The sequence below is a fragment of the Halochromatium glycolicum genome (assembly GCF_016584085.1).
GTDB classification, from domain to species: Bacteria; Pseudomonadota; Gammaproteobacteria; order Chromatiales; family Chromatiaceae; genus Lamprobacter; species Lamprobacter glycolicus.
Genome location: NZ_NRSJ01000031.1, coordinates 1 through 54,395, shown reverse-complemented (window position 1 = coordinate 54,395; position 54,395 = coordinate 1). Strand labels below are relative to the sequence as shown.

54 protein-coding genes and 1 pseudogene (1 of these 55 running past the window's edge) are annotated in these 54,395 nt (G+C 65.7%); 28 read left to right on the top strand and 27 right to left on the bottom strand.

Translation table 11 applies throughout. The annotated features are described in order from the left end of the window. On the bottom strand, nucleotides 1-154 hold the start of the coding sequence (locus CKO40_RS15900) for an addiction module antidote protein (RefSeq protein WP_200347324.1). The gene continues 173 nt to the left of window position 1, outside the view; 154 of the gene's 327 nt are visible here — the first part of the coding sequence; its start codon is at nucleotides 152-154; the stop codon falls past the left edge of the window. Nucleotides 155-157: 3 nt separating this feature from the next. Then, nucleotides 158-454: a type II toxin-antitoxin system RelE/ParE family toxin gene (locus CKO40_RS15895; protein WP_200347322.1), complete on the bottom strand. Its 297-nt coding sequence runs from the start codon at nucleotides 452-454 to the stop codon at nucleotides 158-160. A gap of 114 nt (nucleotides 455-568) precedes the next feature. Between CKO40_RS15895 and CKO40_RS15890 the strand changes: the two are divergent. Both CKO40_RS15890 and CKO40_RS15885 read left to right on the top strand, forming a co-directional pair. Continuing rightward, nucleotides 569-994 (top strand): annotated as a pseudogene (locus CKO40_RS15890) (transposase); the annotation flags it as partial. A 63-nt stretch (nucleotides 995-1,057) separates the two neighbouring features. Next, on the top strand, nucleotides 1,058-1,240 hold the full coding sequence (locus CKO40_RS15885; protein WP_200347318.1) for a hypothetical protein: 183 nt from the start codon (nucleotides 1,058-1,060) through the stop codon (nucleotides 1,238-1,240). On the opposite strand, the gene CKO40_RS15880 is transcribed toward CKO40_RS15885, so the two are convergent. The 6 genes from CKO40_RS15880 to CKO40_RS15855 form a co-directional block, all read right to left on the bottom strand. Next, the gene (locus CKO40_RS15880) at nucleotides 1,233-3,017 is read right to left on the bottom strand and encodes a nickel-dependent hydrogenase large subunit (protein ID WP_200347316.1); all 1,785 of its coding nucleotides are present in this window, start codon (nucleotides 3,015-3,017) and stop codon (nucleotides 1,233-1,235) included. The genes CKO40_RS15885 and CKO40_RS15880 overlap by 8 nt on opposite strands. Nucleotides 3,018-3,214: 197 nt before the next feature. Beyond that, the gene (locus tag CKO40_RS15875; RefSeq protein WP_200347314.1) at nucleotides 3,215-4,537 is read right to left on the bottom strand and encodes a (Fe-S)-binding protein; all 1,323 of its coding nucleotides are present in this window, start codon (nucleotides 4,535-4,537) and stop codon (nucleotides 3,215-3,217) included. Then, on the bottom strand, nucleotides 4,534-5,193 hold the full coding sequence (locus tag CKO40_RS15870) for a hypothetical protein (protein WP_420827388.1): 660 nt from the start codon (nucleotides 5,191-5,193) through the stop codon (nucleotides 4,534-4,536). The genes CKO40_RS15875 and CKO40_RS15870 overlap by 4 nt, the downstream gene beginning before the upstream one ends. Beyond that, nucleotides 5,193-6,290, bottom strand: coding sequence for a hydrogenase small subunit (locus CKO40_RS15865; protein ID WP_200347312.1), 1,098 nt, complete (start codon nucleotides 6,288-6,290; stop codon nucleotides 5,193-5,195). Before CKO40_RS15865 ends, CKO40_RS15870 begins: the two co-directional genes overlap by 1 nt. 118 nt (nucleotides 6,291-6,408) lie before the next feature. Continuing rightward, entirely contained in the window at nucleotides 6,409-6,858 is a 450-nt protein-coding gene (locus CKO40_RS15860; RefSeq protein ID WP_200347310.1) for a hydrogenase expression/formation C-terminal domain-containing protein, read from the bottom strand. A gap of 216 nt (nucleotides 6,859-7,074) precedes the next feature. Continuing rightward, nucleotides 7,075-7,560 (bottom strand): HyaD/HybD family hydrogenase maturation endopeptidase, encoded by a 486-nt coding sequence (locus tag CKO40_RS15855; RefSeq protein ID WP_200347308.1) that lies wholly within the window; start codon nucleotides 7,558-7,560, stop codon nucleotides 7,075-7,077. 218 nt (nucleotides 7,561-7,778) lie between these two features. Here CKO40_RS15855 and CKO40_RS15850 point away from each other — a divergent pair, with 218 nt between their 5' ends. Further along, on the top strand, nucleotides 7,779-8,024 hold the full coding sequence (locus CKO40_RS15850) for a HypC/HybG/HupF family hydrogenase formation chaperone (RefSeq protein WP_200347306.1): 246 nt from the start codon (nucleotides 7,779-7,781) through the stop codon (nucleotides 8,022-8,024). A gap of 67 nt (nucleotides 8,025-8,091) precedes the next feature. Here CKO40_RS15850 and CKO40_RS15845 read toward each other — a convergent pair whose 3' ends face one another. Further along, nucleotides 8,092-8,559 (bottom strand): hypothetical protein, encoded by a 468-nt coding sequence (locus tag CKO40_RS15845; protein WP_200347304.1) that lies wholly within the window; start codon nucleotides 8,557-8,559, stop codon nucleotides 8,092-8,094. 192 nt (nucleotides 8,560-8,751) lie between these two features. On the opposite strand from CKO40_RS15845, the gene ppsR reads away from it, so the two are divergent. The 5 genes from ppsR to CKO40_RS15820 all read left to right on the top strand — a co-directional run bounded on the left by ppsR (nucleotide 8,752) and on the right by CKO40_RS15820 (nucleotide 13,395). Beyond that, nucleotides 8,752-9,567 (top strand): posphoenolpyruvate synthetase regulatory kinase/phosphorylase PpsR, encoded by an 816-nt coding sequence (gene ppsR, locus CKO40_RS15840; protein ID WP_200347302.1) that lies wholly within the window; start codon nucleotides 8,752-8,754, stop codon nucleotides 9,565-9,567. Nucleotides 9,568-9,874: 307 nt separating this feature from the next. Next, nucleotides 9,875-10,966, top strand: a complete 1,092-nt coding sequence (locus CKO40_RS15835) for a Re/Si-specific NAD(P)(+) transhydrogenase subunit alpha (protein WP_200347300.1) — start codon at nucleotides 9,875-9,877, stop codon at nucleotides 10,964-10,966. A 95-nt stretch (nucleotides 10,967-11,061) separates the two neighbouring features. Continuing rightward, complete coding sequence (locus CKO40_RS15830) at nucleotides 11,062-11,355, top strand: proton-translocating transhydrogenase family protein (protein WP_200347298.1); 294 nt, start codon at nucleotides 11,062-11,064, stop codon at nucleotides 11,353-11,355. Nucleotides 11,356-11,361: 6 nt separating this feature from the next. Continuing rightward, nucleotides 11,362-12,768 (top strand): NAD(P)(+) transhydrogenase (Re/Si-specific) subunit beta, encoded by a 1,407-nt coding sequence (locus tag CKO40_RS15825; RefSeq protein WP_200347296.1) that lies wholly within the window; start codon nucleotides 11,362-11,364, stop codon nucleotides 12,766-12,768. Nucleotides 12,769-12,816: 48 nt separating this feature from the next. Continuing rightward, a complete protein-coding gene (locus CKO40_RS15820; RefSeq protein WP_200347294.1) occupies nucleotides 12,817-13,395 on the top strand; it encodes a Uma2 family endonuclease in 579 nt (192 codons plus the stop codon). 24 nt (nucleotides 13,396-13,419) lie between these two features. On the opposite strand, the gene gatB is transcribed toward CKO40_RS15820, so the two are convergent. After that, complete coding sequence (gatB, locus tag CKO40_RS15815) at nucleotides 13,420-14,862, bottom strand: Asp-tRNA(Asn)/Glu-tRNA(Gln) amidotransferase subunit GatB (RefSeq protein ID WP_200347293.1); 1,443 nt, start codon at nucleotides 14,860-14,862, stop codon at nucleotides 13,420-13,422. A 592-nt stretch (nucleotides 14,863-15,454) separates the two neighbouring features. Between gatB and CKO40_RS15810 the strand changes: the two genes are divergently transcribed. Together CKO40_RS15810 and CKO40_RS15805 are read left to right on the top strand one after the other, a co-directional pair. Then, nucleotides 15,455-15,799 (top strand): DUF7317 family protein, encoded by a 345-nt coding sequence (locus CKO40_RS15810; protein ID WP_200347292.1) that lies wholly within the window; start codon nucleotides 15,455-15,457, stop codon nucleotides 15,797-15,799. Continuing rightward, a complete protein-coding gene (locus tag CKO40_RS15805; protein WP_200347291.1) occupies nucleotides 15,781-16,269 on the top strand; it encodes a PIN domain-containing protein in 489 nt (162 codons plus the stop codon). Before CKO40_RS15810 ends, CKO40_RS15805 begins: the two co-directional genes overlap by 19 nt. 27 nt (nucleotides 16,270-16,296) lie before the next feature. Here the strand turns inward: CKO40_RS15805 and CKO40_RS15800 are convergent, their stop codons facing one another. The 5 genes from CKO40_RS15800 to CKO40_RS15780 all read right to left on the bottom strand — a co-directional run bounded on the left by CKO40_RS15800 (nucleotide 16,297) and on the right by CKO40_RS15780 (nucleotide 23,019). Continuing rightward, entirely contained in the window at nucleotides 16,297-17,148 is an 852-nt protein-coding gene (locus CKO40_RS15800; protein WP_200347290.1) for an ion transporter, read from the bottom strand. A 406-nt stretch (nucleotides 17,149-17,554) separates the two neighbouring features. Then, nucleotides 17,555-20,689 (bottom strand): efflux RND transporter permease subunit, encoded by a 3,135-nt coding sequence (locus CKO40_RS15795; protein WP_200347289.1) that lies wholly within the window; start codon nucleotides 20,687-20,689, stop codon nucleotides 17,555-17,557. Further along, nucleotides 20,686-22,176 carry an efflux RND transporter periplasmic adaptor subunit gene (locus CKO40_RS15790; protein ID WP_200347287.1) on the bottom strand — a complete coding sequence of 497 codons (1,491 nt, stop codon included), beginning with the start codon at nucleotides 22,174-22,176 and terminating at the stop codon, nucleotides 20,686-20,688. Before CKO40_RS15790 ends, CKO40_RS15795 begins: the two co-directional genes overlap by 4 nt. Before the next feature lie 131 nt (nucleotides 22,177-22,307). Beyond that, nucleotides 22,308-22,610: a hypothetical protein gene (locus CKO40_RS15785; protein WP_200347285.1), complete on the bottom strand. Its 303-nt coding sequence runs from the start codon at nucleotides 22,608-22,610 to the stop codon at nucleotides 22,308-22,310. Nucleotides 22,611-22,671: 61 nt separating this feature from the next. Then, nucleotides 22,672-23,019: a YgiW/YdeI family stress tolerance OB fold protein gene (locus CKO40_RS15780; RefSeq protein ID WP_200347284.1), complete on the bottom strand. Its 348-nt coding sequence runs from the start codon at nucleotides 23,017-23,019 to the stop codon at nucleotides 22,672-22,674. A gap of 324 nt (nucleotides 23,020-23,343) precedes the next feature. Here CKO40_RS15780 and CKO40_RS24445 point away from each other — a divergent pair, with 324 nt between their 5' ends. Then, nucleotides 23,344-23,475: a PIN domain-containing protein gene (locus CKO40_RS24445; protein ID WP_420827387.1), complete on the top strand. Its 132-nt coding sequence runs from the start codon at nucleotides 23,344-23,346 to the stop codon at nucleotides 23,473-23,475. 47 nt (nucleotides 23,476-23,522) lie between these two features. Here CKO40_RS24445 and CKO40_RS15775 read toward each other — a convergent pair whose 3' ends face one another. The 3 genes from CKO40_RS15775 to gatC all read right to left on the bottom strand — a co-directional run bounded on the left by CKO40_RS15775 (nucleotide 23,523) and on the right by gatC (nucleotide 26,906). Beyond that, nucleotides 23,523-24,989: a sensor domain-containing diguanylate cyclase gene (locus CKO40_RS15775; protein ID WP_200347283.1), complete on the bottom strand. Its 1,467-nt coding sequence runs from the start codon at nucleotides 24,987-24,989 to the stop codon at nucleotides 23,523-23,525. 52 nt (nucleotides 24,990-25,041) lie between these two features. After that, nucleotides 25,042-26,496 carry an Asp-tRNA(Asn)/Glu-tRNA(Gln) amidotransferase subunit GatA gene (gatA, locus tag CKO40_RS15770; RefSeq protein ID WP_200347282.1) on the bottom strand — a complete coding sequence of 485 codons (1,455 nt, stop codon included), beginning with the start codon at nucleotides 26,494-26,496 and terminating at the stop codon, nucleotides 25,042-25,044. Between the two features lie 122 nt (nucleotides 26,497-26,618). Beyond that, the gene (gene gatC, locus CKO40_RS15765; protein WP_200347281.1) at nucleotides 26,619-26,906 is read right to left on the bottom strand and encodes an Asp-tRNA(Asn)/Glu-tRNA(Gln) amidotransferase subunit GatC; all 288 of its coding nucleotides are present in this window, start codon (nucleotides 26,904-26,906) and stop codon (nucleotides 26,619-26,621) included. A 474-nt stretch (nucleotides 26,907-27,380) separates the two neighbouring features. Between gatC and CKO40_RS15760 the strand changes: the two genes are divergently transcribed. The 10 genes from CKO40_RS15760 (at nucleotide 27,381) to lipB (ending at nucleotide 37,402) form a co-directional block, all read left to right on the top strand. Next, nucleotides 27,381-28,427 carry a rod shape-determining protein gene (locus tag CKO40_RS15760; protein ID WP_200347280.1) on the top strand — a complete coding sequence of 349 codons (1,047 nt, stop codon included), beginning with the start codon at nucleotides 27,381-27,383 and terminating at the stop codon, nucleotides 28,425-28,427. A 67-nt stretch (nucleotides 28,428-28,494) separates the two neighbouring features. Then, complete coding sequence (gene mreC / locus CKO40_RS15755) at nucleotides 28,495-29,430, top strand: rod shape-determining protein MreC (RefSeq protein WP_338074196.1); 936 nt, start codon at nucleotides 28,495-28,497, stop codon at nucleotides 29,428-29,430. After that, a complete protein-coding gene (gene mreD / locus CKO40_RS15750) occupies nucleotides 29,427-29,912 on the top strand; it encodes a rod shape-determining protein MreD (protein WP_242477095.1) in 486 nt (161 codons plus the stop codon). The genes mreC and mreD overlap by 4 nt, the downstream gene beginning before the upstream one ends. Nucleotides 29,913-29,945: 33 nt before the next feature. After that, nucleotides 29,946-31,823, top strand: a complete 1,878-nt coding sequence (gene mrdA, locus CKO40_RS15745; RefSeq protein ID WP_200347279.1) for a penicillin-binding protein 2 — start codon at nucleotides 29,946-29,948, stop codon at nucleotides 31,821-31,823. 12 nt (nucleotides 31,824-31,835) lie between these two features. Beyond that, entirely contained in the window at nucleotides 31,836-32,972 is a 1,137-nt protein-coding gene (gene rodA, locus CKO40_RS15740) for a rod shape-determining protein RodA (protein ID WP_200347278.1), read from the top strand. Between the two features lie 476 nt (nucleotides 32,973-33,448). Next, nucleotides 33,449-34,198: a septal ring lytic transglycosylase RlpA family protein gene (locus CKO40_RS15735; protein WP_242477094.1), complete on the top strand. Its 750-nt coding sequence runs from the start codon at nucleotides 33,449-33,451 to the stop codon at nucleotides 34,196-34,198. Between the two features lie 170 nt (nucleotides 34,199-34,368). Beyond that, entirely contained in the window at nucleotides 34,369-35,496 is a 1,128-nt protein-coding gene (locus CKO40_RS15730) for a D-alanyl-D-alanine carboxypeptidase family protein (RefSeq protein ID WP_200347277.1), read from the top strand. Further along, complete coding sequence (locus CKO40_RS15725) at nucleotides 35,496-36,356, top strand: aminotransferase class IV (RefSeq protein ID WP_200347276.1); 861 nt, start codon at nucleotides 35,496-35,498, stop codon at nucleotides 36,354-36,356. The genes CKO40_RS15730 and CKO40_RS15725 overlap by 1 nt, the downstream gene beginning before the upstream one ends. After that, on the top strand, nucleotides 36,334-36,675 hold the full coding sequence (locus CKO40_RS15720) for a YbeD family protein (protein ID WP_338074193.1): 342 nt from the start codon (nucleotides 36,334-36,336) through the stop codon (nucleotides 36,673-36,675). Before CKO40_RS15725 ends, CKO40_RS15720 begins: the two co-directional genes overlap by 23 nt. 139 nt (nucleotides 36,676-36,814) lie before the next feature. Continuing rightward, nucleotides 36,815-37,402, top strand: a complete 588-nt coding sequence (gene lipB, locus CKO40_RS15715) for a lipoyl(octanoyl) transferase LipB (RefSeq protein ID WP_242477093.1) — start codon at nucleotides 36,815-36,817, stop codon at nucleotides 37,400-37,402. A gap of 200 nt (nucleotides 37,403-37,602) precedes the next feature. Here the strand turns inward: lipB and CKO40_RS15710 are convergent, their stop codons facing one another. Then, nucleotides 37,603-38,190: a chorismate--pyruvate lyase family protein gene (locus CKO40_RS15710; RefSeq protein WP_242477092.1), complete on the bottom strand. Its 588-nt coding sequence runs from the start codon at nucleotides 38,188-38,190 to the stop codon at nucleotides 37,603-37,605. 481 nt (nucleotides 38,191-38,671) lie between these two features. Between CKO40_RS15710 and CKO40_RS15705 the strand changes: the two genes are divergently transcribed. Further along, nucleotides 38,672-38,869, top strand: a complete 198-nt coding sequence (locus tag CKO40_RS15705) for an alanine-zipper protein (RefSeq protein ID WP_200347275.1) — start codon at nucleotides 38,672-38,674, stop codon at nucleotides 38,867-38,869. Here CKO40_RS15705 and CKO40_RS15700 read toward each other — a convergent pair. After that, nucleotides 38,848-39,834 carry a L,D-transpeptidase family protein gene (locus CKO40_RS15700; RefSeq protein WP_200347274.1) on the bottom strand — a complete coding sequence of 329 codons (987 nt, stop codon included), beginning with the start codon at nucleotides 39,832-39,834 and terminating at the stop codon, nucleotides 38,848-38,850. The genes CKO40_RS15705 and CKO40_RS15700 overlap by 22 nt on opposite strands. An 82-nt stretch (nucleotides 39,835-39,916) precedes the next feature. Between CKO40_RS15700 and CKO40_RS15695 the strand changes: the two genes are divergently transcribed. Next, nucleotides 39,917-42,019: an elongation factor G gene (locus tag CKO40_RS15695; RefSeq protein WP_200347272.1), complete on the top strand. Its 2,103-nt coding sequence runs from the start codon at nucleotides 39,917-39,919 to the stop codon at nucleotides 42,017-42,019. A gap of 187 nt (nucleotides 42,020-42,206) precedes the next feature. On the opposite strand, the gene CKO40_RS15690 is transcribed toward CKO40_RS15695, so the two are convergent. From CKO40_RS15690 to CKO40_RS15675, 4 genes are all read right to left on the bottom strand, one after another. Beyond that, a complete protein-coding gene (locus CKO40_RS15690; RefSeq protein ID WP_200347270.1) occupies nucleotides 42,207-42,950 on the bottom strand; it encodes a YceI family protein in 744 nt (247 codons plus the stop codon). A 182-nt stretch (nucleotides 42,951-43,132) separates the two neighbouring features. Beyond that, complete coding sequence (locus CKO40_RS15685; RefSeq protein ID WP_200347268.1) at nucleotides 43,133-44,626, bottom strand: sensor histidine kinase; 1,494 nt, start codon at nucleotides 44,624-44,626, stop codon at nucleotides 43,133-43,135. A 59-nt stretch (nucleotides 44,627-44,685) separates the two neighbouring features. After that, entirely contained in the window at nucleotides 44,686-45,363 is a 678-nt protein-coding gene (locus CKO40_RS15680; protein ID WP_200347266.1) for a response regulator transcription factor, read from the bottom strand. Nucleotides 45,364-45,419: 56 nt separating this feature from the next. After that, the gene (locus CKO40_RS15675; RefSeq protein WP_200347264.1) at nucleotides 45,420-46,967 is read right to left on the bottom strand and encodes a Do family serine endopeptidase; all 1,548 of its coding nucleotides are present in this window, start codon (nucleotides 46,965-46,967) and stop codon (nucleotides 45,420-45,422) included. Nucleotides 46,968-47,349: 382 nt separating this feature from the next. Between CKO40_RS15675 and CKO40_RS15670 the strand changes: the two genes are divergently transcribed. After that, nucleotides 47,350-47,538 carry a hypothetical protein gene (locus CKO40_RS15670; protein ID WP_200347262.1) on the top strand — a complete coding sequence of 63 codons (189 nt, stop codon included), beginning with the start codon at nucleotides 47,350-47,352 and terminating at the stop codon, nucleotides 47,536-47,538. A 67-nt stretch (nucleotides 47,539-47,605) separates the two neighbouring features. Further along, a complete protein-coding gene (locus tag CKO40_RS15665; protein ID WP_200347260.1) occupies nucleotides 47,606-47,905 on the top strand; it encodes a hypothetical protein in 300 nt (99 codons plus the stop codon). 13 nt (nucleotides 47,906-47,918) lie between these two features. Here CKO40_RS15665 and CKO40_RS15660 read toward each other — a convergent pair whose 3' ends face one another. Genes CKO40_RS15660 through CKO40_RS15650 form a run of 3 tightly spaced genes read right to left on the bottom strand, consistent with a single transcriptional unit; the run spans nucleotide 47,919 to nucleotide 50,787 of the window. After that, nucleotides 47,919-48,947 carry an MlaD family protein gene (locus CKO40_RS15660; RefSeq protein WP_200347258.1) on the bottom strand — a complete coding sequence of 343 codons (1,029 nt, stop codon included), beginning with the start codon at nucleotides 48,945-48,947 and terminating at the stop codon, nucleotides 47,919-47,921. After that, a complete protein-coding gene (locus tag CKO40_RS15655; RefSeq protein ID WP_200347256.1) occupies nucleotides 48,944-49,714 on the bottom strand; it encodes an ABC transporter ATP-binding protein in 771 nt (256 codons plus the stop codon). The genes CKO40_RS15660 and CKO40_RS15655 overlap by 4 nt, the downstream gene beginning before the upstream one ends. Next, the gene (locus CKO40_RS15650; RefSeq protein WP_242477091.1) at nucleotides 49,711-50,787 is read right to left on the bottom strand and encodes an MlaE family ABC transporter permease; all 1,077 of its coding nucleotides are present in this window, start codon (nucleotides 50,785-50,787) and stop codon (nucleotides 49,711-49,713) included. The genes CKO40_RS15655 and CKO40_RS15650 overlap by 4 nt, the downstream gene beginning before the upstream one ends. A 459-nt stretch (nucleotides 50,788-51,246) precedes the next feature. Between CKO40_RS15650 and CKO40_RS15645 the strand changes: the two genes are divergently transcribed. The 3 genes from CKO40_RS15645 to CKO40_RS15635 all read left to right on the top strand — a co-directional run bounded on the left by CKO40_RS15645 (nucleotide 51,247) and on the right by CKO40_RS15635 (nucleotide 54,041). Further along, nucleotides 51,247-52,149, top strand: coding sequence for an ATPase (locus CKO40_RS15645; protein ID WP_200347254.1), 903 nt, complete (start codon nucleotides 51,247-51,249; stop codon nucleotides 52,147-52,149). A gap of 4 nt (nucleotides 52,150-52,153) precedes the next feature. Next, nucleotides 52,154-53,230, top strand: a complete 1,077-nt coding sequence (metA, locus tag CKO40_RS15640) for a homoserine O-succinyltransferase MetA (protein WP_200347253.1) — start codon at nucleotides 52,154-52,156, stop codon at nucleotides 53,228-53,230. A gap of 553 nt (nucleotides 53,231-53,783) precedes the next feature. Then, entirely contained in the window at nucleotides 53,784-54,041 is a 258-nt protein-coding gene (locus CKO40_RS15635) for a hypothetical protein (protein WP_200347252.1), read from the top strand. The last annotated feature ends 354 nt before the right edge of the window (nucleotides 54,042-54,395 follow it).

Genomic DNA, 54,395 nt, shown 5'->3' with positions numbered 1-54,395 from the left:
GGGCGCGCGCAATGTCGCCGAGGGCGGCAGCCAGCAAGGCCGGGTCCTCTTCCTCGAGCACGATTGTCAGATACTCGGCGATGGCCCGGTCGTCCTCCAAGTGCTCGGTGATGTCGAAATCGGGCAGATCGGCAACGCGGATCTTCTCGCTCAAGGCTCAATCCTCCAACGTGGAGGCCAGTGCGATGGCCTTACGGATATCAGATTTTTGGGTCGACTTGTCACCACCGCCCAGCATCAGAATCAGCGCTTGGCCACGCCGAACGTAATACATTCGCCAGCCAGGCCCGAAGAATTCGCGCATCTCAAACACCCCGTCACCGACCGGCTTCACATCGCCCAGATTGCCAAGCGATGCCTTCCGTAAGCGAGTCGCCAAACGCCGTCGTGTCATCCCGTCTTGGACCCCGGATAGCCAAGCGGCAAACTCCGGGGTTTGCTTGATCCTGAGCATGCGGTAATCGTAATCTATCGATTACAGACAAGGCAAGCCTAGGAGTCTGTCCGACTTACCGGCACTGGGTGCGGGTACAATAGGGCTCGGTTGTCACAGACGAGCGTGGTTGTCATGGCGGTCAACCTCGTGCCGGTGGATCGGGAGACGCCGGACTGGTTTCCAGCGAGCGTGCAGGAGTACCTGCCCGAGGATCATCTGGCGCGGTTCGTGGTGGAGATCGTCGATCAGCTCGATCTCAGCGCGCTGGTCAGCGCGTACGCCGGCCCCGGCTCGCGCCCCTACCATCCGGCGATGCTGGTGGCGCTGCTGTTCTACGGCTATGCCACGGGTGTGTTCTCCAGCCGCAAGCTGGCGCAGGCCACGTACGACTTGATCGCGCTTCGCTATATCTGCGCCAACACCCACCCCGATCACCGCGCCATCGCCGGCTTCCGCAAACGCTTCCTTGACGAGCTGGCGGCGCTGTTCACCCAAGTGCTGCTGGTCGCGCAGGCGATGGGGCTGGTCAAGCTCGGCACCGTCAGTCTGGACGGCACCTTCCGCCAGCTCACAGAGCTGGCGTCCGAGCTTGATGCACAGCAGCGCGCCGTTGAGTAAGGAGTGCGTGAGGACGAGTCCGTCCTCTTCGATCTGCTGAAGAAGGACCAGCTCAGCAAGGCCGATCGCGAACCGGTGAAGCAGGGCAGCCGCGCCCTTCTGTCATCGATCAAGGACCGGCTGGCGGCGCTCGATTGGTTTTGGGGAAGGAGCAAACCAAAGCGGACGTCGAGATCTTTCAGCTGACCTTGATCTCGATCGCCTCGCCGGTCTCTGGGTCGGCGACATGGACCGCACAGGCGATGCAGGGGTCGAACGAGTGGATGGTGCGCAGGATCTCGATCGGTTGCTTGGGATCATGAAGCTGGGTGTTGTCGGCCAGCGCCGCCTCGTAGGCGCCGGGAACGCCGGAGGGGTCGCGCGGGCCGGCATTCCAGGTCGAGGGCACCACGGCCTGGTAGTTCGCGATCTTGCGGTCCTTGATCACCATCCAATGGCCGAGCGCCCCGCGCGGCGCCTCCATATAGCCGGCGCCCTGGGCCTGCTTCGGCCAGGTCGACGGGTCCCAGAGGGCGTCATTGAAGGTCTGGGTGTCGCCGGCGCGGATGTTGGCGATCAGCGCGTCGTACCAGCGCTGCATGCCGTCGCTGACGATCTTCGATTCGAGCGTGCGCGCGGCGGTGCGGCCCAGGGTCGAGAATAGGCCGTCGACCGGCAGGCCGAGCCGGTTCAGCGAATAGTCGACCAGCTCCTTCGCCTGCGCATGCGCCGGGGCGCTGCTGTCGGCGTAGAGCATCAGCATCCGCGCCAGCGGACCGACCTCGACCGAATGGCTGTTCCACCGCGGCGACTTCAGCCAGGAGTAGCCGTCGTCGACGTTGAGCTGCTTGAACGGCGGCTTGGGTCCACCGCGATCGTCGTAGTCGAGCCGGGTCTCGCCGTTGTAGGGATGCAGGCCGGTGTCCTTGCCGTCCTTGTAGTCGTACCAGGCGTGGGCGATGAACTCCTGGATCTCGCCGTCGGCGTGCAGATCGACCGGGTGGATGGTGCTGAGGTCGCGGTTCAGGATCGCACCGCGCGGGAACAGCAGGTCGGACAGGTCGCTTTGATCCGGGTTGCTGCCGCTGTAGGGCAGGTCGCCGTAGCAGAGGAAGTTGCCGAGCCCTTCGCCCTTCTCGGCCCAGTCCTTGTAGAAGCCGGCGATCGCCAGCGTGTCCGGGATGTAGACCTGCTCGACGAATGCCTGCATTGATTTGATCAGGTCCTGGACCTGCGACAGCTTCTTCGAGTTGATCGCCGAGTCCGAGTTCAGGTCGATCGGCGAGCCGACGCCACCGACGACGAAGTTCGGGTGCGGGTTCTTGCCGCCGAAGATCGCGTGCAGCCGGGCGACATCGCGCTGCCAGGCGAGCGCCTCGAGATAGTGCGCGACCGCCATCAGGTTCGCTTCGGGCGGCAGCTTGTAGGCCGGGTGGCCCCAGTAGCCGTTGGCGAAGATGCCGAGCTGGCCGCCGTCGACGAACTCCTTGACCCGCCTCTGGACGTCACTGAAATAGCCGGGCGAGGACTTGCCCCAGCTGCCGGTGCCGAGATCGGCCGCGGTCTGCGCGCTGACCTGCTGCGCCAGGTCCGAGGTCGCCTTCGGATCGGCGCTGAGCGCCGACACGACGTCCACCCAGTCCAGCGCATGCAGGTGATAGAAGTGCATCACATGGTCATGGATGTACTGGGCGCCGATCATCAGGTTGCGGATCAGCTGGGCGTTGGGCGGGATCGGGTAGTCGAGCGCGTCCTCGACCGAGCGCACCGACGCGATCCCGTGCACCAGGGTGCAGACGCCGCAGATGCGCTGGGCGTAGGCCCAGGCATCGCGCGGGTCACGGCCACGCAGGATGATCTCGAGGCCGCGCACCATGGTGCCGGACGAGTAGGCCTGGGCGATCTCCTGCCCGTTCATCTCCGCCTCGATGCGCAGATGACCCTCGATGCGGGTGATGGGGTCGACGACGACGCGCTCGCTCATGGTTGTTCAGCCCTTTCGCTCGATTCTGAGTGCGCCTGCGGCTGCGCCCTCAGGCGCGCCCGGCAGGCGTCGTGCAACGGTAGCTATCATTGGGCGTGCCGGTGACCGAAGTCGCCGGCAGCGCCCTAAGAGGTCTTAAGCAGATGATCAGTCGGCCCGCATCAAGCATCGATCTTGATTGATGCAGCCGCATTGGGTCAGGGCTTCTCGCTCTCTTCTTTCTCGACCAGGTGGTCTGCGATCATCTCGGTGAGGCCGACCACGGGGATGTCCATGTTGAACTCCTCGAGGCCCTCCTCGAGCTGAGTCCGGCAGGTCGCGCACATGGTGACCATGCGCTCCGGCTCGACCTCCTCGATCTGTGCCTTCTTGCGCTTGAACGCGGCGAGCTTGAGTTCCTCGGCGCGCTCGTTGGAGCTGACGCCGCCGCCGGCGCCGCAGCACCACTGGTATTCGCCGTGCTCCTCGAGATCGACGAAGTCGCCGGCGACCAGGTCCATCAGGCTGCGCTGCTGCTTGACCACCCCGCTCTTGCGCGCGAGGTTGCAGGGATCGTGCATCGACAGCCGATCCATCTCCTTGCCCTCGGTCTGGATGCGGCCCTCGGCGCGCAGCTGATCGAGCACCTCGATGATGTGGAAGACCTTGAACGGATAGGCGCGCTTGATCATGTTCGGCCCCTCCCAGCGGATGCCGGTGTAGGCGTGGCCGCACTCGGGGCTGATGACGTTCTTCACACCGAGCTGCTCGGCGGCGTCGACCACCCGCTGCACCAGTTGGGCGCCGATGTCCTTGGAGCCGATCTGCACGCCGGCATTGGTCGCCTCGAAGCAGTCGCGGCTGAGCGTCCAGCTGACGCCGGCGTGATCGAAGATCTTGGTGATCGCTTCCAGATACTCGGGGAAGTTGATGATCTCCATCGACGACAGCAGGACCAGATAGTCGGCGCCGGCCTTGTCGATCGGGACCTCGAGATCGGTGGCGGTCTCGACGTGCTTGATCTGGACCTCGAGTGTCTTCCACTGCAGACCCATCGGGCTGCCGGTCTTGACCGCGCGCACCGAGGCCGCGATCAGCCCCTCGGGGGCGTGACCGGAGGCGACCATCCCCTCGCGTGCCTTGCGGATCATGTAGTGGATGTCGTTGCCGACCGGGCAGACCATCGAGCAGCGTCCGCACATGGTGCAGGAGTCGTAGAGCAGCGGCTCCCACTCCTCGAGCATCTCATCGGTGATCAGCGGCCTCGGCTGGCGCCCGAGCTGGGCATCGATGCGATCCTTGACGGCCTTCTTGAGCTTGCCCCAAAGGGTGTACTCCTGTTCCCAGAGCAGCCGCATCGGCTCGAGCTTATGGATGGGCGTGTACTTGGGGTCGCCGGTCTCGACGTAGAACGGACAGGCCTGGGCGCAGAGACCGCAATGGACGCAGCTGGAGAAGAACGAGGCGACCGGGGCGTCGATCTCCTCGCGCCAGGCATTGAGGCCGCGCGTCAGCGAGAAGCTGTTGGCACCTTGGGTCATGATTGGATCCCCTTACGGCCGAAGATGGCGCCGTTGTAGTAACGGGCGACGAAGGCGGTGAAGATGTGCGTGAGTTTGGTGAACGGCAGCACGATCAGGAAGACCTCGGCGCTCAGGATGTGCAGCCCCAGCGCGAGCGGGTAGGGATTGATCAGCCGGTGATAGGCCAGGTAGCCGGTCAGCACCGGCAGGAAGGTCACCGCCCAGATCAGATAGTCCTCCTTCGTCGACAGGAAGCGTTTGACCGGTTGCGTCAGTCGGTGGATCAACGCCGCGATCAGCCCGAGCAGCGTGATCGCCGTGACCGCGTCGACCACCGGGTTCGGCAGGCCCGGCCAGCCGATGCCGAGCGTGCTCTTGATCAGCTCGACGTGCGGGATGAACAGCAAGAGCGCGACGACGAAGCCGACGTGCCAGAGGGTGCCGACGATCACGTCGAAGGGTGAGCGTTTGAAGGTGCCGGGGTCCGGGTTGAAGCGGCGATAGACGGTCTTCAGCCCGGGTATGACCTCGTTGCCGCGTGCGGCTGCGTAGTTCTTGGCGCGGCCAAGGGTGAGGATCTCGGCGAGCCGGATCAGGATGCCGAGCGCGAAGATCGCGATCGCGACACTGAACAGCGGGCCTTTGGTGAGCAGGAGGAAGTCCATCGGGGTCATCAGAGCTTCTCCTCCAGTTCTTGGGCGTTGACCTTGTCGTGATACTTGGTGGCTTGCTTGCTCTCGTGGCGGCTCATCGCACCGGCCGCGACGCCGGCTGCAGCGCCGAGCGCAGCGGCGCCCAGCAGGGCCTTGCCGGGTGCTCCGATCGGTACCGATAGCGCCTTGTAGAAGCCGCCGGCATCCCAGAAGTTCGGCTCGGAGCAGCCGAGGCAGGGGTAGCCGGCCTCGACCGGCCAGCTCGCGCCGCTGTTCCACTTCATGGTCGCGCAGGCGTTGTAGGTCATCGGGCCCTTGCAGCCGAGTCGGTAGAGGCACCAGCCGGCCTTGGCGCCCTCGTCATCGAAGGTCTCGGCGAATAGGCCCTTGTCGTAGAATGGGCGCCGGTAGCAGCGATCATGGATGGATTGGCCGAAGAAGGCGAGGGGCCGGCCGTACTGATCGAGCTCCGGCAAGGTGCCAAAGGTCAGGAACTGGGCCAGCACGCCGGTGAGGACCATCGGCACCGGCGGGCAGCCGGAGACGTTGATCACCGGCTTGTCCTTGACCAGGTCCTGCACCGCGACCGCGCCGGTCGGGTTCGGGTCGGCCATCGGCAGCCCGCCGAAGGCGGCGCAGCTGCCGACCGCGACCACCGCAGCGGCGCCCTCGATGGTCTCCATCAGCATCTCGTAGTTGCTGATGCCGGCGATGGTCGAATAGCCGGGGTTGGCATTGGGGCCGGGCAGCGAGCCGTCGACCACGACCAGATAGTCACCGGCGTTGGCGTGCATCGCCTGCTCGCGGGCGTGCTCGGCGGCGTCGCCGGCAGCGGCCTGCAAGGTGTGGTGGTAGTCGAGCGAGATCACGTCGAAGATCAGGTTCTCGACCGTCGGCGACGAGCTGCGGGTCAGCGATTCGGTGCAGCCGGTGCACTCCTGGAACGACAGCCAGATCACCGACGGCCGGCGCGCCTGCTCGAGCGCCTTCGCGATCGCCGGGGCCATGCTTGGCGGCAGCGCCATCATCGACGCGGTCGCGGCGCAGAACTTCAGGAATCCACGGCGGGAAACGCCATGCTGGCGCAGGCTCTCGCCCAGGGTCTTGGGTGCGGCCATCTCTTCTCCTGACTTTGCTCGAAGCTCGATCAATGGTTGTCTGGATGCGACCTGGACTCGTAACCCAATGGGGTGCGGCCCAATGGCCGACCAGGACGCATTACTCTCTTGTGACGCTCTAGGGCTCCGTGCCGTCTGCGCGCTCTGCTGCCGGCGGCGGACTGAGCTCGGTGTCCAACGCGGCCAGCGCCTCAGCGATGTCGGCCGTGGCGGTGCGCAGCATTTGCGGGACCTCGTCGATCTCGATCTGCAATGCGAGGCGCTCCCCTTCGACGTTGGCGTAATCGAGTACCCAGACGCCCGGGAAACGGGTCTCCCAGATCCGGGTGGGTCCGAGGGCCTCGACGGTCGCCTCGACCTCACCGCGGCCGAGCGTGCTCATCAGCCGCTCCTCATCACCGGGTCCGAACGGCATCGCGGCAAGGTCGATGCGGGTTGGTTCGCCCTGCTCGGCCAGCCGCAGCAGGGCATGCCGGATCTGGTGCAGGATCGGAAGGGCGTTACCGAACTGCCGCGGTTCGGCGTCCGGTTGCTCGATACGGATCGGGATGTCGGCGAGCTCGGCCATTCAGCGTACCTCCATCGGTTGTTTGTAATGTTAGTGACTGCTGATCGAGGCGTGTTTGACGTGACGCACGGATTGCTGCAAACACGTCAATAACCCTGTTCAGGACTGCGGAATCGCATGGCAATCCCGGGGGGGGGCGTGCTCGGCGAGTCGAGAAGAGACGGCGCCGCCGAAGATTGCCGCGGCGCAATCAAGCGGAGGCTGGCCTATGCGCAGCTATGACGAAACGGGATTGCGCCAGCGCTGCAGCAGTGTCTGGATTCGGCTGACGGCCTCCGGCACGGCTGCTGCCACCGCCGGGCTGAGCTGATCGCCCCAGTCGACCTGCTCGGGCTCGATCCCGATCAGTGCGCGCTGTGCCGGCAGCGTATCGGTCAGGCGGGCGATATCGAAGAGGTCCGCGAGGCTGACCTCGTGCACGCTCTTCGCGTGCTTGCTCAGTTGCCGGTCCATCGCCTCGCCCTCGAATACCCGCACGGTCCCCGGCGGGTCGTCCATTGCGGCCGCATCGACCACGATCAGCCGCTCAGCCTCACCGATCGGGCCGGCGAGGGTGAAGCTCAGGGTGCCGCCATCGTAGAGGGTCAGGTCCGGGTCGGCCTCGGCCATCGGCTCCAGCGCACGCAGCACCGCGGCGCCGGCCGCCTCGTCGGCGAGCAGCACATTGCCGAGGCCGAGGATCAGGGTGCCTTGAGCGGGCATGGGGGCGTCCTCTGGTTGGGGCAGCGCGGCGATTGATTGGATGACATGGTCTCCGGTCCGGGAGCTCGGGGCTGTGGCGAAAGGGGTTACCGAAACCAGGGCAATCAGGGAAATCAGGCCAGAGAAATCGAGGCTGTGATTGATGCGGATCGCTTGCGGACGGCTGAGCTGGGACCTTAGCCTGCACCGAGTGATGAGATCGAACCGGAGGCACGCCCATGTGCATGGGGATTCCAATGCAGATCACGGCCATCAACGGCCTCGCTGCGCGCTGCGAGGCGAAGGGGGCGGAGCGGGATGTCAGCCTGTTGATGCTGGACCCGGACGAGCTGGCGGTCGGCGATTTCGTCGTGGTGCATCTCGGCCATGCGATCGAGAAGATCTCGGCCGAGCGCGCGGCTGATGCCTGGGCCGTTTACGATGAGATGCTCGCGGCTACGGCTGCACCCGAGGGGCCGCGCTGAGCAGGGGCCCGGGTCCGCGGTCGGGCGCCGGTGCCCGCTCAGGGGAGGGCATCGCCGGGCAAGCGATCTAGCCGGCGGCATCGATTAGCTCGTCGGCGATCCGGTACTGGCGCTGCACCGCGTCGAGCTGCGCGTCGCCGCCAGGCTCGACGAGCTCGCAGTTGTTGGCCATCCGCGCATGCATCGCTGCCTTCCAGGCGCGATTGGTCTTGGCGTCGGGCAGCATCTTGTCCGGGGTCAGGGCCGCGGCGACGGCGGCGGCGACGAAATGATCGGCTTGGGCGAGCCAGTCGGTGTCCTTGCCGCAGTCGGTATAGGTCTTGGTTGCCCAGGCCTTGGCGGCATGGTAGCCGTCTTCCAGCTCCTGCCCCGAGACGTCCGCGCGCAGACCGGCCTCGATCGCGCGCTTGACACGCTCGTCGCGGCTCAGATGCGCGAGGTCCTGGGCGAACCTGAGGCCGATGATGCGCTGCTGGTCGACGGGCAGCCTCTCCAGCAGGTCACGCAGGTCTTTGTCATTGCGGATGGTTGCCATGATGCGGTTCTCCGGGTCGTCGAATCAGCGAGCGCCTCGCGGCTGCTTCGCCTACTATCTGGCCAGCATCGCTCTGACCGCATTGACGTGAATCACGGGGCGCGTCGAGGATGCCCAATTGTTTATCTGCCGCTCGGCTAAAGCGCTCGCTCTGCGCCCGGCGGTGCCATGATGGATCGCTTGGGTGAAGCCATGAAGCGAACGGTCTTTTTCGTCTCCGAGAGCACCGGCATCACCGCCGAGACCCTCGGGCAGAGCCTGTTGTCGCAATTCGACAGCGTCGAGTTCGAGCAGGTCTACATGCCCTACATCAACACCGAGGCCAGGGCGCGTGCCCTGACCCAGCGGATGCACGAGGCGGCCGAACGTGACGGTGCGCGCCCGCTGGTGTTCTCGACCATGCTCGATCCCGAGATCGCGGCGATCCTGAAGCAGGGCGATTGCTTCCATCTGGAGCTGTTCGAGCAGTTCGTCGAGCCGCTCAGTGCCGAGCTGGGCGTCTCGCCGAGCCGTCAGTCGGGCCGCAGCCATGCGATCACCAAGCCCAGCATGTACACCAAGCGCATCGAGGCGATCAATTTCGCGATGGCGAACGATGACGGCTTGCGTCCGGATAACTTCCGCCATGCCGATGTGGTACTGGTCGGGGTCTCGCGCTCGGGCAAGACCCCCACCTGCCTCTATCTGGCGATCCATTACGGGCTGCGCGCGGCCAATCATCCGCTGACCGAGGACGACTTCGAGCGCGAGGCGCTGCCGGAGGAGGTGAATGCGGTCAGGGAGAAGGTGTTCGGGCTGACCATCGAGCCGCGGCGGCTGCATCTGATCCGCGAGGAGCGGCGGCCGGGCAGTGAGTACGCGTCGCTCGCGCGCTGCCGCAACGATATCCGGTTGGCGCAGGAGATGTTGGGCCAGCTCGGGGTGCCGGTGCTCGATACGACCAGTCAGTCGATCGAGGAGATCTCGGCGCAGGTGCTGCGCGGCTTGCGGAATTCGGGCCAGCATTGAGCCAGCATGCCGCGCGGCTTGCGGAATTCAAACCAGCATTGAGCCGGCATTGAGCCGGCATGCCGTGCTCGCCGAGCAAGCGCTTGGTGACGACCGGCACGGGTGCGAAAACCGCTGCCGACGAACGCATGGGGCGGTGCGATCCAAGCAGCCGACCCATTGAGCTAGCGCGTTCGAGCGCCGATAATGCCGCGCTCGCATCCGGTGCCCGACCGAGGTCGGCCGATGGCCCACGCCAACGGCCGCAGCGCCGGTCGCCTCTGAGGCGCCACCTAGCCCGCAACGAACGAGACCTGAAGCGATTGTCATGAAGCTCGGCATCCCAACAGAGACGCGCACCGGCGAGCGCCGCGTCGCGACCACGCCCGATGTGGCCAAGAAGCTGATCGGCAAAGGGTTCGAGGTCGTGCTCGAATCCGGTGCCGGCGCCGCGGCGCATTACCCCGACGCCGCCTATGCCGAGGTCGGGGTGGAGCTGGTGGACCGGGCCGCCTGCTTCAATGCCGATATCGTGCTCAAGGTGCGCCGCCCGAGCGACGAGGAGGCCCAAGCGGTGGCCTCCGGCAGTGTCTACATCGGGCTGGTCGAGGCCTGCGGCGAGGATGCGCTGCTGTCGCGGATGGTCGAGAACGGGGTGCGGGTCTTGGCGATGGAGCGGATGCCGCGCATCTCGCGCGCGCAGTCGATGGATGCGCTCTCGTCGCAGAGCAACATCGCCGGCTATCGCGCGGTGCTCGAGGCCGCGGCCCACTACGGCCGATTCTTCCCGATGATGATGACCTCGGCCGGCTCGGCGAAGCCGGCGCGGGTGGTGGTGCTCGGCGCCGGGGTCGCCGGCCTGCAGGCGATCGCGACCGCGCGCCGGCTCGGCGCCGATGTCTTCGCCTATGATGTGCGTCCGGAGACCAAGGAGCAGATCGCCTCGCTCGGGGCGAAGCCGATCGAGCTCGATCTCGGCGAGAGCGGGGCCGGCGAGGGCGGCTACGCGAAGGAGCTCTCCGCCGAGGCCAAGGCGCGCCAGCAGCAGTTGTTGGCCGATGAGCTGGCCAAGGCGCATGTGATCATCACCACCGCGCTGATCCCCTGCCGTCCGGCGCCGGAGCTGATCACCACCGAGGTCGTCGAGCGCCTGCGCACCGGCTCGGTGATCGTCGATCTGGCCGCGGCCAACGGCGGCAATTGCAAGCTGACCGAGCCGGATCAGGTCGTCGAGCACCAGGGCGTGATCCTCGTCGGCCATACCAATTACCCGTCGATGGTGCCCGCCGACGCCAGCGCCTTCTATGCCAGGAATCTCGCCAACCTGCTGGAGATCATGGTCGAGCCGTCCGATGCCGGACCGGTGCTCAAGGACCTGACCCAGGACGAGATCACCGCGGCGATGCGGGTCGAGTCCTGAGCTCGCCCGCAGCCGACGCGGCGCCGGCCCGCGCGGCCCGCGCCGCGTCGGCTGCGCGCGCGACCGCCAAACACGCAACCTGGGAGTCTTTACGGATGTCTGAATCCATCCTCGCGCTCTATGTCTTCGTGCTCGCCTGCTTCATCGGCTACTACGTCATCTGGGGCGTCACGCCCTCCTTGCACACGCCGCTGGTCGCGCTGACCAACGCGATCTCCGGCATCGTGCTGGTCGGGGCCTTGCTGGTGACCGGCCTCGAGGAGGCCGGGTTCGCGGCCTCGGCGCTCGGCTTCATCGCGGTGCTGTTGGCGAGCATCAACGTGTTCGGCGGGTTCCTCGTCACCCATCGCATGCTCTCGATGTTCAAGAAGAAGCAGAAGAAGGGCTGATCACCGATGGCGCTGACCCTCTCTCCCACCACCCAGGCGCTGGCCTATCTGGCCTCGGCGATCCTGTTCATCTTCGCGCTCAAGGGGCTGACCCATCCGGCCACCGCCCGGCGCGGCAACCTGTTCGGCATCCTCGGCATGCTCATCGCGATCGGCGCGACCCTGGCCGGGGCCGAGGTGCAGGGCTATTGGCTGATCGGCATCGCCGGCGGGCTCGGCGCGGTGATCGGCATCGTGGTCGCGCTGCGCATCCAGATGACGGCGATGCCGCAGCTGGTCGCGGCCCTGCACAGCTTCGTCGGCATGGCGGCGGTGCTGGTCGCGATCGGTACCTTCATCAACCGCGGCGCCGCCGGCACCCTGAACGGGGTGCTGATGGGCGAGCTCGCGGCCGGCATCGTGATCGGCGCGATCACCTTCACCGGTTCGGTGATCGCGTTCGCCAAATTGCAGGGCCTCATGTCCGGCGCGCCGATCAAGTTCACCGGTCAGCACGCGCTCAATGCCCTGATTGCGGTGACCACGATCGCGCTGGCGGTCCACTTCGCGAGCAGCGGTAGTTGGGTCTCGCTCGTCCTGATGACGCTGCTGGCCTTCGTGCTCGGTGGGACGCTGATCATCCCGATCGGCGGCGCCGATATGCCGGTGATCATCTCGATGCTGAACAGCTACTCGGGCTGGGCGGCCGCGGCGACCGGCTTCACGCTGCACAACAACCTGCTGATCATCGTCGGCGCCTTGGTCGGCTTCTCCGGTGCGATCCTCTCCTACATCATGTGCCGGGCGATGAACCGCAGCATCATCAACGTCGTCTTCGGCGGCTTCGGCACCGACAGCAGCGGCGGCGACAGCGCCGGTGCCGTGGCCGCCGAGAAGGGCGTCAAGTCGGCCTCGGTCGAGGAGGCGGTCTACTGGATGGAGGATGCCGGCAAGGTCATCGTCGTGCCCGGCTACGGCATGGCGGTCGCCCAGGCCCAGCATGCGCTGAAGGAGATGATGGAGCTGCTCCAGGCGCGCGGCGTCGAGGTGAAGTTCGCGATCCATCCGGTCGCCGGGCGCATGCCGGGGCACATGAACGTGCTGCTGGCCGAGGCGGATATCCCCTACGACAATGTCCTGGAGATGGACGAGATCAACCCGGAATTCCCGGGCACCGAGGTCGTGCTGGTGGTCGGCGCCAACGATGTCGTCAACCCGGCGGCGAAGGAGGACCCGACGAGCCCGATCTACGGCATGCCGATCCTCGAGGCCGGCAAGGCGCGCCAGGTCTACTTCCTCAAGCGCTCGATGCGCCCGGGCTATTCCGGGGTCGACAACCTACTGTTCTATCAGGACAACACCTCGCTGATCTTTGGCGACGCCAAGGACACCATCGAGGGCATCGCCTCGGCGCTGAAGGGCGGAGGGCACTGAGCGCAAAGGCTATACTGATCGCCAAGGCTCTGCGCTGGGTGTCATACCATGGCCACTTCGCTGAAACGCGATTTCGTTAGCTTGGAGGAGTACTTCGCGCTCGACAGCACCTCGAGCCAGCGCTGCGAGTATCGCAACGGCGAGGTACATTGCATGGGCGGCGCGCAGCCCGAGCACAACAGCCTCTGCGTCAATCTGCTCGCCGAGCTGCGTTTCGGGCTGCGGGCGCGCGGCTGTCGTCCCTTCGGCAGTGATCAGCGCGTCCGTGTCAGCACCGGCAGCCCCTATCTCTACCCGGACCTGTCGGTGGCCTGTGATCCGGCTTTCGTGACCATCAATGGGCTGCGGACCTTGGTGAATCCGGTGCTGATCATCGAGGTCACCTCGCCCAGCACTGCGCGCGAAGACCGCGGCGCCAAGTTCCTGCAGTATCAGACGATCGAGACCTTGGCCGACTATGTGCTCGTGGATTCGACGGCGATCGGGGTCCTGCACTACCGCAACCAAGGTGGGCTCTGGTCGCCGCAGCTCTGCGAGCAGCCGGCCGATGAACTGGTCCTCGACGAGCTGGGCCTGTCGATCCCGCTTGCGACCATCTATGCCGAGAGCGGGATCGGCGGTGCCTAAGGCTGCTGACCGGTTGTCGCTTGCTCAGCCGTCGAGCTTGGTCTTGAGCAGCTGATTGACCTGCTGCGGGTTCGCCTTGCCCTGACTCTGCTTCATCACCTGGCCGACGAAGAAGCCGAACACCTTCTGCTTGCCGGCGCGGTATTGCTCGACCTGCTGCGGGTTGTCGGCGAGGATGGCGTCGATCATCTGCTCGATCGCGCCGCTGTCGGTGATCTGCTTCAGGCCCTTGGCCTCGATTACCTGATCCGGATCGCCGTCGCCGGCCCAGATCGCCTCGAACACCTGCTTCGCGATCTTGCCCGAGATGGTGTTGTCTTCGATCCGCTTGAGCAGTCCCGCGAGCTGCGGAGCTGTGACCGGGCTCGCACTGATCTCGAGGTCGGCCTTGTTGAGCGCGGCGGCGAGCGCGCCGGTGATCCAGTTCGCGCTGAGCTTAGGGTCGACGCCTTCCGCGACCACCGCTTCGAAATAGCTCGCGGTCGCGCGGTTGGCCGTCAGCAGGGCGGCATCGTAGTCGCTGAGGCCGAACTGTTCGCTGAAGCGATGACGCATCGCGTCGGGCAGCTCGGGTAGGTCCGCGGTGGCGGCGGCGATGAACGCGGCGTCGAGCTCGACCGGCAGCAGATCGGGGTCCGGGAAATAACGGTAGTCGTTGGCCTCCTCCTTGGTGCGCATCGAGCGGGTCTCGTCCTGGTCGGCGTCATAGAGCCGGGTCTCCTGCACGACGCTGCCGCCGTCCTCGAGGATCTCGATCTGACGCTCGATCTCGAGCTCGATCGCCCGCTGCAGGAACCGGAACGAGTTGATGTTCTTGAGCTCGGCGCGGGTGCCGAACGGCGTTCCCGGCAGGTGGACCGAGACGTTCGCATCGACCCGGAACGAGCCCTCCTGCATGTTGCCGTCGCTGATGCCGATCCAGCGCACCAGCTGGTGGATCTTACGGGCGTAGGTGACGGCCTCCTCTGACGAGCGCAGGTCGGGCTCCGAGACGATCTCGAGCAAGGGCGTGCCGGCGCGGTTGAGGTCGATGCCGGTCATCGCACCCATCGGACCGGAGAAGTCCTCGTGCAGCGACTTGCCCGCATCCTCCTCCAGATGCGCGCGGGTGACGCCGATGGTCTTCACGCGGCCGTCGTCGAGCACGATCTCGACTTCACCCTGGCCGACGATCGGCAGCTCGTACTGGCTGATCTGGTAGCCCTTGGGGAGATCCGGGTAGAAGTAGTTCTTGCGCGCGAACACCGAGCGCGGCGCGATCTCGGCGGCGATCGCACGTCCGAACTGCACCGCGCGCTGCACGGCCCCCGTGTTCAGCACCGGCAGCACCCCCGGCAGGCCGAGGTCGATCGCGCAGGCCTGGGTGTTCGGCGCGGCGCCGAAGGCGGTCGCGGCGCCCGAGAAGATCTTCGATTCAGTGGCGAGCTGGGTGTGGATCTCCAGCCCGATAACGGGTTCCCATTGCATGCGGAGTCGGTTCTCGTTGGTTGGGTGCTGGCACGGAGCGGTTGCGGCTTGCGGCGCGCGGCAGGCTGACGCAGCGGATGCGTTGCGCGGCACTGCGAAACAGGCTGCGCGCAGCAGCCCCTGGGCTCATCAAGAAAGGCGTCATTCTAGCCCAGGTTGAGCGGGGCTCATCGAGGATGTGAAAGGTGCCATCGCCGGCGTTGAGGTATGAGTCATGAAGGGGGCCGAGGTGCTGTGCGATCAGCAGGCCCTGGCTGCGGCGACACCATGCGACGATGTGCGTGCCGGGCATCCTGATGCGCAGGCCCCTGGCTCAAACTGGCAATGAGGGCGTTCCAGACCGGGGCGCCGAGCCAAGTCAGCAGCCTGTCTAGTCAACCGCACTGATATCCGTACAGACCCTTTTGGTTGTCCTGCATCACTGCCGCCAGGATCAAAGAGGGTCAGTGCTCGCATTAGGTTGGATGGCTATAACAGCATGCTGTGATCGACGGCCAGGTCTTGGCAGCAGCGGTGACCGCGATGGCTATCGGCGAGCCGGATCGGCGGGTGCTACACTGATTCCTATGTTTGATTCCCATGAGCGATAGGCATGCAGACCGTCAACGTCAGCGGGCTCAAGAACAACCCCAGCGAGGCGCTGCGCAAGGCGCGTGAGGATCTGGTACTGGTGCTCAATCGCGATAAGCCGGATGCCCTCATGGTTGGCGTGGAGCTGGCTGGCGTGCTGGAGAGAGAGGGCGTGCGCCCGGCCCTGGCGACGGCCCTGTTTCGCGATGGGCATCTGTCCCTGGCCCGTGCAGCGCACCTTGCCGGGATGTCGGTAGGGGACTTTGCAACCCACCTGTCCCGGCTCGGCATCCCGGTGATCGACCTCGAGGCATCGGAGGTGGAGCGTGACCTCGACGAACTGGATGCATGGCTCGCCTCGTCCTGACAGACGCCAGTCCATTGATCGGCCTGGCGCGAGTGGATGGGCTCGGCTGGCTCGAGTCCCTTTTCGGCGTGGTTTGGCTGCCGCCAGCGGTGCGCGATGAGGTGTTGCCGGGCCTTGGGTATGAAGACGAACGGCTGATCAGGGCCGGGCTCGATGGCGGCTGGCTCAAGGTCCATACAGCGGTGCCGACGGCGCCCGCACTGCCGGATCTCGACGCGGGCGAAGCGGCCTGCATCCGCATCGCCTTGGCGCAGACCGAGCCCTGCCTGGTGCTGATGGATGAGCGTGCTGGCAGGGTCATCGCCGCCGAACATGGGCTGCGCGTGGCCGGCACCGCGGCCGTGATCGGCTTGGCGCGTCAGTGTGGCGTGATTTCATCAGCGCGTGACGTCTTCGCCGCACTGCATGCCTCCGATTTCCGGATCTCACCGACCGTCATGAAGACGGTGCTGCGGCGGGTTGGTGAGTGATTTCACCGCGCAGAGGCGCTTGATTGCTCAGCGCGGCGCTTCGGGCCGCGCGTGCTCGATCGCCTCGACACTCGTCCGTAGCGCACTCAGCTCTTGGCGCATGCGCTGCATCTCCTGGAGCACGCGATCGGTGTCCTGGTGCATCGCGCCCGCGAGCTGCTCGCGCTCGGCCTCGTGGCCGGCCTCATGCATCGTCTGCATGGTGTCGACGATGATGCCGATGAACAGGTTCAGCATCGTGAAGGTCGCGATCAGGATGAACGGGACGAAGAACAGCCAGGCCAGCGGATAGGCCGCCATCACCGGGCGCACGATCCCCATCGACCAGCTCTCCAGGGTCATGATCTGGAACAGGGTGTACATCGAGGCGCCGATGCTGCCGAACCAGTCCGGGAAGCGCGCGCCGTAGAGGTTGGTCGCCATCACCGCGAAGACGTAGAACAGCAGCAGCATCAGCCCGGCGATCGAGGCGATGCCCGGGATCGCCTTCAGCAGGGCCTCGACCACGAAACGCAGCCGCGGCACCGTGGAGACCAGCCGCAGCACCCGCAGCACCCGCAAGGTGCGCAGCACCGCTAAGGGGCCGCTCGCCGGCACCAGCGCGATGCCGACGACCAGGAAATCGAAGACGTTCCAGGCATTGCGGAAGAAGCGTCCGCCGAAGGCGAACAGCTTGATGGCGATCTCGAGCACGAAGACCGCCAGCACCAGCCGGTCGAGGCTCACCAACAACGGGCCGATACTTGCCATCACCGTCTCCGACGTCTCCAGCCCCAGGGTGACGGCATTGAGGACGATGAGCGCGATGATCAGGCGCTGGATGGGCGCGGATTCGATCCAGGTGCCGAGGCGCGCACGCAACGACAAGGGGGACGGCATGACGGGGAGCTCCGATAGCTGAGGACAAAACGAAGGATGCAACGATCATGAGTGGCGCATTCACGCGAACGCGCATGGTGCGGTGTTAAGCCGCTCGATGAATCCTGAGTGATTCAAGGCAACCCCTGAGCAGGATGAGGCTGCAGATGCCGAGATTCTCGGGACATTTTAGCCGCTGTTCAGGCGGAAAGGTGCGATGAGCCAGCCTTGCGCCCAACGAACATGACGCGCGCAACGCCGCGGAATGCAACGCCCGCGGGGTTGTTCACGGCAAAGCCAACGCGATGCTGGAGAGGAGTTGACTGATCGTATCGTCACTCGCCCTGGTTTCCGGACAAGCTGAGCCCCTCGGTGCTGACTGTTCCGGTGCTTTCTGTCCGGCGATCACGTGGAATGGCGATATCCGTTACATCTCGGCGACTCGCCGCCTTGTTCTGCGCGCCATGATCCCGTTGATATCCTCCAGCATCAGATAGAGCGACGGCACCAGGATCAGGACGATGCTGGTCGCGAAGATGATCCCGAAGCCGAGCGAAATCGCCATCGGGATCAGATACTGCGCCTGCAACGAGGATTCGAGCAGGATCGGCGTCAGTCCGCCGAAGGTGGTCAGGGTGGTCAGCATGATCGGCCGGAAACGGCGCAGGCCGGCCAGCAGGATCGCGTCATGGACGCTGCAGGCGCCGCCCTGATCGCGGCGCTGGCGGTTGGCGAAATCGGTCATGATCAGCGAGCTGTTGAGCACGACCCCGGAGAGGGCGACGACGCCCATCAGCGAGATCAGCGACAGATCGAAGCCCATGATGATGTGCCCGATCACCGCGCCGATCACGCCGAAGGGGATCGCGCTGAGCACGACCAGGGGCTGGGCGTAGCTGTTGAGGGCGACCGCTAGCAGCGCGTAGATCACGATCATGGCCAGCCCGAAATAGCCCCATAGGGTCTGGGTCGCGGCGCGCATCTCGGCGTCCGAGCCCTGGAAGCTCCAGGTCAGGCCGGGATAATCGGCGCGCAGCTGCGGCAGGATGCGGCTATTGAGGGCGTCGACGACCTGGACGATCTCGCGCTTCGGCTCGACATCGGTCGAGACGGTCACGATCCGGCGTCCATTGCGGCGCTGGATGGTGCTGAAGGCCTCGCTGTACTCGAAGGCGGCCACCTCGAACAACGGGACCTCGACCCCGTCCGGGGTGCGCAGCACATAGTCCTCGAGAGAGGCCAGATCCTCGCGCTCGGACGCCGGCAATTTGACCCGGACCTCGGTCTCATTGGTGCCGCGCAGCTGACGAACCGCCAAGGCGCCGAAGAAGGCGCCGCGCAGCTGCTCGCCAACCGCGTCCGGGGTCAGGCCCAGGGCGCGACCTTCGGGCAGCAGCCGAAAATCGATCCGCTTCTTGCCCTTGTCGAAGTTGTCGTTGACGTCTGCGGTATTCGGAAACCGGTTCAGCTCCGCGACCAGGCGCTTGCTGGCCTGTTCCAGCACCGCGATGTCGTTGTGGCTGAGGTCGACGCGGATGTCCGGCCGCCAGCCGCCGGGACCGCGCTCGGCCTCGAAGGTGATCTGGTCCACCCCCTGGATGTCGCCGATCTCGTCGCGCCAGAGTGCGATGACCTCTTTCGCGGTCATCGCGCGCTGGTCGGGTGGGCGCATCACGATCTCGATGTCGATGAAATCCTGGCCGCGCACGTTGGTCTTGATCCCTTCGGCGACCGCGTCCAGATCATTCGCCTCATATAGGCGCCGCGTCGCCTCGGTCAGCCGGAGTGCGACCTGCCCGGCCTGGGCCGGCGTCGTGCCGACCGGCATCGAGACCCCGGCCTCGATCTCATCGGCCGCGACCTCGGGCATATTGATCATGCCCATGTGATCGCTGTTGGCATAGTGGCCGATCACGACCAGCAGTGCCAGCGCGGAGGCGATGGTCAGATAGCGGTTGCGCAGGGTCAGATCGAGCAGCCGGCTGTAGTGCGTCTGCACGAACCGGTCGAAGGCACCGGCGAAACGCGTCTGCAGCCCCTTGAGCGGCTGCAGGAGCGAGTGACCGCTCGGCGCGCGCGGCACATGCGCCAGATGGGCCGGGAGGATCAGCAGCGCCTCCAGCAGCGACAGCAGCAGGACCGTGATGACCACCACCGGCAGCGGCCACCAGAATAGCCCGGTCTCGCCCGGGATGAACAGCAGCGGCACGAAGGCGACGACGTTGGTCAGGATCGAGAAGATTACCGGCACCGCCACCTGGCGGGTGCCGGTGATCGCGGCCGCCAACGGGTCGGATGTCTGCTTGCGTGCCTCGTAGACGTTCTCGCCGACGACGATCGCGTCATCGACGACGATGCCGAGCGCGACCAGGAAGCCGAACAGCGAGATCATGTTGATGCTCACACCGAGCGGCGGCAGCAACAGCAGCGAGCCGATGAACGCGATCGCCATCCCCATCATCACCCAGAAGGCCAGGCGCGCGGCCAGGAACAGCGACAGGATGCTGAGCACGATGAGCACCGATAAGGCGCCGTTCTCGAGGATCAGCGTCAGGCGCTCGCGGAACTCCTCGGCGTTGTTGGAATCGATCCGCCAGGCGACACTCGGCGGCAGCAGGGTCTCGAAGTCGGCCATGATCGCGTTGACGCGCGCCTCGATCTCCAACGGCGACTCGCGGCCGGTGCGGTAGATCACGATCTCGGTCGACGGCCGGCCGTTGAAGCGCGAGTGGAAGTTGCCTTCCTCGAAGCCGTCGCGGACCGTTGCGATGTCGCCGAGCTTGAGCGCGGCGCCGCTGGCATTGGCGAGGAGGTCGATCTCGGCGAACTCGTCCGCCCAGACCTTGCGCTCCTGCAGGCGCAGCAGGATCTCGCCATCGAAGGTACGCACCGCGCCGGCCGGCACGTCCTGGCTCGATTGGGCGATGATCCGGGCGACCTCGGGCAGCGACAGGTCGTATTGGCGCAGGCTGGCGGCCGGGATCTCAACATGGGTGACATAGTCGGGCACATAGCCGAGCTCGACCTGGGTGATGTTCGGGTCATTCAAGAGTCGGTCGCGCAGGCGCTCGGCGAGCTTGCGCAGTGTCCAGATGTCGACGTCGCCGTAGAGCCCGAGCTCCATCGCCTCGCGCTGGCGCTCCCGCAGACGCACCTCGGGCTCATCGGCCTCTTCCGGAAAGGTCCGCACCTGCGCGATCGCCTGATCGATATCCTGAAAGGCCTTCATCCGCTCGGCGCCGGCGACCAGCTCGATCTCGACGCGGCCCCAGCCTTCGCTCGCGCGTGCGCTGATCTCGCGGATGCCTTCGAGCCCGCGCACCGCCTCTTCGATCGGCTGCAGGATGCCGCTTTCGACCTCGCTCGGCGCCGCGCCCGGATAGCCGACGCTGATGGTGACGATATCGAGCTGGAACTGCGGAAAGACCTCCTTCTGGATCTGCGCGGCCGACCAGAGCCCGCCCGCCAGCAGGATCATCATCATCAGGTTGGCGGCGATCGCATGGCGCGCCATCCAGGCGATCGGGCCGCCTGTGGAGGGGGGTCGCTCGGCTGCGGTCATGGTGCGGCGTCCGGTGCCGGGTCCTGTGCCGCAGCCTCTGCCGCAGCCTCTGCGGCGTTCGCTGGTGAGGTCTCCGAGGCCGAGCCCTGTGCCGAGCCCTGTGCCGAGCCCTGTGCCGAGCCCTGTGCCGAGCCCTGTGCCGAGCCCTGTGCCGAGCCCTGTGCCGAGCCCTGTGCCGAGTCCTGTGCAGCATCCTGCGCGGCATTGGCTGCTGTGGCGCTTCCTGCTTTGGCGTTGCCTTCTGAGGCGTTGCCTGATGCGGTGCTCTCAGCTGAGCCTTGCGCTGGCTTCTGGGCCTCCGTGCGCAATGGCGCGCCTTCGGCGACGGTGGCCAGACTGCTGGTGACCAGCCAATCGCCGTCATTCAGCCCGTCGCGGATGTAGGCGTACTGCCGGTCCTTGAACACGACCTGGGCGTCGCGGATCTGCAGGGTCCCATCGACGTTCAGCCACAGCCGATCATTCTCGCGCAGGGCGTCGCGATCGATGCGGAAGACGTCGGTCAGCGGCCGACCCGGGATCTGGGCCTGGACGATGGCGCCGACGAGCAGGCGCGGCCCAGCCGTCTCGGCCGCGCGCGCGAGCGGATCGCTCACGCTGACGAGCACGCGGGCGAGCCGCGTCTGATCGTCGAGCGCCCCGATCAGGTGGCGGAGACGACCCTGGCGGGATTCGCCGTCGGGCCAGGCGGTGCGGTTTCGCAACCGCACCGAAGCGCCGGGCTCGCCGTCGGCCGGGAAGGCGATCTGGCTCAGCTTGGCGACCGGTACGGTGACGATCACCCAGTACTCGTCGATGCCGATCAGCCGCGCCAGCTCGGCGCCGGGCGCGACCTGTGAGCCGAGGTCGATCGTGCGGCTCAGGACCTGGGCGGGAAAGGGCGCGTCGAGGGTCGTGCGCGCCAGCTCCAGCCGCGCCTGGCTCAGCGCCGCCTCGGCGGCACGCACCGCCGCGCGCGCCGCTTGCCGCTGCGGCTCGCGCAGGACCAGCGCCCGGTTCTCCGGGGTCAGCTCGCGGTCCAGCAGCTCGAGGTCGGTGCGCGCCACATCCCGGCGGCCGAGCTCGATCGCGAGCTCGGATCGGGCCTGCTGCAGGGCGCTCTCGCGTTGCTGGACGCGGTTGGCGTAGTCGGCCGGGTCGATGCGGATCAGCGGCTCGCCCGCGGCGACGAAACCGCCCGGCAGCAGGCTGTCGGCGACCGCGATCACGCGCCCGGCGACCTGGGGGCTGAGGATGATCTCGCGCGCAGGCGCGACCCGGCCCAGGCCGGTGATGGTCGGCGCGAAGGTCCCGCGCCGCACGCGCTCGACGGCGACCAGCATGGCCGTGCGCTTGGTGGCGGCTTCGCGCTGCGCCTTCGGCTCGCTGCTATCGATCCAATGGATCAGCCCGGCGGCCAGCGCGGCGATGACGGCAATGGTGACCAACGTCGAGCGCCAGCCGAGCGCGCGCGCTTCCCCGTCGATGGTGGCGGTGTGCTGGCTCATGCTGTGCGTTCCGGGCCGGCGGATCGGCTGGTGCTGGTTGCTCGTGAGGCGCTTTGATCTGGAACCGCTCAACGCGGCGCGGTGGCGCCGCACGCCGGCCGCCTGGGATCGGCAAGACGGCTTGGCGGGGTCTACTTGAACAGCGCCTCGGCCGCCTGCCGGAGGCTGTCCTCATCCGCTGAGCTCGCGGGTCGATCCGCCGCCGGCCGCGGTGCCGGGTCGAAGTGCTCGCAGAAGTTCGCGCGCGTCTTGTCCGCGACGGGCTCGGCCAGCGGCTCGAGACAGTCGTTCGGGCGACCGCGTTGGTAGAGCCGACAGTTGCGGCAGCAGCGTGTGGCCTTGCCGCAGCTGCGGCAGTGGTTCTCGCGGCCGTAGTCGGCGCGCGTCAGATCGGCGCCGCAGTGCCAGCAATGGCCGATGATGTCAGGCTCCATCGCGACTTGGTCTCCGAGGATGGTCAGGCCCAGCAGCTGATCGCCCGTGGCAGGGCCGGCATCAGTCTGCGATCTCGAGTGACTCGACCCAGAGGTAGCGCCTTCCGGTCGCAGTGCGATCGACCTCGGCGACCAGCCGCACCCTGGTGTCGGGGCCGATCTTCCGGTTCCGCCAGACCGGCGGCTCGATCTCCACCCGGATCGCACCCGTCTGATCCCGGAACCGATAATAATCCTCTCCGAGGTGGGCGACGAGGTTGCCCGTAACCGTGACATAGGATTCGATCGCGGCCTGCTGCGCCTGGGCGACCGTGCTGGCCCGGCCCGCCGACGATGGCCCGGTGAACTGGGCGTCAGAGGTCGATGACAGCAACAGGAAACCAATCAACAAGGGAAAATGGCGCTTCATTGTGTGCCTCGCTGTTCCGGCATCTTGTGGTGGCCGATGCCAGCCCGCGATCCCGCCGGCTGGCTCCTGGCTTCGTGCTCGGACTGGTCCGCGCGCCTTGCGGCCGAAGGACGTGACCATGGTACAACGCCGGCTCCGTTTCAACTGGGTGACGGCCATCGACCCGATCCCTTTTTCCGATGCCCCTGCGCCAGCTCGCGACGTTGCCCATCAGGTGTTCTGGTCTATACGGGAGCAGGAAGCGCCACAGGAGCGGGGCTGGCCGCCGCCCACTCTGCGTGCATCCGCGCGGATCTGCGTAAGGCGGGCACCCCGATCGGCAACATGGATCTAGTGATCGCCGCGCACGTTCGCGCGGAGGGCGCAACACTGGTGACGAACAATCTCGGCGAGTTTCGACGCGTCGACGGCCTCACCGTAGAAGACTGGCTGGACGCTGGCGATCAAGGGGGTTGAGATCGCGGCGCGCTTGATCCGGTTCGTCCGCCAGCCATGACACCGAGCTAGGCGCCGCTCGCGACCCGATTGCGCCCGGCCGCCTTGGCCCGGTAGAGCTGTTCGTCGGCGCGACCGAGCAGCTCATCGAGCGTATCGTTCTGATGGTAGGCGGCGATGCCGAGGCTGAGGGTGAGCGGGCGGTTGCACTCGGGCACGACGATCGCATCGCTGACCGCCTGGCGCAGCCCGTCGGCCAAGCGGTGGGCAGCGGCCAGATCGCAATCGGCGAGCAGCAAGACGAATTCGTCCCCGCCCCAGCGGGCGAGCAGATCGTTCGCGCGCCGGCCGCGCTGGACCAACTGCGCGACCTGCTCGATGACGCGGTCGCCGGCGAGATGCCCGTGCTGGTCGTTGATGTGCTTGAACAGGTCGATGTCGAACAGGATCAGCGACAGCGGTTGCCCGTAGCGTCGCGCGCTGGCGCTCGCCCGGGCGAACAGGGCCTCGAAGGCCTCGCGGTTGTAGAGCCCCGAGAGCCGATCGATGGTGGCCATGCGGGCGAGGCGCTCGTGGAAGCGGCGCACCGTGTAGGTGCTGATCAGGAGCACGATGAGGGTGACCACGGCCCCGGCCGCGAGGTTGTGGTAGAAGGCGGTCCGCAGACGCGCGACGGCGGCGCGCTCGCCCTGCTCGACGAGTAGATACCAGTCGAGCTCCGGGATGAAACGATAGCGCAGGAAGACCGGGCCCCGGTCACCGCTGTAGACCAGCGAACCCTGCTCGCCGCTGAGGATCTGGTCGGCGATTGCGCTGATGCCGGCCCGCTCGTGGATGTCGGCGGTGCCGATCAGCCGCTCATCGGCGTGGCTCTGGATGATGCCGCGGCGATCGACGAAGTAGATGTCGCGGTCATAGCGTGCCTTGTAGTCGGCGATCAGTTGCGACATGTTGGCGACGTCGAGGCCGACACCGGTCACCCCGATGAAGCGGCCGTCCGTATCGATGATCTTGTGATTGATGAAGATCGTGAGCTGGTTATCGTCGGCCTCGTTGGTGTCGATATCGACGCGATAGGCGTTCGGGTGCGGCACCATCGTAAAGAACCACTGATCCTTCTTGGAATCCTCTGAGAGCGTCTTGAGCACGCCGTCGTGGTGGTAGTACCTGAGCGTCAGCGCTGAGACTACGAAGGCGGAGAAGACCTCGTACTTCTGTTGGATCGCCTGCAGGTAGCGGATGACCTGGTCGGTATCGCGTTCGCCCTGCGCCATCCAATCGATCAGGAAGGTGTCGTGCGCCATCAGCGAGGAGACGTAGATCGGGCGCAACAGGCTCGCCTGGATCTCGGAGTAGATGTTGTTGCTGGTCAGCGGCAGCGTGTTCTGGACCAGCATCTCGCGCACGGCGTTGCTGGAGACTGTGAAGCTGTAGAGGTTAACGCTCAGGAAGCCGACCACCAGGATCACGCCGAGGGTAAGCGGCAGGCGCTTATCGTGCCCCAGGCGCATCCGCGGACGCTCGCGCGCCGGCATCAGGCGCGCTGCGTGACGGTCGTTCGGGTGATCCGGGCGGCTGCGGCGGCGCTCATGCGGCGTCGGCCGGGGTCAGCAGGTGCCAGTCGGTCGCCTGTTGCAGGCGATGGGCGATGTTCAGCAGGCGTCCTTCCTGGAAGACGTCGCCGATGAGCTGAAGCCCGACCGGCATGCCCTCGGCCGGCGCAACCGGGATCGAGACCCCGGGCAGGCCGGCGAGATTGGTGGCGATGGTGTAGATGTCGTTCAGGTACATCGCGACCGGGTCGTCGGTCTTGGCGCCGAGCGCGAAGGCGGTGCTCGGTGTGGTCGGCCCCAGGATGACGTCGACCTGCTCGAAGGCGCGGCGGAAGTCGTCGCTGATCAGATGGCGCAGCTGCTGCGCCTTGAGGTAGTAGGCATCGTAGTAGCCGGCCGAGAGCACGTAGGTGCCGATCATGATCCGGCGCTTGACCTCGGCGCCGAAGCCCTCGGCACGGCTGCGCTTGTAGAGGTCCTCGAGATCCGCAGGCGCCTCGCAGCGATGGCCATAGCGCACGCCGTCGAAGCGGGCCAGGTTCGACGAGCACTCGGCCGGTGCGACGACGTAGTAGACTGGCACCGAGAGCGGGGCGTTGGGCAGACTGATCTCGCTGACGGTAGCGCCGAGCGCCTCGTATTCGTTGATCGCGGCCTCGACCGAGGCGGCGACGCCGGCATCCAAGCCCTCGCCGAAATACTCCTTGGGCAGGCCGATCTTGAGGCCGTCGATGGGGCTCTCGAGCGTGGTGCCGTAGTCGGGCACCGGCGCGTCGGCGCTGGTCGAGTCGCGCTCATCGAAGCCGGCCATCGCCTGCAGCACCAGGGCGGCGTCGGCGGCGCTGCGCGCCAGCACGCCGGCCTGGTCGAGACTCGAGGCGAAGGCGATCATGCCCCAGCGTGAGCAGCGTCCGTAGGTCGGCTTGAGGCCGGTGACGCCGCAGAAGGCGGCCGGCTGGCGGATCGAGCCGCCGGTGTCGGTGCCGGTCGCTGCCGCGCAGAGGCCGGCGGCGACCGCCGCGGCCGAGCCGCCCGAGGAGCCGCCGGGCACGCGCTCTGTGTCCCAGGGATTGCGCACCGGGCCGTAGAAGCTGGTCTCGTTCGACGAGCCCATCGCGAACTCGTCCATGTTGGTCTTGCCCAGTGTCGGACAGCCGGCGGCGCGTAGCCGCTCGACCACGGTGGCGTCGTAGGGCGCGATGAAGTTGTCGAGCATGCGCGAGCCGCAGCTGGTCTTGATCCCGTCGGTGCAGAAGATGTCCTTGTGCGCGATCGGGATGCCGGTCAGCGGGCCGGCGTCGCCGGCGCGCAGCCGGGCGTCGGCCTGATCGGCCGCGGCCAGCGCCTGCTCGGCGGTGACGCTGATATAGCTGTTGAGCGCGGGATCGAGGCGCTCGATGCGCGCGAGGTAGTGCTGGGTGAGCTCGCGCGCGGAGAGCTCGCCAGCCCGCAATGCGGCGGCGATGTCGCTGATTGTTCGCTGATGCATGGGCTCGTTCAATGTCGCAGGACTCGGGCCCGGACCGGTATCCGCGCGTGCTGGACCGCATCTGGGCGATGGGTATCAGGTTCGACTGGGCCTTGGCGACCAGCCGAGCGTTCTCGCGCTGGCTATTCGACCACCTTGGGCACGAGGTACAGACCCTCTTCGGTGCTCGGCGCCATCGCCTGAAAGCGCTCGCGCTGATCGGTCTCGGTCACGCTGTCGGGCCGCAAACGCTGGGTCATATGCAGCGGGTGCGACATGGGCTCGATGCCGGTCGTCTCGACCTTGTGCATCTGCTCGACGAGGTCGAGGATGCTGCTGAGCTCGGCGCTGAAGTGCTGCAGCTCGCTGTCATCGACGGCAAGCCGGGCGAGGTGGGCGATCTTGGCGACATCGCTGCTATTCAGGGACATGTGCAGACGGCGGTGCGGTTGCAGGGCGTTGGGCGCTGGGGCGGTGACAGGCGGCTGCGGGCGGCCCGGGGACGCTGCCACTGGATGCGCGATGCACCGAGGGTACTACAAGCCGGGGGTTGAAGGCAGTGCTTCGAGACCGGCAATCGTGATGCGCCGCTTGCCCGCTACAGGCTGCATTGCTAGATTAGCGTGAATTTTCCCCTTGAAAATTCCGGCAGGCCTCGGCGCGATGCCGCGCGCTTCCAGACGGGCGGGGGCCGGCATCGTGCGAGTACCAGACGAGCCGTCACTGCCCTGTCGGTGACGGCAACGGAAGTGCCCGATGCGTCCCCGGTTGGCGGCGCTTCCGCTGCGGATTCACCCGAATGCGACCCCTTTTTTTGACACCCGGCGCCGCCTGATCCGCGGTGCGACCGGTCCACGCGATTCCGTGCTGAGGTGCGGCGCGTGATAACGCTGGAGTGATGACCGATGTTCCTAAGACGTATCCGAGGGCTGTTTTCGAACGATCTGTCGATCGACCTCGGAACCGCGAATACCCTGATCTACACGCGAGGACAGGGCATCGTGCTGAATGAGCCGTCAGTGGTCGCGATCCGACAGGAGCAAGACGGCGGCCGCAAGATGGTTGCCGCGGTGGGCGATGAGGCGAAGTCGATGCTGGGCCGCACGCCGCAGAACATCACCGCGATTCGGCCGCTCAAGGATGGCGTCATCGCCGATTTCACGGTAACGGAAAAGATGCTCCAATACTTCATCCATAAGGCGCATGAGAGCCGGATGATCCGACCGAGTCCGCGGGTGCTGGTCTGCGTGCCTTGCGGCTCGACCCAGGTTGAGCGACGCGCGATCAAGGAATCGGCAGCCGGGGCCGGCGCGCGCGAGGTCTATCTGATCGAGGAGCCGATGGCTGCGGCGATTGGAGCCGGACTGCCGGTCGACGAGCCGCAGGGCTCGATGGTGCTTGACATCGGCGGCGGTACCTCCGAGGTTGCGGTCATCTCGCTCAACGGCATCGTACTCTCGAACTCGGCCCGCATCGGCGGCGATACCTTTGATGAGAGCATTATCAACTACGTGCGGCGCAATTACGGGACCTTTATCGGGGAGGCGACCGCCGAGCGCATCAAGCATGAGATCGGCAGTGCGTTTCCGGGCAACGAGGTGCTCGAGATCGAGGTGCGCGGGCGTAATCTCGCAGAGGGCATGCCGCGAAGCTTCACGCTCAATAGCAACGAGATCCTCGAGGCCTTGCAAGAGCCCCTTCACGGGATCGTCAGTGCGGTCAGGAGCGCTTTGGAGCAGACACCGCCCGAGCTTGGGGGGGATGTCTCCGAGCGTGGGATCGTGCTGACCGGCGGCGGGGCCTTGCTGCGGGATATCGAACGGCTGATCTCAGAGGAAACGGGGCTGCCGGTAGTCGTCGCCGATGATCCGCTGACCTGTGTTGCGCGAGGCGGTGGTAAGGCGCTCGAGCTGATTGATCAGCGCGGGCTCGATCTGTTCTCGGTCGAGTAAGCCGCGTGCATCGGGGGCGAGGCCGCCCCTGGAACGGCCCTAGCACGGCAAGGCGACGCGGAGGTCCATCCCTATCAAAGCGCTCTTCGTCCACGGTCCGTCACCGCTGCTACGGCTGGTTGTGGCCGTCCTGTTGTCGCTGGGATTGATCACCGCCGACGCGCGGTTTCAGCATATCGAGTGGCTGCGCTCGACGTTGACCTTGGGCGCCTACCCGATTCAATGGTTGGCCTCGCAGCCAACGCGTCTGCTGCGTGCGCTCGACGGGCGGCTCGCGACCGAGGCCGATCTGCGCGAGCGCAATGCGCTGCTCGAGCGAGAGAATTTGGCACTGCGCGGCCAGATGCAGCGCTTCCTTGCGTTGCAGGCGGAGAACAGTCGGTTGCGGGATCTGCTCGGCTCATCCTTCAAGGTCAGTGACCGAGTCCTGGTCGCCGAGCTGCTCGAGGTCGAACTCGATCCGTACCGACAGCAGGTGCTGGTCGACAAGGGCTCAACGTCTGGTGTCTATGTCGGCCAGCCGGTGCTGGATGCGAATGCGGTAATGGGGCAGGTGGTGGTCGCGAATCCGTTCACCGCCCGGGTCCTGCTGATCACGGATGCCGATCATGCGCTGCCGGTGCAGATCAACCGGAACGGGCTGCGGACGATTGCGACCGGCACCGGCTTGGTCCATCAGTTGCGGCTGCCCCATCTCCCGAAGAATGCCGACGTCAGGGTCGGTGACCTGCTGGTGACCTCCGGAATGGGGGGGGTCTTCCCGTCAGGCTATCCGGTGGCGCGTATCGTCGAGGTGGCGGATGACCCGAGCAGTCCGTTCGCGACCGTGAAGGCCGAGCCGACGGCGCGGCTGGACCGCAGTCATGAGGTGCTGCTGGTCTGGACCGTCGCCGCCCCGGACCAGCCGCAGGGCGACATCAGCGGGTCGATGCAGGCCAATGGCCGGGAGCTGCCGGCTGCGCCGGAGCCTGATGAATCCCAGCGGCAGGATACCCGCTCTTGAATGCACCGGTACGGGGTCTGCTGGTCGTCGGTGGTACGCTAATCGCGGCGCTCACCCTGATGGTGCTGCCGATGCCGGCCTGGGCCGAGGACTATCGGCCGCAGTGGGTGACATTGATCCTGATCTATTGGTGCCTGGTGCTGCCGACGCGGGTTGGTGTATTCAGCGGGTTCGCGCTCGGTATCGCCCATGATGTCGTCTCCGGCGGGCTGCTCGGTGCCCATGCGCTCTCGCTCTCGGTGGTCGCCTACCTGACCGAGGAGCTGCATCGGCGCATTCGGGCATTCCCGCTTTGGCAGCAGGCGGTCGCAGTTTGGTTATTGTTGTTGGTGGAGCGGTTGTTGTCGTTATGGGTCCTCGGGGCGATCGGCCAGCCGACGCCAACGCTCGCCTATTGGCTGCCGACCTTGGTGGGCCTGCTGCTCTGGCCTTGGCTGAGCCTGGCGCTCGATCGGTTGCGTGCAGCGTTTTGGGAGGTCTGAATGGGGACAGGTGCCGCGCACTGAGGCAAGCTGATGCTCGGCGATACGTTTGAAGACCGGCGCGGGGAGAGGCGCCTGTTCCGCTGGCGTGCGCTGTTCCTGGCCGCGTTGGTGCTGGTTAGTTTGGGGCTGATCGTCGGCCGGCTGGTGCAGCTGCAGGTCGTCCGCCACGAGCACTTCACGACGCTCTCGGATGACAATCGCATCAAGGTCCAGCCAGTGGCGCCGACGCGTGGGCTGATCTACGACCGCGATGGCGTCCTGCTCGCCGACAACGTGCCCTCCTATGCGCTGACCATCGCTCCGGAGAAGGTCGAAGACCTCGATGCGACCATCGCCGCCCTCGCTGAGCTCGTCCCGATCACAGCGCAGGACCGGGAGCGCTTCGAGCGATTGCTGCCTCAGCGCCGGCGCTTCGAAGGGGTGCCGATCCGACTCGGGCTGGATCAGCGTGAGCGTGCCCGCTTCGCGGTACAGAGTCATCGCTTCCCAGGGGTCGAGATCGCTGCCGAGCTCTCGCGCTTCTATCCCGAAGGTCGGCACACCGCCCACGTGATCGGTTACGTCGGCCGCATCAACGAGCAGGAGCTCGAGCGCATCGACCGCTCCGACTATGCCGGCAGCTCGCACATCGGCAAGGTCGGGGTTGAGAAGGCGCACGAGCACCTGCTACATGGGCACGTCGGTTACGAGCAGGCCGTTGTCAATGCGCGTGGGCGGGTGCTCGAACGCCGCGAGCAGAAGGCCCCGGTCTCGGGCCAGGACCTGCACCTCTTCCTCGACATGGCATTGCAGCGCGACGCGGCTGCCGCACTGGCCGGACGGCGCGGCGCGGTGGTCGCGATCGAGCCCGATACCGGCGGCGTGCTGGCGTTGGTCAGTGCGCCGAGCTATGACCCCAACCCCTTCGTCGGCGGCATCGGCTTCAAGGCCTATGCGGCGCTGCGCGACGATATCGACAAACCGCTCTACAATCGCGCGATCCGCGGCCAGTATCCGCCCGGCTCCACCATCAAGCCGTTCGTCGCATTGGCCGGGCTCGCGACTGGCGCCACCGGCATCCATAACGGCAAGTACTGCCCCGGCTATTATCAATTGCCCGGTCATTCACACCGCTATCGGTGCTGGCGCCGCAGTGGCCACGGCACGCTGTCGATGAAGGCGGCGATCGTGCAGTCCTGCGATGTCTACTTCTATCGGCTCGCGCACGACATGGGCATCGAGCGGCTCGATGATCTGCTGGCCGAATTCAATTTCGGCCGCCCGACCGGCGCCGATATCGCCGGCGAGCTGGGCGGGCTGCTGCCGTCGCCGGAGTGGAAGCGGCGCGCGCGCAATCAGCCCTGGTTCCCCGGCGAGACCCTGATCGTCGGCATCGGCCAGGGCGCGTTCCTGGCCACGCCGCTGCAGCTGGCGGCGGCGACCGCGGCGATCGCCAATGGCGGTACCTTCATCGAGCCGCGCCTGGTGGCGGCGACGCGCGCGATGCTCGGCGCGCCGTTGCAGCCCACAGCAGCGGTGCGCCGGCCGATCCCGGATCAGGACCCGACCCACTGGCAGGCGATCCTGGATGCGATGACCGATGTCGTCGAGGGCCGACGCGGCACCGCCCGGCGCATCCGCACCGAGGCCTATCGCATCGCCGGCAAGACCGGGACCTCGCAGGTGTTCAGCATCGGCCAGAACGAGACCTATAACGAGGCCGAGGTCGCCGAACGGATGCGTGATCATGCCTTGTTCGTTGGCTTTGCACCGATCGAGGAGCCGCGTATCGCGGTGGCGGTGATCGTCGAGAACGGCGGCCATGGCGGCTCGACCGCCGCACCGATCGCCCGTGCGGTGATGGACAGTTGGCTGCTGGATCGCCGGGTCGAGCCGCCCTCGCCGTCCGAGGAAGAGGCCGCTCGATGAGCGGGCTTTGGGATGCTTAACCCGGAGCGACTTCGGGTCGATGCCGGTGCCGATCGGCGCGAGAGCCTGCTCGCGACGCGCCTGCACATCGACCTACCGCTGCTCCTGTTGCTGGCGCTCATCTGCGGCTTCGGCCTGATCGTGCTCTACAGTGCGACCGGTGAATCGGTTGCGCAGGTGCAGCGGCAGGGGCTGCGGCTCGCGGTCGCGGCGGTGCTGATGCTTGCGATCGCACAACTGCCTCCAGCGGCCCTGCGTCAGTGGTCGGTGCCACTGTTCCTGCTCGGTCTCGGCCTGCTGGTGATGGTGCTGACGATCGGTGAGCAGAGCAAAGGGGCGCAGCGCTGGCTGGACCTCGGGTTCGTCCGCTTTCAGCCGTCCGAGATCCTCAAGCTGGCATTGCCGATGATGTTGGCCTGGTACCTGTCGCTGCGCGCACTGCCGCCACGGCTGTTGGATGTGTTGATCGCGAGCCTGCTGATCGCGCTACCAGTCTTGCTGATCGCCAAGCAGCCGGATCTGGGCACGGCATTGCTGGTCGGGAGCGCTGGCGTTGCGACACTGTTCCTGGCGGGGCTGCGCTGGCGCCTGATCATCGGCCTGGTGGTACTCGGCGCCTCGCTGGCACCCCTGCTGTGGTCATTGATGCGCGATTACCAGCGCCAGCGGGTGCTGACCTTCCTCGATCCGAGCTCTGATCCGCTGGGGGCTGGCTATCACATCATCCAATCGCAGATCGCGATCGGCTCAGGCGGGCTCTATGGCAAGGGCTGGCTGGCCGGGACCCAATCGCACCTGGAGTTCCTGCCCGAGCGCTCGACGGACTTCATCTTCGCCGTGCTCGGCGAGGAGCTCGGCCTGTCCGGGGTCGCGGTGCTGATGCTGCTCTATCTCGCGGTGATCCTGCGCGGACTCGCGATTGCCGCGGGCGCTTCGGACACCTACAGCCGTCTGCTGGCGGGCTCCGTGACCGCGGTGTTCTTCGTTTACCTATTCGTCAACATGGGGATGGTGACCGGACTGCTTCCGGTGGTTGGCGTTCCGTTGCCGCTGATCAGCTATGGCGGAACCTCGTTGGTCACGCTGATGATGGGCTTCGGCATCCTGATGTCGGTCCAGACTCACCGGAAAACGCTTCAAAGAGAGTGAGATCAAGCCTATACTTGACACCATTTCGATTGTCGCAGGCGCCTTTTCGAGGTCGATTGGAACGCTTGCCACCGGTTCAGCCGCTGTTGCGTCGATGGGGGTCTCGATGCCCAGCGTCCCACCGGTCGTTGCGTCGGTCATGTCGGGTCTTGGGCTCGGGCGCGCTCGAGCCGCTGCCGAGACCCCGGCGCGCGACGGCCGTCTTTCAACTCAGCCAGGCGATCCTGGCGCAAGGAATTCACCGGGGGAGTGAGATGCAGTGTATGAAGACGGCGGTGGGTAGCGGGTGCGCCCATCGACATCGGAAGGGTGGTTCTGGGCGCCGGCTGCTCGGTGCCTGGATGCGTCTCGGCTTGTTGTGCGGACCCGTGCTGCTGGCGCTGGGAGCTTGCGGCAGCAATCCTAAGGGGACAGTCGCGGAGGTGCCGGCGGCGGAGATTCGCCCTAAGGTCGAACCGAAGGCGCGTTCCGGCAACATGCGTTCTTATGTGGTGCGCGGGAAGCGCTATTACACCAAGACGAGCAGCCGAAACCATGTCGAGCGCGGGCTGGCGTCCTGGTACGGACGCAAGTTCCATGGCCGCAGAACCTCGAGTGGAGAACGCTACGATATGCACCAGATGACCGCGGCCCACAAAACGCTGCCGCTGCCCACCTATGCGCGCGTGACCAATCTCGACAACGGACGCAGCACGGTGGTGCGGGTGAATGATCGCGGACCGTTCGTCCATAACCGGGTCATTGATCTCTCCTATGCCGCGGCCAAACGGCTGGACATGGTCAAGGCCGGTATTGCACGCGTCGAGGTCCGCTCGATCGATCCGCGCGATCACGGTGGCCAGAGCCCGTTGCGAGTCGCGTCCACCGATGGGGCGGCTGAACCAGCGCAGCGCGCCCCGGCTGAGCGCTCACCGGATGTCGGCATCGCTGCGACGTCCGCTGTTGCCAAGCCTCAGGCATCGGCGCCAGCTCCCGTCTATCTGCAGCTCGGCGCATTCGGCAGCCGCGGCAATGCCGAGCAGTTGCGCGACCAGGTGCTCGCCGCCGTCGATGCGCCTGTGCGCGTGCAGACGGCGCGAAGTGGCTTTGCCTCGGACCCACTCTATGCCGTGGACCCGCTCTACAAGGTCCAGGTCGGCCCATTGGACTCCGAGCGGGACGCCGATACGCTCGGACGCCGACTCGCGGCCCTTGGCATCGAGAAACCGATGGTCGTGAGCCGTTGAGCACGCCCAGCGAGCGGGTCCGGTGTCGCTGCATGGAGGTCGCGGCGCGGATCGCATCGGCCGATCATGGCGCAGTCAAACCGAGAAACGGCGGTCGGTCTCTGTGCAGGTCAGACAACTGCTTGGGTGGACTGACGTTTTTTGGCTGCTCTTAGGTTAAACTGAAGTCTATGCGATACCTTCTCTCGATCTTGCTCGTGGCTCTCCTGGTTGGCGCGGCTCGGGCCGAGACGCCGGCTCCGGAGCCGCCGGAGTTGGGCGCCAAGGGCTATCTGTTGGTCGACCACGACAGCGGGGCGGTGCTGGCCGCCTCGAATCCGGATCAACGGCTTGAGCCCGCCAGCCTGACCAAGATCATGACCGCCTATGTGGTCTTCAGTGAGCTCGCAGAAGGCAACATCACACTCGATACCCCGGTGCTCGTCAGTGAGAAGGCCTGGCGCACCGGCGGCTCGAAGATGTTCATCGAGGTCGGCAATCAGGTGTCGGTCGAGAGTCTGCTCAAGGGCATGATCATCCAGTCCGGCAATGATGCCAGTGTGGCGCTCGCGGAACAGGTGGCGGGCAGCGAGACGAGCTTCGCGGGTTTGATGAACCAGCATGCCGAGCGGCTCGGGATGGACCGGACGCATTTCACCAACGCCACGGGCCTGCCGGACCCTGATCATTACACGACTCCACGCGATATCGCTCGGGTCACCTCCGCGATGATTCGCGAGTTCCCCGACTACTACCGCTGGTACTCCGAGCCCGAGTTCACCTGGCATGGCATCCAGCAATTCAATCGTAATCGGCTGCTCGGAAAGGGGGCCGGCGTTGATGGGGTCAAGACCGGGCATACCCAGGGCGCCGGATACTGTCTGGTGTCCTCGGCGCAGCGCGACGGCCAGCGCTTGATCTCGGTGGTGATGGGGACAGCGAGCGATTCGGCGCGTGTTGCCGACAGCCTGGCGCTGCTCAACTACGGTTTCCGGTTCTTCGAGACCCATCGCCTGTATCCGGCCGATGAGCCGCTCGAGACCGTACGCATCTGGTCGGGTGATCCACCGAGTGTCCCGGTCGGGCCGGCGCGTGACGTCGCTGTCACGATCCCGCGCGGGCGGTTCGACGACCTTGCGGCTCAGCTGGAGCTGTCGAGACCGCTGACCGCGCCGGTCGCGGTGGGCGAATCGGTCGGCGATATCGTGTTGCTACTGGATGGTGAGGCAGTGAAGCGTCAACCGGCCGTCGCACTCGCCGAGTCGGTCCGAGGTGGTCTGGTGCGGCAGGCGGTGGACTCGGTGCTGAAGCTGTTCTGATGGGCGAGATCTATCTCAACGGTGCCTATCTCGCGCCTGATCAGGCGATGGTCTCGGTCCTGGATCGGGGGTTCCTATTCGGCGATGGGGTCTATGAGGTCATCCCGGCTTATGGCGGCCGACCACTGCGCGCGCGCGAGCACATCGAGCGCCTAGCCAATAGCCTGCGCGGTATCGGGATGCAGGAGCCGTTGTCGTTGGCCGAGTGGTCAGCGATCTTCGATCGCTTGCTCGCGCCCGCGCCGGAGACGGATCAAGCCCTCTATCTGCAGGTCACGCGCGGCGTCGCGCCGACGCGGGATCATCGCTATCCGGCGCACGCCACCCCCACGGTGATGGCGATGGCCAAGCCGATGCAGCCGCGTGATCGAGGCATCGCCGAGCGCGGGGTCTCTGCGGTGATCCGTGACGATATCCGTTGGCACCGGTGCGACATCAAGACGACGGCCCTGGTTGCGGCCGTAATGCTGCGCCAGGCGGCGGCCGAGGCAGGCGCTGAAGAGGCGATTCTGGTGCGCGACGGGCTGGCGCTCGAGGGTTCCACGAGCAATCTGTTCGTGGTATCAGGCGGACAATTATCAACGCCGGCAAAGGGGCCGCTGCTGCTGCCGGGTATCACGCGGGATCTGGTACTGGAGCTGGCCGCTCAGGCGGGTATCCCGTACCGTGAAGACGCAATCCCGGTCGAGACCTTACAGAGCGCCGATGAGGTCTGGATCACCAGCTCCACGCGGGAGGTGATGCCGGTCACCCGGCTCGACGGTGAGCCAGTGGGCTCGGGTCGGCCCGGCCCGGTATGGCAGCAGATCGACGCCCACTATCAACGATTCAAGGCCGATGCGCGAGGGGCTGCCGTCTGAGCGGCGACTGCTCGCACTGGCCGGGAGAGACAGCGGGATGGCGAATCCGGATACCGATCAAGACGAGACCCTGTTGCGTTTTCCCTGTGATTTCCCGATCAAGGCGATGGGACGACGCGAGCACGGGATCGAGTCGATCCTGGGCGAGATCCTCGAGCGCCATGCGCCCGAAACCAGCGCCGATGCGCTGCGCTCGCGCCCGAGCCGCAACGGCAACTGGGTCTCGGTGACGGTCGTGATCGAGGCCAAGAGCAAGCGCCAGCTCGACGCGATCTACCGCGAGCTCTCCGAGCACGAGCTGATCACCTGTGCCTTCTGAGTCGGCAGCTGACGGCACTGCTGCGGTGGTTACGGCGTCCGAGAGGGTATCTGTCCGCGGTGAGGCGGAGTCCGAGTGCCTGCCGCCCCTGCGGGTGCGTTGGCTTGGCCAATTCGAGTACGAGCGAGCCTGGACGCTCATGCGGCGTTTGACCGACAGCCGCGGTGCCGAGACCGATGACGAGCTGTGGCTGCTCGAGCATCCGCCGGTGTTCACGCTCGGGCAGGCCGGCTTGGCCGACCACCTGCTCGACCCCGGGCCGATCCCGGTCGTCCGCTGCGACCGGGGCGGTCAGGTGACCTACCATGGCCCCGGGCAACTGGTTGCTTACCTGCTGTTGGACCTAAAGCGCGCACGGCTTGGGGTCAAACGCCTGGTGCAGCTGCTCGAGCAGGCTGTCATCGAGCTGCTGACCGATTATGGCGTCGAGGCCCGCTCGCGCGCCGATGCCCCTGGCGTGTACGTCGGCGATGCGAAGATCGCCTCCGTTGGTCTCCGGGTGCGTCACGGCTGCAGCTACCACGGCATCGCGCTGAACGTCGATCTTGATCCGGCGCCATTCCAACGGATCAATCCGTGCGGCTATCCGGGCCTGGCGATCACCCGGCTCTGCGACCAGGTCAGTGATGCTGCAGAGGACCTAGGCGTCAAGGCGGTCGGCGATCGTCTTGCGCAGCATCTAGCCAGCCTGCTCCACCGGCGCCAGGACCGGTTGCCGCCGCTCTGAGTCGGAGCGGACCCTTGATCGGAGCCAAGAGCCTCCTAGTGCAAGCCAGCGGGAATCCCGAGACCGATTGTCGCTGCCCCAATGGTCGTGGGGTAGGAGCCCGCTTGCGGGCGATCTTCGCCGCGCCGTCGACACCCCCGCTCGCCGTCACCCGACCCTCCGCTCTGCCGTGCCGAGCATTGACGTGCTTTGGGTATCGCTCAAAGATAGAGCTCCAACGGGAAGGTCTCGCTGATCAGGATGACCGGTCTGCCGTCGATGATGATCCGGTAGGTGCGGTAGAGCGCGCGGGCGCCCTCGATCGGCTCCGGCTCGACACCGACCTCCATGACCTCCCGAAAGCTCTCCAGCCCGCTGTCGCGGATCAAGACGCCGATGCCGATCTCACGGTTGATCAAGCGCTCTCTGAACGAGGACGGGATCAATGCAGTGCGGATCACCGAGAAGGCCTGCGCATAGTGCTTGCCGGTATCGCTCCCGCGCAGCAGCGCCTCGCGCACCAACACCTGGTCTTGCGGTTTGACCGCGATCCAGGGGATCTCGTCCGCCGCAACGATGAATTCCTGCCGCAGCGTGTCGACGACGACTGGCTCCCAGAAGTAGGCCTCGAGCGCCTTGGTGACGGTGCCATCAGTGACCAGCAAGGCCCTTAGGAAGGGCGGTAAGGTCTCGATTGGCAATGGCTCGCCGCCGGCGTTCGCAATGGTGCCGTTGCGCACGAAGCCCTGACATTGGAACGGGTTGGGACCGCTGTCGGGCAGTGGGCGACGATAATAGCGATCAACCAAATCGGACCTCCGTCCTGAAATCGCACGAGCAGGGATTCGGCAAGGAGGTCCGTTGGAGAGCCGGAACGTCAGCATTGCCACGAGTATCGCGATGTACGCGTTCGTGCGTCGCCACGATGTCTCAGCCTGAATTGATGCATTCTGCTAATTGATTCATCTTGCAGCAGGTGTTCGGTTGGCCTTGATCATCGGTTCGTGCCCCTGACTCGCTGCTCCTCTGTGATGCCGCACAAGATTCTGATTTCATTAGGCAAAGAGCGCCGTGGTTGAGCAAGACACTGGGCTTTGGGTGAAGCGATGATCAAGGCCTTTCGGTTCGCACCGGTTTCGAATGGGGGCAAGGGCGTTCAGGGAACCGCTCAAAGCAGCTCACAAGGACCGCCAGGTCTCTGCTACCATCCAGATTCGCGCATGCAGAAATGACTTGCGCGCTGTGCTATAAACGCCTTGCCCGAAGGCAAACCAACACGGAGAATTCCTGATGACCAAGAAGATTAAGCTTGCCTCTCTCTCTGCCGCCGCATTGTTGGGCGCTTCGCTGCTGGGTGGCTGCGCCACCGACCAGGAAGCACGGGATATGGCTCAGGCCGCTATGGATGCTGCCAACTCCGCCCAGGCCTGCTGTGAGGCCAATGAGGATCGCATCAACCGTATGTATCAGAAGATCATGTCGAAGTGATGCCAGCTCTTTGAGCTGTTCCGGCCTCCGACGACCTGTGGGAGGCCGGTGTTCTGCTGCTGAACCCGCCTGACCTCTTCCCAGTCGATCACGACTCCTTCCGCGTTTGCAATCTCCTTCGGGATGATCTCCTTGACCGGTCGCGGATCGGCATCCTCTGGCCGGCTGACCTCGAGGAAGAGCTGATCCCCAAGCCAGCCGACCTTGTAGGGTTGGTTGACGATCCTGACCGGGGTTCCGACCTCGACCTTACCGAATAGATGCTCGATGTCTTCGGGGAACATCCGGGTACAGCCCGAGCTGACCGGCATGCCGACGCCCCAGGGCTTGTTGGTGCCATGAATCAGGTAGCTCGGGTTGCTCAAGCGCAGTCGGTAGGCGCCGAGCGGGTTGTCAGGGCCCGCCGGCACGACCGCCGGTAGCGTCTCGCCGCGCTTGGCGTACTCGGCCCGGATCGATGCCGGCGGTGTCCAGGTCGGATTCTCGGTCTTCTCGATGATCCGGTAGCTGCCGACCGGCGTCTCCCAACCGTCGCGGCCGATCCCGATCGAAAAGGTCTCGACCTCCGTTCGCGAGCGGAAGTAGTACATCCGCCGTTCGGCCAGGTTGAGTACGATGCCTTCCCGTGGTGCGTTCGGCAGCACATGGCGGTCTGGCGCGAGCACCGGGGTTCCGGCCCCGGGTATCCACATGTCGACGCCAGGATTGGCTTGCTTCATCTCGTCGACGCCAAGCCCGTGATGCCGGCCGATATCGAGCAGCGTATGCTCGCCGCGTGCCTTTACATAGAACGGGGTGCCGATGACACTATCACTCGGGTCGACCAACCGGTAGACCTTGGCGAGGGTTGGATCGAGCGGCAGTGCGGCGAGGCCGATCAGGACAGTCGTCCGGACTGCAGCGCGCAGAGGCTGCGACAGCCGGCGGCCGGCGGCGATCAATGGTGCCAAGGCAGGCTTGGTCATCGCTATGGGCTCCTCAAGGTCAACGCGTTTCGGGGTTCAAGACACGAACCGGGCCAACATTCATTCAGACCGACGGTAGGACATGAGTCAATCCAGTCAGCAATCTCGCAATCAGCGAAAGGCTCAGGCGCCGACCGCGCTGGCGCATGTGCGCAACATCGGCATTGCCGCCCATGTGGACGCGGGCAAGACGACGCTGACCGAGCGTATCCTGTTCTACACCGGCGCCTCGCATAAGATCGGCGAGGTGCATGATGGCGCCGCCCATATGGACTGGATGGCCGAGGAGCAGGATCACGGCATCACCATCACTGCCGCAGTCACGAAGGCGCCCTGGCGAGATCACCTGCTCCAGGTCGTCGACACCCCTGGCCATGTCGATTTTACCATCGAGGTCGAGCGTTCCATGCGCGTGCTCGATGGGGTCATTCTCGTGCTGGACGGCGTGCGTGGCGTTGAGCCGCAGACTGAAACCGTTTGGCGCCAACGCAGCCGCTTCGGGCTGCCGGTCCTGTTCTTCGTCAACAAGGTGGATCGAGCGGGCGCCGACTTCAGACGCGTGCTCAAGCATATCCGCGAGCGGCTCGATGTCGAGCCGGTTGCGATGACCGTGCCGCTGCCCGATGAGCATGCCTGCATCGATCTGCTGCACCGCCGTCTGCTCCATTTCGATGGCGTCCAAGGCGAGCAGGTGCGCAGCGAGCCCTGTCCGGACCGTCTTTGGGAGCCGGTGGCCGACCTGCACGAGGCGCTGCTGCTGGCGGCAGCCGATGCCGACGAGACGCTTGCGGATCTGGTGCTCGAGGGCGGTGAGCCCCCGCCCGATGTCGTCTTGTCGGCGCTGCGCCGCGGCACATTGGCCGGACGCCTCTTCCCTTGCTTTGGCGGTAGCGCGCTGCGCAACCTCGGTGTGCAGCCGGTGATCGATGCGGCGGTCGATCTGCTCCCGGCACCGCTCGATCGGCCGGCGGCCTCGGCGCGACGGCCCGACGGCAGCACCGAGGAGGTCGCGATCGGCAACGATGGCCCGCTCGCGGCGCTGGTCTTCAAGGTGCAGCTGTGGGATGGCCGACGACACTGTTTCACCAGGGTGTACCGGAATCGGCTAAAGGGCGGTGACAGCATCGCGTTCCAGACCGCTGATGGGCGCGTCCTCAAGGAGCATGTGGCGCGGATCTTCGATGTCGATGCCGGGCGCAAGACACGTCTGGACGCGGCTGGGCCGGGGCAGATCGTGCTGCTGGCCGGGTTACGCCATGCGGTGACCGGCGACACCCTCTGTGATCCCGAGCACCTGCTCATGCTCGAGCGGATCGAGGCGCGTCGCCCGGTGCTGAGCCTCGCGATCGAGCCGGGTGCCGGCACTGATGAGGACAAGCTGCTTGAGGCGTTGGACAAGGTCGAGCAGGAGGACCCGACGCTGAAGGTCGAGGAGGACCCGGAAACGGGCCAGCGGCTGCTGCGCGGGATGGGTGAGCTGCATCTGCAGATCGTCCTCGAGCGCCTCGAGCGCGAGTTCGGCTTGAGTGTCCGCAGCGGGCGGCCGGCGGTCGCGGTGCGTGAGACGATCGCGCGCGCCGCGCGTGCGGAGATCCTGCACAGTCGCCCTGCGAGTCCCGACGGCAAACAGCCCGAGCTCAGCGCTTGGGCCGCGGTGGAGGTCGCGCCGCGGCCGCGTGGTGAAGGCAATCGGTTCGTCTGCGAGCCGCGTCTGCGGCCGGATGGGGCCGAGCTCAATGCCGAACAGCGCCAGGCGCTCGAGGAAGGGCTGGCGTCAGGGGTGGCTGCTGGGCCGCTGCAGGGCGCGTCGGTGGATGATGTCGAGATCGTCCTCGTCGAGGTCGAGCTGTTCGGTGCCCAGACCACGGTCGAGGCGCTGCAGGCGGCTGCGGCCCGCGCCCTCGCCAAGGCGCTCGCCGAGGCCTCGCCGGCGGCGCTGCATCCGGTGATGCGGGTTGATGTGGTCGTGCCAGAGGCGAACCTCGGGACGGTCCTCGGCGATCTGCAACAACGGCGTGCTGTGATACAGGCCACCGAGACCGATCGAGAGGCTGGCGATGGGTCCAGCAGCATCCGCTGCGAGGTCGCGCTCGAGGCGCTGCTTGGCTATACCACCGAGCTGCGCAGCCTGACGCAGGGCCGCGGTCAGTACAGCATGCAGTTCGAACGTTTCGATCTGGTGTGATGGCTGGGCCTGATGGCCTGACGTGGCGACCTCGCCCGGTGATCGAGGCCGGTGATCTGGCACGGCGACCTGGGCCGGTGATCTGGCCCGGCGACCTGGGCCGGTGATCTGGCCCGGCGGCCTGACCTGACGACCTGCTCCGAGCAGGGCGCCGCAGCGCCCTGAGCCGCACCGCTGTGCACCGCGGTTAGCGGGCTTCGCCGAAGAGGGCTGCAATCGCCTCTTTCTGCTCGTCCGTCATCGCCTCGATGGTCGCGCGATATGCCTGATACTGGGCCATCGTCTCGGGCGTGGCCCTCGGGGCCGCTGTGTCACCCGCCGCGGTCGCGCCAGTGGCCGGCTGATCGGTGTCGAAGGTCAGCACGAAGGTGACCGGCACGGCCTTGCTGATGCGCTCGAGGCCGGCGATCTCGCGCAGCTTCTCGACGCCCTTACCCAGGCCGAAATTGGCCGCATCGAGGATCACCGGCTTGGTGCTGGCGACCATCAGCGTATCGGCGTCGATCTGCGCCGCTTGCATATCCAGGGTCAACGGCTGGCTCTGCCCATGCAGGCTGAGCGTGCTCTCGGCGACGACGGAGACGATCTCGCCCGGCTGGATCTCGGCGAGCAGGTTGGGGTCGATCTTGGCACTCAGGGTTGCGGTATCGTATTGGGCGGTCTTGAACAACATCTCGCGCATGCGCTCGTTGCGGATCGGGATCAGGGTCTCGACACTCGCGAGCGGGATCGTGATCTGCGCTTGGCCTTCGTCGTCGACTTGACCACTGATCTCTTCGAAATGATGCGCTTCGCCGATATCGTGGCTCTTAATCGAGACGAACGCGACCTGCGAATGCTCGGGGTCGAGGGTCCAGCCGGCCATTGCACTCGGCACGCTGAGCGTGCCGACCAGCGTGGTGCACAAGAGTGTTGGGATCAGTCGATTCATCAGATGACTCCATGGTGGGGGTGGTGCTGAGTTCGTCGGCGTGGCGTCGACGGGTTGAGATTCTCCCCTTGTATGCGAGCGGATGACGCTGATCCCAACATCACTCCCAATATTGGCGCCAAAAAGGGCTGGCAGCCCCGGTGGCCAGAGATCGCTCATCGCGGCGGGTCCCGATACCTGGCTCAGCTTGGCATCGGGCGGTTCGGCAGGCGCAGCCGCACGCGCAGTCCGGGCTCGGCATCCTCGAGCTTGAGCTCGGCGCCATGGAGCTGGGCCACCGCCTGCACCAGGCTGAGGCCAAGCCCGTGCCCCGGTGCGGCGCGGCTCTCCTCGATCCGAAAGAAGCGCTGCAGGACCTTGGCGCGCAACGCTTCGGGGATGCCGGGGCCGTTGTCGGTGACACTGAGCTCGACACCCTGGCCGGTGCACGCGGCCTGGAGCCGGATCTGACCGCCGCTCGGCGTGTGCTTGATGGCGTTGTCGACCAGATTGGCCAGGGCCTGGAACAGCAGATCGCGATCGGCATGCAGGTGGCATGGGCTGCCGTCGCTGCCGCGCGGCGCGCTGGTGACCTCTGTCTCGACCTGAATCTGCTGGGTTGACTCGGTCGCTAGCGGTTCGTAGAGCTCCGCGACATCCTCCAGCAGCGTCAGCGGGTCGAGATCAGCGAACGCGGCGCGCCGGCTGCCGGCCTCGATTCGGGCGATTCGCAAGAGCGCATTGAAGGCGCTGAGGAGCTCGTCGGCGTCGGCGATGGCGACATCGACCTCGGCGCGCGCATCCTCCGTCATGGATTCGCCACGCAGTAGCTCGAGCCGGTGGCGCAGCCGGGACAGCGGTGTGCGCAGGTCGTGGGCGATGTTGTCGGAGACCTGGCGGATGCTGACCATCAGTGTCTCGATGCGCTCGAGCATCCGGTTCAGGTTCTCGGCCAGCTGATCGAAGTCGTCACCGGTGCCGCGGCGGGGCACACGCTGGGTCAGATCGCCCTGCATGATCTCGCGGCTGACCTGATTGATGCCATCCAGCCTGCGCACGATGCTGGCGCTCATCAGCCACCCGCCGAGCAATGCCAAACCGACCGTGATCGCCAGACCCCAGGCGAGCGCGTCCAGGATCAGCTCCCGGATTGCAACGAGCTCGCGCACATCGCGTCCGACCAACAGTCGCAGGCCGCCCCGCAGCCGGAAGACCTTGGCACGGGTCGCGTAGCCACTCATCGGGGCATCAGTGGTGGGTTGCCGGGCAAGGAACTGGACCCAGCCCTCGGCATCGGGCTCGACGGCGGGCCAGCTGGCGAGGTTGCCGATGATGGGCTCGCCCTTCGGGTCCGTCAGCAGATAGACCGAAGCGCCGTGCGGGTCGCGCGCGATGCGCTCGGCGATCAGGGTCGAGAGGCCGGCGAGTCCCCGACGTCGGTATTGTTCGGCCAAACCCTGGATCTCGGCGCCAATGGTCGCGTCGGTTTGACGCGCCATGTAGCCCGCTGTCGACCAATAGATGAAGCCGAGCAGGATCGCTACCGAGACCCCGACCAGCAGCATATAGAGCAGAGCCAGCCGAAAGGTGGAGCTGGTCAGCACGAAACGGGATGAATGCCTCAGCCGGTTGAGCGCTGAGCATGCGGCAAGCTGGGCGCGGCGCTGCAGCCGCTGGACCTTGGCCTCAGTGTCCATGCCCCGCCTGCCCAGGGGCGGGCGCCGAGCCGGATGGACTGCTGGCGCGGTGGCATGAGCTAATCGGCGCGGAGCATGTAGCCTGCCCCCCGGACCGTCTGTAGAAGCGGTTGTTCGAAGTCCTTATCGATCTTGGCCCGCAGCCGACTGATGTGAACATCGATGACGTTGGTCTGTGGGTCGAAATGGTAGTCCCAAACGTTCTCGAGCAGCATCGTCCGTGTGACGACCTGGCCGGCATGTCGCATCAGGTATTCGAGCAGCTTGAATTCCCTGGGCTGAAGCGCGATCGGCTGGCCGGCTCGATGCACCTCGCGCTTCAATAGATCGAGCTCGAGGTCGGCGACGCTGAGGCGGGTCGGGGCTGCCTCGCCAGGCGAGGCGCGGCGCATCAAGGCGTCGATGCGCGCATGCAGTTCCGAGAACGCGAACGGCTTGACCAGATAATCGTCGCCCCCGGCCCGCAGCCCTTCGACCCGGTGGTCCACCTCGCCGAGTGCGCTCAGGATCAAGACCGGGGTCTGATCGCCCGATGCGCGCAGCGTGCGGATGATCGCGAGGCCATCGAGCTCCGGCAGCATGCGATCGACAACCATCACGTCGTAGCTGTTGCCGGCAGCGAGAAAGAGCCCGTCGCGGCCGTTCTCGGCCTGGTCGACGGTTGCTCCCATCTCGCCGAACGCCTTGCCTAGGTAGGCCGAGAGCTGCGGGTCGTCTTCGATCACCAGTACGCGCATCGGTATGCCCATCCCCCCGCTTGCGATCGGTTCTGCGGATCACTCGGCGAGGCCCGTCAGCCGATCGGCACCGCGATGAAGCGCTGCTCACCGTCCTGCTCGACCCGCAGCAGCACCGAAGGCCGGTCTTCGGCTGCGGCCTGCTGAACGGCCTCGACGACCTGGCTGGGTTTCGTGACCGCTTGCTGACCGACCATCGAGATCAGACTGCCGGCCTTGATGCCTGCGGCCTGTGCCGGGCTGCCCGGTGCGACCTGCGCGACGACGACACCCTGTGCGTCGGCCTCGAGGCCGCGCTCGGCGCGCAGCTCCGGCGTCAGGGGGGCGAGATAGAGCCCGATACGCGGCTCGTCGCCGGCAGGCTCATCGTCGGTGGCGGTCTGGGCCAGGTCCTCACGCGGCATCTCGCCGATCGTCACCGGGATCATCCGGGTTTGGCCGCCACGGAAGACCTCCAGTTTGATCCGGGTTCCGGCGTCGATGCCGGCGATCAGCGTCGTGAGATCGCGGTAATCCTCCATCCGCTCACCGGCGGCCTCGAGGATGACGTCGCCGCTCTTGATGCCGGCGGCCTCGGCCGGCGTTCCGGCGATCACGTCGGCGACGAGGACGCCGCGCACCTCCGAAAGGCCCAAACTGGCCGCAATCTCCTCGCTAACCGGCTGGATCTGAACCCCCAGCCAGCCGCGGTCGACGCGTCCCTTGGTCTTCAGCTCGGCGACGATGTCGGCCGCCGTCTCGGCCGGGATCGCGAAGCCGATGCCGATGTTACCGCCGCTCGGCGAGAAGATCGCAGTGTTCACGCCGATGACCACGCCGCGCGCGTCGAACAGCGGCCCGCCCGAATTGCCGCGGTTGATCGGCGCATCGATCTGGATATAGTCGTCGTAGGGTCCCGAATTGATATCGCGGCCCCGCGCCGAGATGATGCCGGCGTTGACCGAGCCGCCGAGCCCGAACGGGTTGCCGACCGCGAGCACCCAATCGCCGACACGGGCGCCGCTGCTGTCGCCAAAGGTCACGTGCGGGAGTGGCTCATCGGCTTTGATCTTGAGCAGCGCCAGATCGGTCTTCGGATCGCGCCCGACCACCTCGGCCTCGTATTGATCGCCATCGTTCAGCGTGACCTCGATCAGGGTCGCACCCTCGACGACATGGTGGTTGGTCACGATGTGGCCTTCGGCGTCGATGAGAAAGCCCGAGCCTTCGCCGCGGCGTTGACGGGGACCTGGCACCGGCATCTCGTCGAGGCCGCCGAAGCGCTTGAAGAACTCGTAGAGGGGTGAGCCTTCATCCGGCACCGAGCCGCCCGGGATCGATAACGTTTGACGGGCCTCCTGAGCGACGGTCACATTGACCACGGCCGGGGTCACCCGCTCGACCACATCGGCGAAACCTGGTGGGCCGGCCGGTTCGTGCAACGGGTCGGGTATCGGCTCGGCCGCGACGGCGACATTGGTTGCCAGCGCCGCGGATAGCGTCAGGGCGGTACCGAGGGTCGCGACCCAGAAGAGACGCCCTATATCGAGGCGATTGGTGCCCTGAGCCAGCGTCTTTGCAAACCTGGGCTGCGCATTCCCTGGGTCTCGATGGATGAGGGACATTGTCGAGCTCCTGAATAGGTTGAAGGATGCGTGGCGATCCGGGGTTCGCCACCTGATTGTCACAGTGTTGGGCCTGGCCCTTAAACACCTGGTTGCCGAGAGGTTAATCATTGTTAACCCGCGCCCGCGCCCGCGCCCGAGGAAGCGGGATCGGATCGTGCGTCGCTCTTGACTGGAACAGTCAGAGCGATATTGGTTCACGACCTCATCGATGAGTCGCAACCGGCTGCCTGCAGTGAGACAATGCCCGCGTCCGAATGCCGACGCGCGTTCGGCGTGGGCGGTACCGCAAAGAATCACCATCGACCACTGAGACGATGCCTGTCGATTCGCCGAATCGACAGGCCGAGCGATCTCGTCGAACCGAATGGGGGAGCATGTCATGGCAAGCCTGGAGCAGGTCGAGATCAGCCGTTACCACAACGAGCTGGTGCACGATGTTCGACATCTCGTGCAGAAGTATGGCCGGATCATGGGCTGGGAAGTCCCTGAGCTCGATGAGGCCGAGGCCAAGCGACTGATCTTCAATGCGCTGAAGGATGCGTTGGCCGATGTCGAGCGGGAGGTCTAGCGTTGCGCTATCAGGTCGTGGGTCGACCGCAGGCCGCTGACGGCGGTGTCGTCGCGGCGTCCTGCTCATGAGCCTGCGGAGGGGATGGCCGGCACTGCTCGCCGCCATCCTGGTGCTGAGCGCCTGCGCTGTCCCAAAGACCTCGTCGCGCTGCGTGCCCGAGGTCGGGATGACGACCGAAGACCTCGTTGATTGCGGCTGCCGGCTGCTCGATAGCGGCGCGCTGAGGTCTGGGGCACTCGTGCGCGCCGAAGCCGATCCAGCGGTTCAGACCATCATCGTCGTCAACTATCTCTGTCCGATGGGGCGGGACGGGCTCGCGACCGTCTCGGTCGTCAACGGGGTTGCCGACAGGGTCTATTACTGATCGAGGCTCGGGCTCAGCGCTTGCCTTGCAACAGCGCCTCCGGATGGCGTTCGAGATAATCGGCCAGCGATCGCACCGAGCGTGCAGCAGCGGTCGCTGCCGCGAGCAGTTGATCGAGCTCGTAGCGGGTCGATGAGCCTTCGCCGGTCAGTTGATCAATCGCTTGCATCGTTCTTGCCGCCTCCTCGAGGGCATTGCGGGCGGCGCTCGCGAGTGGCGACACCTCTTGCTTGAGCGAGGCCGCGGTCGAGTCGACCTCACGCGCGGCCGCTCTCAATGCTGCCAGCGTCGGCTTGACCTCGGCGCTGAGCGTCTCGGCGAGCTGCTGATATTCGGACAGGGTGGCGTCGGCGCGCTCGCTGAACGGGTCGAGCTGGTCATCGACGCGCTTGATGAAGGCGGCGATGCTGGCGAGCGACTGGTTCAGATTGGTCAGGGCCGAGCGCGTCTCCTGTGAGGCCACGAGCGCGCGCAGCGCCTTGAGTGTTTCGGTGGCGGTGTCGACCAGCTCATCGAGCTGGAGATTCTCCAGCATCTGCTGGACCCGGTCGCGCGTAGCGGCGACGGCAGGGATGCGGATTGCATCACCGGCCTTCGGCGGCTCGCTGTGTGCCGGTAGGCTCGGATTCAGACTCAAGCTGACCAGGTATTGGCCAGTGACGAAGCTGACCGACTCCAACTGGGCGCGCAGGCCGCGCTCGGCGACCAGCCGCTCTAACAGATCACGCGGGTTCTTGCCCTCGAGATCGCCGAACACATGGATGGTCTTTGGCCACACCTCGTAGCGCACCGGGATGCGGAAGCTGTCCCGATCGGCGACGTAGTCCACGCCGATCTCGACCACTTGGCCGATCGGTACGCCCTGGAACTGCACCTCGGCGCCGACGCTGAGCCCCTGCACCGATCCGGGGAAGTAGGTCACGACCTCGATGCGGTCGCGAAACCAGGCACCGCTGCTGAAGACGAGGATGCCGATCACGACCAGGGCGACGGCCCCGAGCACGAAACCACCGATGATCGTCGGGTTGGCCTCGCGGCTCATGATTCACCTCGTCTCAGGAAGGCGCGGACCTCCGGGATCTTGCTGTGATCACGGAGCTGGCGGGGATTGCCGGTGGTGAGCATCGTATGGGTCTCGGCGTCGAGAAAGACGGCGTCGTCACCGATCAGGAAGATGCTGTCGAGATCATGCGTGATCACGACCATTGTGGTCCCGAGGCTCGCGCACAGCTCGAGGATCAGATCATCGAGCCGCCGCGCCGACAGGGGATCGAGTCCGGCGGAGGGTTCATCGAAGAACAGGATATCCGGGTCCAGCGCCATCGCGCGCGCTACCCCGGCGCGTTTGCGCATCCCGCCGCTGATCTGACCCGGGTACAGTCCGCCAACGCCCGCGAGTCCGACCAGTGCCAGCTTGTAGTCGACGACCGCGCGGATCTGCGCCGCGGTGAGTCTGGTGTACTGTTCCAATGGCAATGCCACGTTCTCGTTGAGCGTCATCGAGCTCCAGAGTGCACCGCTTTGATACATCACGCCAACCTGGCGCAGCAGCGGGGCGCGGTGCGCCTCGGGCAGCTCCCACAGGCTCGCATCGCGCAGCAGGACGCGGCCTTGACGCGGCGCGAGCAGACCGGTCAACGTCCGCATCACGGTGCTCTTGCCGCAGCCGCTGCCGCCCATGATGATGAAGACATCGCCGCGCCGGATGCCGAAGCTCAGGTCCTGCTGCACAAGGGTATCCCCATAGCCGAGTGCGACCTGCTCAAGGCGGATCGCAAAGTCTGGCTGATCCTGCTCGACTGCCGTCATCCAGAGAGTCCGATCGCGTCGAAGATCACGGTGAGGACCGCCGCGGCGATCACGATGAAGACGATTGCGGTCACCACCGCCGAGGTCGTCGCCTGACCGACGGCGGCCGCGCTGCGGCCGCATTGCATCCCGCGCAGACAGCCCGAGGCGGCGACGATGGCGCCATAGACCGTGGCGCTGATCAGGCCCTGGATGATGTGGTTCCAACCGATCGCTGCTTGTGTCTGGACCAGATAGGCTGTCAGGGTCACGCCGCCCACCGTGGTGCCGACGAAGGCGCCGCCGAGGATGCCGAGCAGGTCCGCATAGAGGGTCAGCAGCGGTGTCATGAGGATGAGCGCGAGCATCCGCGGCAGCACCAGGAACTCCATTGGCTGGATGCCGAAGGTGCGCAGCGCATCGACCTCCTCGTTCACCTGCATGGTGCCGATATGCGCGGCGAAGGCGGCCCCGGTCCGGCCGGCGAGTACGATGCCGGTGATCAGGGCGCCCATCTGGATCACCGTGGCCAGTCCGACCAGGTCGGCGACATAGATGCTGGCGCCGAACTGGGCGAGCTGCTGGTCGCCAATGTAGCCCAGGATCATGCCGACGAGGAAACTCACCAGGCTGACGATGGGCAGCGCATCGGCACCGGCCTCTTGGATCAGCAGCCATAGCTCCGAGTGCCGGTAGCGCGCCTTGCCGATCACCAGATGGCGGACGGCAATGGCCCCCTCGCCGAAGAAGGTCATGATCTCACCGGTGCCCTGGACCAGATCGGCCAGATCGAGGCCGAGGTGGGTCAAGAAGCTCGGTCCGCGGTCGGGTGGGCCGTCCTGGTCAGCGGACGGGGCCGTTCGTGCCATCTCGAGCAGCCGGTGCAGACCTGCCGGGAGTGCGTCGCCGTTGCAGCCGAGATCGCGCTCTCGGCATAGGCGTTCGATGCCGGCGATGAAGGTGACCAACGCCGAGTCCCAGTCGGCTAAGTCGCTGGTGTCGAAGCCGACCGCCTTTGGTGCAATACTCGCGTCGGCGCGGGCCCGTTCGATCAGGGCCGCTGCTTCAGTCAGGGTCGGTATGCGCTGGTCCAACCGCCAGTTTCCAATCAGACCTAGCTGGATAACGTCAGGCGAGACGCGGCCAAGGCCGAGTCGGGGCGGGGCGTCAGCGGCGGCAGGTCGTTCGGTCAAGGGGTCCGGACTCGGTGGGTGACGAAGGGGATCGCGCTGACCGCGAGCGGATGGCGTGTTGATCGGGCCACGGCGCCAAGAGGCCCTGACGGAATGGCCCATGCGGACACGTTAATCAGATGCGCGCGAGATAAGCAGCCGTTTTGATCAGGCATCTGAAACCAATCCGATGGGCTTGTCCATCGAGCGCATCGGCGCTGCGATTGGCGCTCAGGTTGCTGGGTCACGCAAGCAGGTTGGTCGGTGGCACGGAGCAGAAACGGTCAGCGGCGCAGGCTGGTCTGCTGCAAACTGGTGAGTCGAGCCGCGCGTCGCGTATCATTTGTACAATTCGCGCACGGCCGTGTCGAGGGGAAACCATTGAGGCTGACAATCGAGGAATTCCGCCAGTGGCCACACCGGCGCGTGACCCTGCTTGGGATGTCTGGGGTCGGAAAGACCTACCTGTCCAGACTGCTGCGGCGCAGCGATTGGTTCCATTACTCCGGTGACTACCGCATCGGCACCCGCTATCTGGATGAGCCGATCCTGGACCTGATCAAGTCCCAGGCGATGCAGGTGCCCTTCCTGCGCGATCTACTGCGGCGGGACTGGGTCGCGTTCCAGAACAAGATCCAGGTCGATGATCTCGGCCCAGTGCTGAGCTTCGTCGGCCAGCTCGGCGACGCCGATAAGGGCGGCCTGTCGCTGCCCGAGTTCAATCGGCGCCAGGCGCTCTATCGCGATGCCGAGATCCGGGCCATGCAGGATGTGCCCGAGTTCATCCGCAAGGCACGCGAGATCTACGGCTACAGTCACTTCGTCAACGATGTCGGCGGCAGCCTGTGCGAGCTCGAGGAGCCGTCGGTCATCGACCTGCTGGCGCAGCACACCCTGATCCTCTACATCCGCGTGCCGCAGCCGGACGAGATCAAGCTGATCCGCCGCGCCCAGGCCGATCCGAAGCCGCTCTATTTTCGGCCGGCCTTCATCAAGGCCGCGGTCAAGGATTATCTCGCCGAACAACAACTCGAGTACGTCGCCGACATCGATCCGAACGACTTCACCCGCTGGGTCTTCCCGCGCCTGTTCCATTCTCGGGTGCCGCGCTACGAGGCGATCGCTCGACCGCTCGGCTACACGGTGGAGTCGACCGAGGTCGCTGCGGTGCGCGATGAGCAGGACTTCCTGGCACTGATCGAGACGGCGATCGCCCGCACGCCGTCGCCGTCATCCAACGACGAGGCCGACGCCGCGCAGGGGCGAGACGGCCAGCGAGGGTGATCCGATGCCAATCGTCGCGCACAATGACCTGCCGACCTTCGACCGGCTCCGCGCCGAGGGTCAGAACATCCTCGAGTCGGATCGGGCGATCCACCAGGATATCCGCGAGCTCCACATCGGGCTGCTGAACATGATGCCGGATGCAGCGTTGGCCGCGACCGAGCGTCAGTTCTTCCGGCTCGTCGGACAGAGCAACCAAATCGCCCAGTTCTATGTGCATCCGTTCTCATTGCCGGGCCTACCCCGCGGCGAGAAGGCGCAGGCGCATATCGATCGCTATTACGAGCCCTTCGAGACCGTGCGGGATCAAGGGCTGGATGCGCTGATCATCACAGGAGCCAATGTCTCGGGACCGGGCCTGGCGGATCAGCCGTTTTGGGCGCCGTTGATCGAGGTGGTCGATTGGGCCTTCGAGTCTGTGACCTCGACGCTCTGCTCCTGTCTGGCGACCCACGCGGTGATGCAGTTCCGGTACGGGCAACGCCGCCAGCCGCTCCCGTCCAAGCGCTGGGGGGTCTATACGCATCGGGTGGTTGACCAATCGCACCCGCTCAACAGCAGCACCAATACCATGTTCGACGTCCCGCACTCGCGCTTCAACGACGTCTCGCGCGAGCAATTCGAGGCCGTGGACGCCCGGGTGCTGGTCGAGAGCGAGGAGGCCGGGGTCCATCTGGCGACCAGCCCAGACGGTCTGCGCATCGTGATGTTCCAGGGGCATCCCGAGTACGACACCATCTCGTTGCTGAAGGAGTACAAGCGCGAGGTGCAGCTCTTCGCGAACGGCATGCGCGACGGCTATCCGCCGTTCCCGGAGAATGTCTTCTCACGCAAGGCTTCGGCCGTGCTGGAGGAGTATCGGCACATGCTCGAGCGCGCGCTCGACCGCGGTCGTGAGCCGCCGCTGTTTCCGGAGGAGCGCATCGCCGCCGGTCTCGACAACACCTGGCGCGATACCGCCGAAGGCGTGGTCGGCAACTGGCTCGGGTTGATCTACCGGGTGACTCACAACGACCGCCGCATCCCGTTCATGGAGTGGGTCGATCCCGAAGACCCGCTGCGTCATATCAGCGGCGGCTGAACGGCTGCTCAAGGCTTGACCGGGCTGAGGCGGGTCAAATTGCCCGCTACAGCGGCCTCACAGCCCCTATGCTGTCGCCTACAGCTGCTCTTCGCCTGCATCTGCACTCGGCCGCAAGCAACAGGGCGCCACTTGGCCGCGCTGAATCTCGAGTCTGCCGGCTCCTGGCCTCCTCGCCAATGCTCAACGCTCGTGATTCCGCTAGCGAGGTCAAACGCTTAGAGGTGGTATGCGAGGCCGATCCCAGACGAGGTTGTATTTTGCCTGCAGCTGTTGTGTTGATGCAATTTTGTTGCAATCTGTACAACTTGTCTCGGCTGGGCGGGCAAACAGCCTAAACTGTTGACTCGGTCGCGTTTTTGGCTGAAGAAGGAGCCGATAGCGCTCTTGTCAAGTGTCGATCGCGCTCCTAGACTAAGGGTTAAGAGACCGACAGACGCACTTTTGCGACATGGGCGGTTTTGACGTTCGGGAAATCCCGAATCCGGCGCCGGTATGGCTCGACGGAAGCGACTTCCCCAATGCGTTTTTACAGATTCAACAGGTTAGAGAGATGTTTGACGAACAAGAACAGGTAATCCGCTACAAGTGGGATTCCTGGACCGGCTCGGGCTATCGGCTGCGCTTCGACGCGGATGATGTCGCGCACAACTATCACATCGAGGATTGCAGCAACCACGTCGTCGTCGACGACTACGGTTGCGCCGATCTCGATGAGGCCCTACTCGTGCTGAACCGCTTCTTCAGTATCGACGAGTCGGCCGAGCGCAGCCGGATCAGCCGCTGGTTGCCGCAGGAACGCTTACAATAGCGAGCTATAGCGGCGCGCGGCGCGCTGGCCGCCAAGAAACCGCCGATCGCAACGGGGCCGCTTAGAGCGGCCTCGTTGCGTTTTCTGGCACGACTCTAGGCGCGGCGGCCAGTCTAGCGAGCCCCGAGGCTCGGGGATTGCTCGATTGAGCTATTCAAGTCTTGCTGCCGTATGTGAACAGACGCAGAGGTCAAACTGCAGACCTCCCGAAAACTGATTTTTTTAGTCCAGCAAGTGCTTGATTGTCGTCGGATACCACCGTTCTTTGGACATTTCACCCGTTTGCAGCACTTTTGTAATTTGGACAATCATGCGCTCAGCTATCTGATCAAGATAGAAAGTCGTCTGGAATAT

What these genes read in the sequence shown, in the direction of transcription:
- CKO40_RS15895 (WP_200347322.1), bottom strand. Translation starts at nt 454, where the DNA reads ATGCTCAGGATCAAGCAAACCCCGGAGTTTGCCGCTTGGCTATCCGGG.
- CKO40_RS15880 (WP_200347316.1), bottom strand. Translation starts at nt 3,017, where the DNA reads ATGAGCGAGCGCGTCGTCGTCGACCCCATCACCCGCATCGAGGGTCAT.
- CKO40_RS15875 (WP_200347314.1), bottom strand. Translation starts at nt 4,537, where the DNA reads ATGACCCAAGGTGCCAACAGCTTCTCGCTGACGCGCGGCCTCAATGCC.
- CKO40_RS15870 (WP_420827388.1), bottom strand. Translation starts at nt 5,193, where the DNA reads ATGACCCCGATGGACTTCCTCCTGCTCACCAAAGGCCCGCTGTTCAGT.
- CKO40_RS15865 (WP_200347312.1), bottom strand. Translation starts at nt 6,290, where the DNA reads ATGGCCGCACCCAAGACCCTGGGCGAGAGCCTGCGCCAGCATGGCGTT.
- CKO40_RS15860 (WP_200347310.1), bottom strand. Translation starts at nt 6,858, where the DNA reads ATGGCCGAGCTCGCCGACATCCCGATCCGTATCGAGCAACCGGACGCC.
- CKO40_RS15855 (WP_200347308.1), bottom strand. Translation starts at nt 7,560, where the DNA reads ATGCCCGCTCAAGGCACCCTGATCCTCGGCCTCGGCAATGTGCTGCTC.
- CKO40_RS15850 (WP_200347306.1), top strand. Translation starts at nt 7,779, where the DNA reads ATGTGCATGGGGATTCCAATGCAGATCACGGCCATCAACGGCCTCGCT.
- CKO40_RS15845 (WP_200347304.1), bottom strand. Translation starts at nt 8,559, where the DNA reads ATGGCAACCATCCGCAATGACAAAGACCTGCGTGACCTGCTGGAGAGG.
- ppsR (WP_200347302.1), top strand. Translation starts at nt 8,752, where the DNA reads ATGAAGCGAACGGTCTTTTTCGTCTCCGAGAGCACCGGCATCACCGCC.
- CKO40_RS15835 (WP_200347300.1), top strand. Translation starts at nt 9,875, where the DNA reads ATGAAGCTCGGCATCCCAACAGAGACGCGCACCGGCGAGCGCCGCGTC.
- CKO40_RS15830 (WP_200347298.1), top strand. Translation starts at nt 11,062, where the DNA reads ATGTCTGAATCCATCCTCGCGCTCTATGTCTTCGTGCTCGCCTGCTTC.
- CKO40_RS15825 (WP_200347296.1), top strand. Translation starts at nt 11,362, where the DNA reads ATGGCGCTGACCCTCTCTCCCACCACCCAGGCGCTGGCCTATCTGGCC.
- CKO40_RS15820 (WP_200347294.1), top strand. Translation starts at nt 12,817, where the DNA reads ATGGCCACTTCGCTGAAACGCGATTTCGTTAGCTTGGAGGAGTACTTC.
- gatB (WP_200347293.1), bottom strand. Translation starts at nt 14,862, where the DNA reads ATGCAATGGGAACCCGTTATCGGGCTGGAGATCCACACCCAGCTCGCC.
- CKO40_RS15810 (WP_200347292.1), top strand. Translation starts at nt 15,455, where the DNA reads ATGCAGACCGTCAACGTCAGCGGGCTCAAGAACAACCCCAGCGAGGCG.
- CKO40_RS15805 (WP_200347291.1), top strand. Translation starts at nt 15,781, where the DNA reads ATGGCTCGCCTCGTCCTGACAGACGCCAGTCCATTGATCGGCCTGGCG.
- CKO40_RS15800 (WP_200347290.1), bottom strand. Translation starts at nt 17,148, where the DNA reads ATGCCGTCCCCCTTGTCGTTGCGTGCGCGCCTCGGCACCTGGATCGAA.
- CKO40_RS15795 (WP_200347289.1), bottom strand. Translation starts at nt 20,689, where the DNA reads ATGACCGCAGCCGAGCGACCCCCCTCCACAGGCGGCCCGATCGCCTGG.
- CKO40_RS15790 (WP_200347287.1), bottom strand. Translation starts at nt 22,176, where the DNA reads ATGAGCCAGCACACCGCCACCATCGACGGGGAAGCGCGCGCGCTCGGC.
- CKO40_RS15785 (WP_200347285.1), bottom strand. Translation starts at nt 22,610, where the DNA reads ATGGAGCCTGACATCATCGGCCATTGCTGGCACTGCGGCGCCGATCTG.
- CKO40_RS15780 (WP_200347284.1), bottom strand. Translation starts at nt 23,019, where the DNA reads ATGAAGCGCCATTTTCCCTTGTTGATTGGTTTCCTGTTGCTGTCATCG.
- CKO40_RS24445 (WP_420827387.1), top strand. Translation starts at nt 23,344, where the DNA reads ATGGATCTAGTGATCGCCGCGCACGTTCGCGCGGAGGGCGCAACACTG.
- CKO40_RS15775 (WP_200347283.1), bottom strand. Translation starts at nt 24,989, where the DNA reads ATGCCGGCGCGCGAGCGTCCGCGGATGCGCCTGGGGCACGATAAGCGC.
- gatA (WP_200347282.1), bottom strand. Translation starts at nt 26,496, where the DNA reads ATGCATCAGCGAACAATCAGCGACATCGCCGCCGCATTGCGGGCTGGC.
- gatC (WP_200347281.1), bottom strand. Translation starts at nt 26,906, where the DNA reads ATGTCCCTGAATAGCAGCGATGTCGCCAAGATCGCCCACCTCGCCCGG.
- CKO40_RS15760 (WP_200347280.1), top strand. Translation starts at nt 27,381, where the DNA reads ATGTTCCTAAGACGTATCCGAGGGCTGTTTTCGAACGATCTGTCGATC.
- mrdA (WP_200347279.1), top strand. Translation starts at nt 29,946, where the DNA reads ATGCTCGGCGATACGTTTGAAGACCGGCGCGGGGAGAGGCGCCTGTTC.
- rodA (WP_200347278.1), top strand. Translation starts at nt 31,836, where the DNA reads ATGCTTAACCCGGAGCGACTTCGGGTCGATGCCGGTGCCGATCGGCGC.
- CKO40_RS15735 (WP_242477094.1), top strand. Translation starts at nt 33,449, where the DNA reads ATGCGTTCTTATGTGGTGCGCGGGAAGCGCTATTACACCAAGACGAGC.
- CKO40_RS15730 (WP_200347277.1), top strand. Translation starts at nt 34,369, where the DNA reads ATGCGATACCTTCTCTCGATCTTGCTCGTGGCTCTCCTGGTTGGCGCG.
- CKO40_RS15725 (WP_200347276.1), top strand. Translation starts at nt 35,496, where the DNA reads ATGGGCGAGATCTATCTCAACGGTGCCTATCTCGCGCCTGATCAGGCG.
- CKO40_RS15720 (WP_338074193.1), top strand. Translation starts at nt 36,334, where the DNA reads ATGCGCGAGGGGCTGCCGTCTGAGCGGCGACTGCTCGCACTGGCCGGG.
- lipB (WP_242477093.1), top strand. Translation starts at nt 36,815, where the DNA reads ATGCGGCGTTTGACCGACAGCCGCGGTGCCGAGACCGATGACGAGCTG.
- CKO40_RS15705 (WP_200347275.1), top strand. Translation starts at nt 38,672, where the DNA reads ATGACCAAGAAGATTAAGCTTGCCTCTCTCTCTGCCGCCGCATTGTTG.
- CKO40_RS15700 (WP_200347274.1), bottom strand. Translation starts at nt 39,834, where the DNA reads ATGACCAAGCCTGCCTTGGCACCATTGATCGCCGCCGGCCGCCGGCTG.
- CKO40_RS15695 (WP_200347272.1), top strand. Translation starts at nt 39,917, where the DNA reads ATGAGTCAATCCAGTCAGCAATCTCGCAATCAGCGAAAGGCTCAGGCG.
- CKO40_RS15690 (WP_200347270.1), bottom strand. Translation starts at nt 42,950, where the DNA reads ATGAATCGACTGATCCCAACACTCTTGTGCACCACGCTGGTCGGCACG.
- CKO40_RS15685 (WP_200347268.1), bottom strand. Translation starts at nt 44,626, where the DNA reads ATGGACACTGAGGCCAAGGTCCAGCGGCTGCAGCGCCGCGCCCAGCTT.
- CKO40_RS15680 (WP_200347266.1), bottom strand. Translation starts at nt 45,363, where the DNA reads ATGCGCGTACTGGTGATCGAAGACGACCCGCAGCTCTCGGCCTACCTA.
- CKO40_RS15675 (WP_200347264.1), bottom strand. Translation starts at nt 46,967, where the DNA reads ATGTCCCTCATCCATCGAGACCCAGGGAATGCGCAGCCCAGGTTTGCA.
- CKO40_RS15670 (WP_200347262.1), top strand. Translation starts at nt 47,350, where the DNA reads ATGGCAAGCCTGGAGCAGGTCGAGATCAGCCGTTACCACAACGAGCTG.
- CKO40_RS15665 (WP_200347260.1), top strand. Translation starts at nt 47,606, where the DNA reads ATGAGCCTGCGGAGGGGATGGCCGGCACTGCTCGCCGCCATCCTGGTG.
- CKO40_RS15660 (WP_200347258.1), bottom strand. Translation starts at nt 48,947, where the DNA reads ATGAGCCGCGAGGCCAACCCGACGATCATCGGTGGTTTCGTGCTCGGG.
- CKO40_RS15655 (WP_200347256.1), bottom strand. Translation starts at nt 49,714, where the DNA reads ATGACGGCAGTCGAGCAGGATCAGCCAGACTTTGCGATCCGCCTTGAG.
- metA (WP_200347253.1), top strand. Translation starts at nt 52,154, where the DNA reads ATGCCAATCGTCGCGCACAATGACCTGCCGACCTTCGACCGGCTCCGC.
- CKO40_RS15635 (WP_200347252.1), top strand. Translation starts at nt 53,784, where the DNA reads ATGTTTGACGAACAAGAACAGGTAATCCGCTACAAGTGGGATTCCTGG.